At 53.9% G+C, this 57,671-nt stretch carries 55 protein-coding genes (2 of these 55 cut by a window edge); 29 read left to right on the plus strand and 26 right to left on the minus strand.

Features of this window, described 5'->3' with window-relative positions:
* The 8 genes from phnH to QNN88_RS18345 all read right to left on the minus strand — a co-directional run.
* Nucleotides 1–555, minus strand: the 5' portion of a protein-coding gene (gene phnH / locus QNN88_RS18310; RefSeq protein ID WP_414241466.1) for a phosphonate C-P lyase system protein PhnH. The gene continues 30 nt to the left of window position 1, outside the view; 555 of the gene's 585 nt are visible here — the first part of the coding sequence; its start codon is at nucleotides 553–555; the stop codon falls past the left edge of the window.
* Entirely contained in the window at nucleotides 552–1,004 is a 453-nt protein-coding gene (gene phnG, locus QNN88_RS18315) for a phosphonate C-P lyase system protein PhnG (RefSeq protein WP_414241467.1), read from the minus strand. Before phnG ends, phnH begins: the two co-directional genes overlap by 4 nt.
* On the minus strand, nucleotides 1,005–1,730 hold the full coding sequence (phnF, locus tag QNN88_RS18320; RefSeq protein ID WP_414241468.1) for a phosphonate metabolism transcriptional regulator PhnF: 726 nt from the start codon (nucleotides 1,728–1,730) through the stop codon (nucleotides 1,005–1,007). It lies immediately after the preceding gene.
* Between the two features lie 20 nt (nucleotides 1,731–1,750).
* On the minus strand, nucleotides 1,751–2,530 hold the full coding sequence (gene phnE, locus QNN88_RS18325) for a phosphonate ABC transporter, permease protein PhnE (protein WP_044328535.1): 780 nt from the start codon (nucleotides 2,528–2,530) through the stop codon (nucleotides 1,751–1,753).
* A gap of 100 nt (nucleotides 2,531–2,630) precedes the next feature.
* Entirely contained in the window at nucleotides 2,631–3,647 is a 1,017-nt protein-coding gene (gene phnD, locus QNN88_RS18330) for a phosphonate ABC transporter substrate-binding protein (RefSeq protein ID WP_414241469.1), read from the minus strand.
* A 147-nt stretch (nucleotides 3,648–3,794) separates the two neighbouring features.
* Nucleotides 3,795–4,583, minus strand: coding sequence for a phosphonate ABC transporter ATP-binding protein (phnC, locus tag QNN88_RS18335; RefSeq protein ID WP_414241470.1), 789 nt, complete (start codon nucleotides 4,581–4,583; stop codon nucleotides 3,795–3,797).
* A 133-nt stretch (nucleotides 4,584–4,716) separates the two neighbouring features.
* The gene (gene yjdN, locus QNN88_RS18340; RefSeq protein WP_414241471.1) at nucleotides 4,717–5,160 is read right to left on the minus strand and encodes a VOC family metalloprotein YjdN; all 444 of its coding nucleotides are present in this window, start codon (nucleotides 5,158–5,160) and stop codon (nucleotides 4,717–4,719) included.
* Between the two features lie 81 nt (nucleotides 5,161–5,241).
* Nucleotides 5,242–5,577: a zinc ribbon domain-containing protein YjdM gene (locus QNN88_RS18345; protein ID WP_181682084.1), complete on the minus strand. Its 336-nt coding sequence runs from the start codon at nucleotides 5,575–5,577 to the stop codon at nucleotides 5,242–5,244.
* Nucleotides 5,578–6,104: 527 nt separating this feature from the next.
* On the opposite strand from QNN88_RS18345, the gene crfC reads away from it, so the two are divergent.
* Both crfC and QNN88_RS18355 read left to right on the plus strand, forming a co-directional pair.
* A complete protein-coding gene (gene crfC / locus QNN88_RS18350) occupies nucleotides 6,105–8,459 on the plus strand; it encodes a clamp-binding protein CrfC (RefSeq protein ID WP_414241472.1) in 2,355 nt (784 codons plus the stop codon).
* On the plus strand, nucleotides 8,456–9,346 hold the full coding sequence (locus tag QNN88_RS18355; RefSeq protein ID WP_414241473.1) for a diguanylate cyclase regulator RdcB family protein: 891 nt from the start codon (nucleotides 8,456–8,458) through the stop codon (nucleotides 9,344–9,346). Before crfC ends, QNN88_RS18355 begins: the two co-directional genes overlap by 4 nt.
* Nucleotides 9,347–9,363: 17 nt before the next feature.
* Here QNN88_RS18355 and kdgT read toward each other — a convergent pair whose 3' ends face one another.
* Nucleotides 9,364–10,362, minus strand: a complete 999-nt coding sequence (gene kdgT, locus QNN88_RS18360; RefSeq protein ID WP_414241474.1) for a 2-keto-3-deoxygluconate transporter — start codon at nucleotides 10,360–10,362, stop codon at nucleotides 9,364–9,366.
* 700 nt (nucleotides 10,363–11,062) lie between these two features.
* Here kdgT and proP point away from each other — a divergent pair.
* Together proP and pmrR are read left to right on the plus strand one after the other, a co-directional pair.
* The gene (proP, locus tag QNN88_RS18365; protein ID WP_042321219.1) at nucleotides 11,063–12,565 is read left to right on the plus strand and encodes a glycine betaine/L-proline transporter ProP; all 1,503 of its coding nucleotides are present in this window, start codon (nucleotides 11,063–11,065) and stop codon (nucleotides 12,563–12,565) included.
* 62 nt (nucleotides 12,566–12,627) lie between these two features.
* Nucleotides 12,628–12,717, plus strand: coding sequence for an LpxT activity modulator PmrR (gene pmrR, locus QNN88_RS18370; RefSeq protein WP_414241475.1), 90 nt, complete (start codon nucleotides 12,628–12,630; stop codon nucleotides 12,715–12,717).
* Here the strand turns inward: pmrR and pmrB are convergent.
* From pmrB to QNN88_RS18435, 13 genes are all read right to left on the minus strand, one after another.
* On the minus strand, nucleotides 12,714–13,793 hold the full coding sequence (gene pmrB / locus QNN88_RS18375) for a two-component system sensor histidine kinase PmrB (RefSeq protein ID WP_414241476.1): 1,080 nt from the start codon (nucleotides 13,791–13,793) through the stop codon (nucleotides 12,714–12,716). The two genes, pmrR and pmrB, sit on opposite strands and share 4 nt — an antisense overlap.
* Complete coding sequence (pmrA, locus tag QNN88_RS18380) at nucleotides 13,794–14,468, minus strand: two-component system response regulator PmrA (RefSeq protein ID WP_414241477.1); 675 nt, start codon at nucleotides 14,466–14,468, stop codon at nucleotides 13,794–13,796.
* Entirely contained in the window at nucleotides 14,465–16,108 is a 1,644-nt protein-coding gene (gene eptA, locus QNN88_RS18385; RefSeq protein WP_414241478.1) for a phosphoethanolamine transferase EptA, read from the minus strand. Before eptA ends, pmrA begins: the two co-directional genes overlap by 4 nt.
* Nucleotides 16,109–16,206: 98 nt before the next feature.
* On the minus strand, nucleotides 16,207–17,544 hold the full coding sequence (gene adiC / locus QNN88_RS18390) for an arginine/agmatine antiporter (RefSeq protein ID WP_414241479.1): 1,338 nt from the start codon (nucleotides 17,542–17,544) through the stop codon (nucleotides 16,207–16,209).
* 128 nt (nucleotides 17,545–17,672) lie between these two features.
* Nucleotides 17,673–18,434, minus strand: a complete 762-nt coding sequence (locus tag QNN88_RS18395; RefSeq protein ID WP_414241480.1) for an AraC family transcriptional regulator — start codon at nucleotides 18,432–18,434, stop codon at nucleotides 17,673–17,675.
* Between the two features lie 334 nt (nucleotides 18,435–18,768).
* Nucleotides 18,769–21,036, minus strand: coding sequence for an arginine decarboxylase (gene adiA / locus QNN88_RS18400; RefSeq protein WP_414241520.1), 2,268 nt, complete (start codon nucleotides 21,034–21,036; stop codon nucleotides 18,769–18,771).
* A 230-nt stretch (nucleotides 21,037–21,266) separates the two neighbouring features.
* Nucleotides 21,267–21,902, minus strand: a complete 636-nt coding sequence (locus QNN88_RS18405) for a DUF2238 domain-containing protein (RefSeq protein ID WP_414241481.1) — start codon at nucleotides 21,900–21,902, stop codon at nucleotides 21,267–21,269.
* 144 nt (nucleotides 21,903–22,046) lie between these two features.
* The gene (gene fumA / locus QNN88_RS18410; RefSeq protein ID WP_414241482.1) at nucleotides 22,047–23,693 is read right to left on the minus strand and encodes a class I fumarate hydratase FumA; all 1,647 of its coding nucleotides are present in this window, start codon (nucleotides 23,691–23,693) and stop codon (nucleotides 22,047–22,049) included.
* A 76-nt stretch (nucleotides 23,694–23,769) separates the two neighbouring features.
* The gene (gene dcuB / locus QNN88_RS18415) at nucleotides 23,770–25,110 is read right to left on the minus strand and encodes an anaerobic C4-dicarboxylate transporter DcuB (protein WP_042999100.1); all 1,341 of its coding nucleotides are present in this window, start codon (nucleotides 25,108–25,110) and stop codon (nucleotides 23,770–23,772) included.
* 635 nt (nucleotides 25,111–25,745) lie between these two features.
* Nucleotides 25,746–26,465, minus strand: coding sequence for a two-component system response regulator DcuR (gene dcuR / locus QNN88_RS18420; RefSeq protein WP_414241483.1), 720 nt, complete (start codon nucleotides 26,463–26,465; stop codon nucleotides 25,746–25,748).
* Complete coding sequence (locus QNN88_RS18425) at nucleotides 26,462–28,093, minus strand: sensor histidine kinase (RefSeq protein WP_414241484.1); 1,632 nt, start codon at nucleotides 28,091–28,093, stop codon at nucleotides 26,462–26,464. The genes dcuR and QNN88_RS18425 overlap by 4 nt, the downstream gene beginning before the upstream one ends.
* A gap of 110 nt (nucleotides 28,094–28,203) precedes the next feature.
* Nucleotides 28,204–29,154, minus strand: coding sequence for a nickel/cobalt transporter (locus QNN88_RS18430; RefSeq protein ID WP_414241485.1), 951 nt, complete (start codon nucleotides 29,152–29,154; stop codon nucleotides 28,204–28,206).
* Between the two features lie 96 nt (nucleotides 29,155–29,250).
* Nucleotides 29,251–29,565 carry a hypothetical protein gene (locus QNN88_RS18435; protein WP_414241486.1) on the minus strand — a complete coding sequence of 105 codons (315 nt, stop codon included), beginning with the start codon at nucleotides 29,563–29,565 and terminating at the stop codon, nucleotides 29,251–29,253.
* 66 nt (nucleotides 29,566–29,631) lie between these two features.
* On the opposite strand from QNN88_RS18435, the gene QNN88_RS18440 reads away from it, so the two are divergent.
* The 24 genes from QNN88_RS18440 to QNN88_RS18555 all read left to right on the plus strand — a co-directional run bounded on the left by QNN88_RS18440 (nucleotide 29,632) and on the right by QNN88_RS18555 (nucleotide 54,054).
* Nucleotides 29,632–32,064: a DMSO/selenate family reductase complex A subunit gene (locus QNN88_RS18440; RefSeq protein ID WP_414241487.1), complete on the plus strand. Its 2,433-nt coding sequence runs from the start codon at nucleotides 29,632–29,634 to the stop codon at nucleotides 32,062–32,064.
* Between the two features lie 13 nt (nucleotides 32,065–32,077).
* Entirely contained in the window at nucleotides 32,078–32,704 is a 627-nt protein-coding gene (locus tag QNN88_RS18445) for a DMSO/selenate family reductase complex B subunit (protein ID WP_414241488.1), read from the plus strand.
* Nucleotides 32,697–33,470, plus strand: coding sequence for a dimethyl sulfoxide reductase anchor subunit family protein (locus tag QNN88_RS18450; RefSeq protein ID WP_414241489.1), 774 nt, complete (start codon nucleotides 32,697–32,699; stop codon nucleotides 33,468–33,470). Before QNN88_RS18445 ends, QNN88_RS18450 begins: the two co-directional genes overlap by 8 nt.
* Nucleotides 33,471–33,514: 44 nt before the next feature.
* Nucleotides 33,515–34,111, plus strand: coding sequence for a molecular chaperone TorD family protein (locus tag QNN88_RS18455; protein ID WP_414241490.1), 597 nt, complete (start codon nucleotides 33,515–33,517; stop codon nucleotides 34,109–34,111).
* Nucleotides 34,108–34,644, plus strand: coding sequence for a ferredoxin-type protein NapF (napF, locus tag QNN88_RS18460; protein ID WP_414241491.1), 537 nt, complete (start codon nucleotides 34,108–34,110; stop codon nucleotides 34,642–34,644). The genes QNN88_RS18455 and napF overlap by 4 nt, the downstream gene beginning before the upstream one ends.
* Nucleotides 34,645–35,066: 422 nt before the next feature.
* On the plus strand, nucleotides 35,067–35,597 hold the full coding sequence (locus QNN88_RS18465) for a fimbrial protein (RefSeq protein WP_414241492.1): 531 nt from the start codon (nucleotides 35,067–35,069) through the stop codon (nucleotides 35,595–35,597).
* A 75-nt stretch (nucleotides 35,598–35,672) separates the two neighbouring features.
* Nucleotides 35,673–36,221 carry a fimbrial protein gene (locus QNN88_RS18470; protein WP_414241493.1) on the plus strand — a complete coding sequence of 183 codons (549 nt, stop codon included), beginning with the start codon at nucleotides 35,673–35,675 and terminating at the stop codon, nucleotides 36,219–36,221.
* 63 nt (nucleotides 36,222–36,284) lie between these two features.
* On the plus strand, nucleotides 36,285–38,759 hold the full coding sequence (locus QNN88_RS18475) for a fimbria/pilus outer membrane usher protein (protein WP_414241494.1): 2,475 nt from the start codon (nucleotides 36,285–36,287) through the stop codon (nucleotides 38,757–38,759).
* Between the two features lie 41 nt (nucleotides 38,760–38,800).
* Entirely contained in the window at nucleotides 38,801–39,544 is a 744-nt protein-coding gene (locus QNN88_RS18480; RefSeq protein ID WP_414241495.1) for a molecular chaperone, read from the plus strand.
* A gap of 17 nt (nucleotides 39,545–39,561) precedes the next feature.
* Entirely contained in the window at nucleotides 39,562–40,185 is a 624-nt protein-coding gene (locus tag QNN88_RS18485) for a fimbrial protein (protein ID WP_414241496.1), read from the plus strand.
* A complete protein-coding gene (locus QNN88_RS18490) occupies nucleotides 40,185–41,240 on the plus strand; it encodes a fimbrial protein (protein WP_414241497.1) in 1,056 nt (351 codons plus the stop codon). The genes QNN88_RS18485 and QNN88_RS18490 overlap by 1 nt, the downstream gene beginning before the upstream one ends.
* A 9-nt stretch (nucleotides 41,241–41,249) precedes the next feature.
* Nucleotides 41,250–41,798, plus strand: a complete 549-nt coding sequence (locus QNN88_RS18495; protein ID WP_414241498.1) for a fimbrial protein — start codon at nucleotides 41,250–41,252, stop codon at nucleotides 41,796–41,798.
* 23 nt (nucleotides 41,799–41,821) lie between these two features.
* Complete coding sequence (locus QNN88_RS18500) at nucleotides 41,822–42,481, plus strand: DNA-binding response regulator (RefSeq protein ID WP_414241499.1); 660 nt, start codon at nucleotides 41,822–41,824, stop codon at nucleotides 42,479–42,481.
* An 88-nt stretch (nucleotides 42,482–42,569) separates the two neighbouring features.
* Nucleotides 42,570–42,770 carry a DUF4762 family protein gene (locus QNN88_RS18505; RefSeq protein ID WP_104445957.1) on the plus strand — a complete coding sequence of 67 codons (201 nt, stop codon included), beginning with the start codon at nucleotides 42,570–42,572 and terminating at the stop codon, nucleotides 42,768–42,770.
* A 60-nt stretch (nucleotides 42,771–42,830) separates the two neighbouring features.
* On the plus strand, nucleotides 42,831–43,502 hold the full coding sequence (locus QNN88_RS18510; RefSeq protein ID WP_414241500.1) for a DsbA family protein: 672 nt from the start codon (nucleotides 42,831–42,833) through the stop codon (nucleotides 43,500–43,502).
* 5 nt (nucleotides 43,503–43,507) lie between these two features.
* Entirely contained in the window at nucleotides 43,508–44,458 is a 951-nt protein-coding gene (locus QNN88_RS18515; protein ID WP_414241501.1) for an ABC transporter, read from the plus strand.
* Between the two features lie 8 nt (nucleotides 44,459–44,466).
* On the plus strand, nucleotides 44,467–46,575 hold the full coding sequence (locus QNN88_RS18520; RefSeq protein WP_414241502.1) for a peptidase domain-containing ABC transporter: 2,109 nt from the start codon (nucleotides 44,467–44,469) through the stop codon (nucleotides 46,573–46,575).
* Nucleotides 46,572–47,723, plus strand: coding sequence for an efflux RND transporter periplasmic adaptor subunit (locus tag QNN88_RS18525; protein ID WP_414241503.1), 1,152 nt, complete (start codon nucleotides 46,572–46,574; stop codon nucleotides 47,721–47,723). Before QNN88_RS18520 ends, QNN88_RS18525 begins: the two co-directional genes overlap by 4 nt.
* Nucleotides 47,724–47,726: 3 nt before the next feature.
* Entirely contained in the window at nucleotides 47,727–49,658 is a 1,932-nt protein-coding gene (locus QNN88_RS18530; protein WP_414241504.1) for an ABC transporter permease, read from the plus strand.
* Entirely contained in the window at nucleotides 49,655–51,034 is a 1,380-nt protein-coding gene (locus QNN88_RS18535; protein ID WP_414241505.1) for a TolC family protein, read from the plus strand. Before QNN88_RS18530 ends, QNN88_RS18535 begins: the two co-directional genes overlap by 4 nt.
* Nucleotides 51,021–52,274 (plus strand): beta-ketoacyl-[acyl-carrier-protein] synthase family protein, encoded by a 1,254-nt coding sequence (locus QNN88_RS18540; RefSeq protein WP_414241506.1) that lies wholly within the window; start codon nucleotides 51,021–51,023, stop codon nucleotides 52,272–52,274. The genes QNN88_RS18535 and QNN88_RS18540 overlap by 14 nt, the downstream gene beginning before the upstream one ends.
* Entirely contained in the window at nucleotides 52,274–53,077 is an 804-nt protein-coding gene (locus QNN88_RS18545) for a protein dehydratase (protein WP_414241507.1), read from the plus strand. The genes QNN88_RS18540 and QNN88_RS18545 overlap by 1 nt, the downstream gene beginning before the upstream one ends.
* Complete coding sequence (locus tag QNN88_RS18550) at nucleotides 53,064–53,315, plus strand: acyl carrier protein (RefSeq protein ID WP_414241508.1); 252 nt, start codon at nucleotides 53,064–53,066, stop codon at nucleotides 53,313–53,315. Before QNN88_RS18545 ends, QNN88_RS18550 begins: the two co-directional genes overlap by 14 nt.
* A 1-nt stretch (nucleotide 53,316) precedes the next feature.
* The gene (locus QNN88_RS18555; protein WP_414241509.1) at nucleotides 53,317–54,054 is read left to right on the plus strand and encodes an SDR family NAD(P)-dependent oxidoreductase; all 738 of its coding nucleotides are present in this window, start codon (nucleotides 53,317–53,319) and stop codon (nucleotides 54,052–54,054) included.
* A gap of 31 nt (nucleotides 54,055–54,085) precedes the next feature.
* Here the strand turns inward: QNN88_RS18555 and QNN88_RS18560 are convergent, their stop codons facing one another.
* The 3 genes from QNN88_RS18560 to QNN88_RS18570 are packed head-to-tail and all read right to left on the minus strand — an operon-like array spanning nucleotide 54,086 to nucleotide 56,498.
* Nucleotides 54,086–55,258: an HD domain-containing protein gene (locus QNN88_RS18560; protein WP_414241510.1), complete on the minus strand. Its 1,173-nt coding sequence runs from the start codon at nucleotides 55,256–55,258 to the stop codon at nucleotides 54,086–54,088.
* Nucleotides 55,259–55,309: 51 nt separating this feature from the next.
* A complete protein-coding gene (locus QNN88_RS18565) occupies nucleotides 55,310–55,777 on the minus strand; it encodes a hypothetical protein (protein ID WP_414241511.1) in 468 nt (155 codons plus the stop codon).
* Nucleotides 55,770–56,498: a winged helix-turn-helix domain-containing protein gene (locus QNN88_RS18570; protein WP_414241512.1), complete on the minus strand. Its 729-nt coding sequence runs from the start codon at nucleotides 56,496–56,498 to the stop codon at nucleotides 55,770–55,772. Before QNN88_RS18570 ends, QNN88_RS18565 begins: the two co-directional genes overlap by 8 nt.
* Before the next feature lie 169 nt (nucleotides 56,499–56,667).
* Here QNN88_RS18570 and QNN88_RS18575 point away from each other — a divergent pair, with 169 nt between their 5' ends.
* Complete coding sequence (locus tag QNN88_RS18575) at nucleotides 56,668–57,033, plus strand: FaeA/PapI family transcriptional regulator (protein ID WP_414241513.1); 366 nt, start codon at nucleotides 56,668–56,670, stop codon at nucleotides 57,031–57,033.
* A 275-nt stretch (nucleotides 57,034–57,308) separates the two neighbouring features.
* Here QNN88_RS18575 and QNN88_RS18580 read toward each other — a convergent pair whose 3' ends face one another.
* A protein-coding gene (locus QNN88_RS18580) for a hypothetical protein (protein WP_414241514.1) crosses the window boundary here: on the minus strand, nucleotides 57,309–57,671 show its 3' portion. It continues 273 nt past the right edge of the window; the window shows 363 of its 636 coding nt (coding positions 274–636); its start codon lies off the right edge, out of view — the gene reads right to left on this strand; the stop codon is at nucleotides 57,309–57,311.

Here is a 57,671-nt window from a genome sequence, read left to right on the forward strand (position 1 = left end):
AATAGCCAGCAGCCGTTCGCCGCAGGTGAGAATGAGGTCAACGCCCAACGGGAACGGGTGCGGGCGTTCGGTGAGTTCGTGGATCAGGCATTCGGGCAACTGCGGTGCGATCATTCGCTCTTCGGCAATACCCGCCCCGGTCAGGCGTAGCATCCGCCCGCCGCTCAGGCTGGAAATCTGCACGATCAGGGTGGCGCTGGTTTCCGGCGCCACCGCAGAACCGGCGGAAAGCGCATTAAGCTGTTCGCTGCTGATGCGCTCGTCGGCTACGGCAAAGGCCGCCAGCTGCGGTTGATCGACCATCGGCGCGTTGGTATGAAAACGCAGATTCTGGCTGGCAATATCGTTGTTTACCGTCGGTGACAGCCAAACCGGCGTATCGCCGTCGACTAACGTCAGCAGGACGCTGGTGGTCGCCAGATTCAACGGCTGCCAGCCATGTTTCAGTTGATGCAACGCCACAATCACACCCGGCTCGCTCATTGCTTTCAGCAGGCGGCGAAAGCTTTGTTGGGCGTCCTGAACGGGCAGGGTAAAGGCGGTCTGTAGGGTCATTCGTTATCTCCGCGTACCAGCGTAAAGAAGTCGACCCGGCTGGCGTTGACTTCGGCGCGACGGGCGATGATTTCCGCCTCGCGTTCTGCCTCCAGCGGGCTAATTAAGGTTTCCATCAGGCTCTGAAAATGCGCCTGTTCCTGCAGTAAGGCATCGATGACGGCGCATTGCTCGGCGTGGCGTTTGTTGCGGCCCAGCAGGTAGCTATAGCCCAGCGTGCCGCTTTTCAGGCGTACCACGGCGCGGGTCAGGGTGGTGTCGCCGGCAAAAAAACGGTTGCCGGTGCCGCCCATACGCGCCTGAATTTGCATCAGTCCGGTTTCCGGTGCGCGAATCAGTTCATAGTCCGGCGCCAGCTTAAGCGCCTGGAGTCGCGCATTCAGGGCATCGGCCTTGCTGTAAGCCAGCGCGCGCATCCAGCGCTGGCGGGTGGCGGTTTCGAAATGCATTCAGTGCTCCATAGTGAATTCGATCATGTCGGCGCGGGTCAGGCTGACGGAATACTCCATCGCACGTTCCTCGCCTTCACGGTGGTTCAGGGTGCGCACGCAGAGCAGCGGCGCCATGTTGGGGATTTCCAGCACTTTGCTCTCTTTGGCCTGCGCCCGGCGGGCGCTGATGCGCGTTTGCGTGCGCATCAATGTGAGCCCGGACTGTTCGCGCAAGTAGTCGTGCAGCGAGCCGTGGTGAAAACCCTGCAGCAGCGGCCAGAGGGTCAGGTTGGAAAAGTAATGGTCAATCAGACACAGGGCGATGCCGTTTACCCGCCGCAGGGTGCGCAGATGGATGACGTTGTCGCCTTCCTGCACGCTGAGTGCATCGGCAACGTGACGGGAGGCCGGGCGCAGTACCGCCAGCAATTTTTCGCTGGTGGGATGGCTGCCCTGATCCAGCAGGTTCTGGCTGAAGCGTGCCTGGGCGTTAAGCGGATAATCGAACGGGCGCATCAGCACCAGTACGCCGACGCCCTGACGACGCTGTACCCATCCGCGCTCCACCAACTGGTCGATGGCGCGGCGCAGGGTATGGCGGTTAACCTCATAACGTGCGGCAAGCTGATGTTCGGCGGGCAGGTAATCGCCGCAGCGGTAGTGTTGACGTAGCTCCTGCTCAAGGCGCGCGGCAATCTCCTGATAACGCGTCGGATAACTGGTCGGTTGTGTAGACAAGTGCATAGAAATCAATGCCTCGCTGATCAGATAAAGTGCTTACGTAAACGCTGGGAGAGAAAATCCAGCAGGCTGACGGTCACGATGATTAACACCATCAGGGCGCAGGTTTGCTGAAACTGAAAACCGCGAATCGCCTCCCACAACGTGACGCCAATACCGCCTGCGCCCACCATCCCAACGACGGTTGCTGAGCGGACGTTGGATTCAAAGCGGTACAGCGAGTAGGAGATCAGCAGCGGCATCACCTGGGGCAGTACACCGTAAAGAATCTCTTCAATTTTATTGGCACCGGTGGCGCGAATGCCTTCAACCGGGCCGGGTTCAATGGCTTCTACCGCTTCAGAAAGCAGCTTAGAGAGCACGCCGGTGGTATGGATAAACAGCGCCATCACGCCGGCAAACGGACCGAGACCGACAGCGACCACGAACAGCATCGCAAACACCATCTCGTTGATGGCGCGACAGGCGTCCATCAGACGGCGCATTGGCTGGTAGATCCACCAGGGCACGAGGTTGTCGGCGCACATCAGGCCGAAGGGAATGGAGAGGATCACGGCCAGCGCGGTCCCCCAGACGGCGATTTGCAGGGTCACCGCCATTTCTCCGAGGTAGTCCTGCCACTGGCTAAAGTCCGGCGGGAAGAAGTCGGCGGCAAACGTCGCCATGTTGCCGGAATCCTGAATCAGCGTGAGTGGGGCCATTTCGGCACCTTTCCACGACACGACCAGAACGGCGAGCAGAATGGCCCAACTCACCAGCGAGAACCAACTGCGCTTTGGCGGGGCAACGGTGATGGTTTGCATGTTTAGCTCCGTGCGTACGTTATTGCCGGATGGCAGCGCTTGCGCCTTATCCGGCCTACGTTTGTAGGCCCGGTAAGCGAAGCGCCACCGGGCGTCAGGTTTACTGCACCGCTTTATTTACGTTGGTCATGGCGCTCAGCGCGGCAGTCAGGCGGTCGAGATCGTCCAGTTGCGCTTTAATCGCAGAAGATTTGCTGGTCTTCTCTTCAGCGTTCAGTCCCTTGTTGTCCTTCACGCCCTGCATTTCTTTAAATAGCGCGAGCTGGCGAATCGGCACCAGTTGCAGGTCGCTGGAGGCGCGGAACGGCGCCCAGCCGAGGCGTTCCAGTACGGTTTTTTCTTCCGGCGTTTTGCCGTAGTTCATGAAGAAGTCGTACACCTTGTCCTTGGTGGCTTCGGAGAGGTTCTTACGCCAGACAATCGGATCGCCCGGGATCAGCGGCGACTTCCAGATCACCTTCAGCGCTTTCAGTTTGTCCGGCGCGGAGGTTTTCAGCTTGTCGAGGTTTTCGGTGTTATTGGTGGCAACATCCACCTGCTTGTTGGCGACCGCAAGGGCGTTGGTTTCATGACCGGCGTTGACGGTGCGTTTGAAGTCGCTGGCGGCAATATTGTTTTTCGCGAAGACGTAATAGCCAGGGACGAGATAGCCGGAGGTGGAGTTAGGATCGCCATTACCGAAGGTGAGATCTTTACGTTTGGCGATCAGATCGTCGAGGTTGTTGATCGGGCTGTCCTTGTTGACGATCAGCACGCTCCAGTAACCCGGCGATCCATCGGCGGCGACGGTCTGGGCAAAGACCTGGCCGTTGGCGCGATCCACGGCTTCCATTGCCGACAGGTTGCCGTACCAGGCGATGTCGACTTTATTAAAGCGCATCCCCTGGATGATCCCGGCGTAGTCCGGCGCGAAGAAGGCGTTCACTTTCACGCCCAGTTTCTTCTCCATATCCTTCAGGAACGGGTCCCATTGGGGTTTCAGGTTTTGCTGTGATTCGGTCGAAATAATGCCGAAGTTCAGCGCTTTTTCCTGCTCTTCGGCATGGGCCGGGCTGAGCAGGGTGCTGAGACTAAACATGCTGGTAAACGCCAGCGCGGCAACCGTTTTGTAATTCATTTTTTCCTCACTTTATTCCAGGCTATTTCACTTGCCAGCCTGAATTCGGGCAGTGCTCAAAATCCTCACGTACTACGTGTACGCTCCGGTTTTTCCGCGCTGGCCGCCTTCAGTCTGCCTGCGCCAATAACGCCTGGTCTTTTTGAATTAAGCAGCCTGCGCGTTCTGTTCGACGCGGTTCATGCTGCGGTAGAGATGGTCAAATCTTTCGTTATCAAAAAGCTGGCTGCTGCCGTCGTAGAAAACGTGCCCCTGGCGCAACGCGACAATCCGTTCGCAGTAGCGCAGGGCGTAATCCACCTGATGCAGCGTGACGACGACGGTAATGCCGTCGGTCTGGTTGATGTCGCGCAGGGTGTCCATCACGATGCGCGCGGATTCCGGGTCCAGTGAGGCAATCGGTTCGTCGGCGAGGATCACTTTGGCCTGCTGCATCAGCGCCCGGGCGATGGCCACGCGCTGCTGCTGACCGCCGGAGAGCGTAGAGACGCGCTGGTACGCAAAGTGCGCCATCCCCACGCGGGTCAGCGCCTGGAGCGCTCGCTGTTTCTGTTCTGCGCTAAACCAGCTAAAACAGGTGCGCCAGAATGGCGTGCTGCCGAGCGCGCCAATCAGCACGTTCTCCAGTACTGTCAGGCGATTCACCAGATTGAACTGTTGGAAGATGTAACCGGTATGGGCGCGGCTTTTGCGAATATCCCGCGCCAGGCGACCTTCATGCTGAACGCTACGCCCCAGGAGTTCCACGCGGCTGCCCGGTGATTTATCGCCGGTAATCAAACCGCTTAAATGACGTAAAAGGGTGGATTTGCCGGAACCCGACGGCCCAAGCAGAGCCACCATTTCACCGGAACCGATGTTCAGATCAACCGCATGCAGCGCCTGATGCTGATTGAACGTTTTGGAGAGTTTCTCGACGCGAATGATCGTTTCCATGATGCGGCCTCTCTAAAAAAAGTGGCTCCATCGTGGCGGATCAATATGACGTTTGGGTTAAGGTGCTGTGACGGGCTGATGAAGAGTTAAGGTGAGTCTGATGACAGGACGGGAGGCGTGGCCTCCCGGTGTGTTAACCGCCTGCCTGCGCTTTGACGACGTTAATCATCCACGGCACGCCGTAGCGATCGCTGACTTTGCCAAAGCCATGCGCCCAGAAGGTTTCCTGCCAGTCCATTTCGATTTGACCCTCTGCGGCGAGGCTATCAAACCAGCGCTTCCCTTCGTCGACATCCTGCGTGTCGAGGACCAGCGTGAAACCTGAATAGTGAGCGTTTCCTGTGGGAAGGCCATCGCTCATCATAATGTCGCTATTGGCAATGCGTACGTTGGCATGGGCGATAGCGGTATCGGGGAATGTCATTGTGGACGGGCAACCGTCTTCGCTGTCCTGCGCCGGTTTGGGCATTTCACCGAAGCTGATTTTATAAAGGAGTTCTGCACCCAGCGTTTTTTGGTAATACGCGATGGCGTCAGCACAGTTTCCTGCAAAAGAAAGGTAGGGACTTAACGGCATGATCTTTACCTCAGGTAAGAGAAGCCTGTTAAGTGTAGTTATCCTGTGCCCGGTAAGCGAAGCGCTACCGGGCAATTTACATCAGTTCTTTTTCACGAATTCGGATTTCAGCTTCATCGGGCCGAAACCGTCAATTTTGCAATCGATGTTGTGGTCGCCTTCCACCAGACGAATGTTTTTCACTTTGGTGCCGATTTTCAGCATTGAAGAGCTGCCTTTCACCTTCAGGTCTTTAATCACGGTTACGCTGTCGCCGTCAGCCAGCAGGTTGCCGTTGGCATCTTTCACGATCAGTTCGTCGCTGTCATGCGCTGGTTCCGCATCGTTCCATTCGTGGGCGCATTCCGGGCAGATGTACATGCCGTTATCTTCGTAAGTGTATTCGGAGTTGCATTGTGGGCAGTGGGGTAATGACATGTCGATTTCCTCAAAAGTCAGCAAGGGCAAAAGCGCCCAAAAAATGGCAGATTGCCGAAAAAGGACGCAATTATACACAAAATCCTTATCGTTGTCGGGACTACTCTGTTTTTAAGGTAAATGTCGGACTGTGATCGCCATCTGACTGCCAGACAGAAAAATTGAGGTAATATTTTTAAGGGAAATTGCTACCGTTTATTATTTGCGATAAGGTGACGAGAAATATTCTAAATAATGGGTCGGGCGATTTTCAGTTTGGCTTTTTTTGCCTCCCTGTCCTCCCCTTATTTCTGGTAGGTCGAATTAAGTAAAATTGACCCGGTTGGGCATAAAATTGAACTACGCTTTTTTACTTCATTATGTCGCTGAGCGTCATTCAAAAAAGAAATTAAAATAATAATCTCATTAATATCAGTAGATTAATTAATAAAGCTATTTCCATACGTAATTATTAAAGCCGAATATTCACTAATAAAACGAAACGGCTAAATAAAAGCAATAAAATTTGCGTTAAGGAAACATTTTTTATGTACACACAGACAATATATGAATTGAGCCAGGAAGCAGAACGCTTGCTGATGCTCTCTTTAGAGCATCTTAAGAGCGTAAAAAAATTGCCAACGGCAACGCTGGAGGAGGCTTCCTCATTAAAGAGGGAGGATGCCACCCACGTTCAGCCCATACATTTTAGCGCCCGTGGGGTTGGTGCCCAGCAGGCTACGCTGAACAATGAATTGCGAAAAATCTCGCGACTGGAAATGGTGCTGGCGATTGTCGGCACCATGAAGGCGGGAAAATCGACGACAATCAATGCCATTGTCGGTACGGAAGTCTTGCCCAACCGCAATCGTCCGATGACCGCACTGCCGACGCTGATTCGCCATACACCCGGTCAGAAAGAACCGGTACTGCATTTTTCCCACGTTGCGCCCATTGATGCGCTGATGAAGACTCTGCAAGAGAGCATGCGCGCCTGCGATCGACAGAATCTGACGCAGGTGCTGGAAATTGATAAAGACATGAACGGCCTCATGTTGCGCATCGAAAGAGGGGAAACGTTTGAGCGCCACTATCTCGGCGCGCAGCCCATTTTTCACTGCCTGAAAAGCCTCAATGATTTGGTGCGCCTGTCAAAAGCGCTGGAGGTTGATTTTCCCTTTTCTGCCTATGCGGCGATTGAACATATTCCGGTGATTGAGGTGGAGTTTGTGCACCTGGCGGGGCTGGAGAACTATCCGGGTCAACTGACGTTACTGGATACGCCCGGGCCAAACGAAGCCGGGCAGCCGCACCTGCAAAAAATGCTGAATGAACAACTGTCCCGCTCCTCCGCTGTTCTGGCGGTGATGGATTATACGCAACTGAAATCGATCTCTGATGAAGAGGTGCGCCAGGCCATCGCCGCAGTAGGAAAATCGGTGCCGCTGTATGCGTTGGTGAATAAATTCGACCAGAAAGATCGCAACAGCGATGACGAAGAACAGGTGAGGGCGCTGATTTCCGGCACGCTGATGAAGGGAAGTATTGAACCGGCGCAGATCTTTCCGGTCTCCTCAATGTGGGGATATCTGGCTAATCGGGCTCGTCATGAACTGATAAACCATGGCCGCTTGCCGGATCACGAGGAGCAACGCTGGGTGCAGGATTTTGCCGAAGCGGCGCTCGGTCGGCGCTGGCGAAGCGCCGATCTGGATGATATTGAACACCTGCGTCACGCGGCGGATTTGCTGTGGGAAGATTCGCTGTTTGAACAGCCGATTCGAACCTTGATTCATGCCGCCTATGCGAATGCCTCGCTGTATGCGCTGCGTTCCGCCTCGCATAAATTGCTGAATTACGCCCAGAGCACCCGCGAATACCTGGATTTCCGCTATCACTGCCTGACTGTCTCTTTTGACACGCTCCAGCAACATATCGGGCGTCTGGAAGCGGACATGCTGGAACTGGAGGTGAGTCAGGACAGCGTCAGCGATGAGATCCATCATGAAGTGGGGCTGGCGATGACGTCGGCCAACGACTTTCTCAACCAGCAGCAGGCCACGATATTGCGCAGCATCGGGACCTTTTTCAGCCGCGAGCAGGTGCTGAAGTTGTCGCGTGGCGATAGCTGGTCGCCGCTGCCGCAGGCGGAGATTGACGGGGAGAAACTGGTGCTGCACGACGAAGCGCAGGCGCAGGTGATCCTCAGTAAGCTACGCTCAGCCTGTGAGGGCGTCCTGCTGGCGGCGCAGGAAAACATCACCCGCGAACTGGCGATGCGTTTTGAACAACTGGAAGCGACCCTCAGCCGTTCGCTCAATGAGGCAATGCGCCCCATCGAAATGCGGGTGAAAGAGGAGTTGAGTGATGCGGGATTTCGTCCCCGGATCAGTTTTCCGGCCTTTCACGCCTCCATGTTTAACTTCACGACGCGGCAGTTGTTCAGCGACGCGATTGCTCAGCAGGACTGCGTCGAAAATGACGAACCTCATGTGGGTGGCGTGCGTGGGACCTTCTCCCGCTGGCTGAATCAGCCGAACTGGAGCTGGAATGACTATTTTGAAGCGAAGACGCGCTATCTGATTGATATCCCTGCGCTGCACCAGAGCCTGGTGGAGTACGTCAGCCATTTCTGCCAACAAATTCGTAAAGCTTTAGCCGCGCAGGTCGATGTTTCCGTTACGGCAGGTCTGGCAACGTTTTTTGCCGATTTCTCATCGTGCCTGGCGGGACTGCAGGAGAGCCTGCGCGAGAGCTTGCTGGTTCGTCAGCAAAATGAATCGGCTGTTCAGAGTCTGAGCCAACAGTTGCAGCACAGTATTGCCGCTACCGCCTGGATTTATGAAGACTCTCGCCTGCTTCGTGATGATATTCAAACCCTTTTTGTGGCCGAACACACATGACAAACGCGTTACTGGAAGGCCCCGGACGGACGCTGGAATGTATCCACCCGAAGTTTATGGTCTCCCTGATTCAGACAGAAGAACCGAAACGGGCTGGCGGTACGCTGCAACAACAGCAGTTTCGCGAACGCCTGACGCAGGAGATCCTCTCCCGGACGCAACTGCGCGCGTGGGCCATGGCCGGGATGTTCAGTGAACATCTGATGATGCGTCTGAAGCTGGTGGAAAAACTGGCGGGCATGCTCGATCCGGGGCATCTGGCGCTGACGCGGATCGCTGCGCGATTGCAGATTTTGCAACAGACGGACATGTCGCGCGGGCCGTCCATCCCAGGGCTGACCCAACAGCTTACGTCGCTGAGCGAGTGGTTTCACCAGCGCAGCATCTGGAAGGAGAAAGCGCTGAACCAGCGTGGCCTCACGGTGCAGGCCGGGGAACACAGCGAGCAGGTGTTTACCCGCTGGCTGGCGGGGGCGTATGAGGGGTGGTCGCTGCCGGGGCGCTGTTTTGTCGCGCTGGAAGAGTTGCGCTGGGGGGCGTTTGGCGATGCCTGTCGGCTGGCGAATCCGGACGTGGCGGCGATGCTGAAAGATAATCTCCGGGCGATGGCGACAAACTATCTGGCCCACTCAATAAATGCTGCGCCCACGACACGGCATTACTATCACCAGTGGCTAAATACCACCGCGACTGCCGGTTCCGGCGAATACAGCGAGATGCTGAGCTGGCTGGGCGACTGGTGCGAGGCGGATAAGCATCCGGTGTGTTGGTCTGTAACGCAGCGCTGGCAGACGGTTGCGCTGGGAATGCCGCGACTCTGCTCGGCAAAACGGCTGGTCGATGCGATGGTGGAAGAGGTGTTTCCACCCTCTCCCCTCATGATTTAAGAGGAGAGGGCTGATGATCAGTGGGTTGCGGATTCCGCTGGCGTTTCTTCTGCCGTGACTGGCGCCGGTAGCCTTGCGAAGCGTTTGGCGTAGAGCGCGGTAATAATCGGCACCAGAATCGCCGTGACCACTACGCTTGCGGCGACCAGCGCCGTTGCGGAGGCGGCGACCGGTTCAAACGCCGGGTTGATTTGCGCGATAATCACCGGGTTGGCGACGGCGGCACCTGCCGCAGAGGACGCTGCGACACCTGCAGTCCCATTGCCGCCACCGATCACGCGGTCAGCAATAATCAGCGGGATCCCAGTGATGACAATGACCGCCACGCCCAGCAGGATGCCCAGCAAACCCGTATCAACAATCACGCCCAGGTTAATGGTGTTACCCAACGCAAAGCCGAAGAACGGAATCAGTACCGGCGTGGCTTTGCTGAAGAACGCACGCAGATCGTGGTCCAGGTTGCCCAGCGTGAAGCCGATCAGGAACGGCAGCACGGCGCCGATAAAGTGATGCGGTTCAAAGGAGCCGAGGCCTGCTGCGCCCAGAATCACCATCGTCATCAGCGGACCGGATTCCAGTGACATCAGCACGAACGCACCGGACTCTTCTTTCGTCCCGTACTGGTTCATCAGGCTGGCATACAGACCGCCGTTGGTCATATCCATCGCGGAAACAATCGCCAGTACGGAAAGCCCGGCAAAGAAACCGGTCTGAATACCGGTATCCGGAATAAACGAGGCGGCAATCATTGCAACGGCCCACGCCACGGCAATTTTGGTAATTACCAGCGTGCCGGATTTACGCAGGACCGTACCGGTTGCGCGTAAATCAATTGATGCGCCAATACAGAAAAACCACACAGCAAGAATCGGTACCGTGCCGGTAATCATGCCTTTTGTAAAGGAACCAAAATAAGCACCGGTATTCGGTGCCAGGGTATTTACAACCGCACCCAGCAGCAATGGAATCAACATCATCCCACCAGGGATGCGTTCGATGGTGGCTTTAATTCTCATAAATGTCCTCACTTCTTGCCCGTGGAACATACGGGTAAGGTGGCAAAAAAATATTAAAATTCAGAAGGTTGTATCTAGAATGAAGGCAGGAAAACCTACATTCTCTTTATGTTCTACGTAGCGATTGCACCGTGTATCGGCGTTTTTCGCTTCCCGGTGGTATTGCAACGACTATTATCTTGCATTCATTGGAATGCTGATTCAATCAAAACGAAACACTGTTTTAGTTATCTTTGTCACATAATCAATGTAAACATTCCAGCGCGATCTGAATATTTAAAATTACCGTAAAGAAATTGTGAAATTGAGAGGGAATTACCTGGTGGGATAATAATAACAGCAGTGACTTTTTATTAAGCAAGCACAACAAAATAGAGATCGAAAACTTAAAAAAGAACAACTCTGTGCTTTAAAAAAAGAGACTCAGGATCACCTTATTTACCTCCGTTGACGAAACCTAAACATATATGTGAAGTTGATCACAATTTTAAACACTGGTAGGGTAGATAGCTCATTAACCGCCCAAATCAGGCGTCAACAGGTTCGGTTGTACAGACCTTAACCAGTCCGTGTAAGTAAACCTGCTACGCTTGTTAAAGGAGTTGCGTCTGAGCAACCCCGCGCTCGACGGTGACGTTGCGCCCAGTGCGCCAGTGCAGTCGATATGCCGCGAGACAGGGCTTAGTCTACGAGGACAGCTATGCTGAAAAGGAAAAAAGTAAAACCGATTACGCTTCGCGATGTCACGATTATCGATGACGGTAAATTGCGAAAGGCGATTACCGCTGCTTCGTTGGGTAATGCGATGGAGTGGTTTGATTTTGGGGTTTATGGCTTTGTTGCCTACGCGTTAGGTAAAGTGTTCTTCCCGGGGGCTGACCCCAGCGTGCAGATGATTGCCGCCCTTGCTACTTTCTCTGTTCCCTTTCTGATTCGTCCGCTCGGTGGTTTGTTCTTCGGTATGCTCGGCGACAAATATGGTCGTCAGAAAATACTGGCTATCACCATTGTTATCATGTCGATCAGTACCTTCTGTATCGGCCTGATACCGTCTTATGCCTCGATAGGCATCTGGGCACCCATCCTGCTGCTGCTGTGTAAGATGGCGCAGGGCTTCTCCGTCGGCGGTGAGTACACCGGCGCATCTATTTTTGTGGCCGAATATTCCCCGGACCGTAAACGCGGCTTCATGGGAAGCTGGCTGGACTTCGGCTCTATTGCCGGGTTCGTGCTGGGTGCGGGCGTGGTGGTGCTGATCTCGACGGTGGTCGGAGAAGAGAACTTCCTTGAATGGGGCTGGCGTATTCCGTTCTTTATTGCCCTGCCGTTAGGGATTATCGGACTCTATCTGCGCCATGCGCTGGAAGAGACCCCGGCGTTCCAGCAGCACGTCGATAAACTGGAACAGGGCGACCGCGAAGGTTTGCAGGACGGACCGAAAGTCTCCTTTAAAGAGATCGCCACCAAGCACTGGCGCAGCCTGTTGGCCTGTATTGGTCTGGTGATTGCCACCAACGTCACCTATTACATGCTGCTGACCTATATGCCGAGCTATCTGTCGCATAACCTGCATTACTCGGAAGATCACGGCGTGCTGATTATCATCGCCATTATGATCGGGATGCTGTTTGTCCAGCCGGTGATGGGGCTGCTGAGTGACCGTTTTGGTCGTCGTCCATTCGTGATCATGGGCAGTATCGCGCTGTTTGCGCTGGCGATCCCGGCTTTTATCCTGATTAATAGCAATATCATCGGCCTGATTTTTGCGGGTCTACTGATGCTGGCGGTGATCCTCAACTGCTTTACCGGGGTAATGGCTTCTTCACTGCCAGCGATGTTCCCGACGCACATTCGTTACAGTGCGCTGGCGGCGGCATTTAATATTTCGGTGCTGATTGCCGGTCTGACGCCAACGCTGGCGGCCTGGCTGGTGGAAAGCTCGCAGAATCTGATGATGCCGGCCTACTACCTGATGGTTATCGCGGTGATTGGTTTCATTACCGGTATCACCATGAAAGAGACCGCGAATCAGCCGCTGAAAGGGGCCACGCCTGCTGCTTCGGATATCCAGGAAGCGAAAGAAATTCTGGGCGAGCACTACGACAACATTGAGCAGAAAATTGAGGATATCGATCAGGAGATTGCTGATCTGCAGGCGAAGCGTACGCGCCTGGTGCAGCAGCATCCGCGGATTGACGAGTAAACCTTAAGGTTCGCTTAATCTCTGGCTGGCACACTCTCTTCCATACCCTGGAGGAGAGTGTGATGAAACAGCGTATTTTTGAAAGTGTAACGGCCGTATTCAGCTTACTGGTAGTCAGTAGCTTCCTGTACGTTTGGGTCTCAACCTACTAAACCTTTTTCAACAGCACCGAGGCGCGGGTGCCGGTCGTTCCACTGCGATTTTGCAGGAAAAACTGCCCGTGGTGCAGCTGCGTGATGCGGCTGACAATGCTTAACCCCAGGCCGATTCCGCCGTAACGGCTATCCATGCGTACGAACGCTTTGCTGAGTTCGCCGCATTTGCTCTCGTCAATGCCTGGCCCTTCATCCTCTACCGCCATCATCGCCTGATCATCGACATTCAGCGTAATCGCAATAGTGGTTCCTTGCGGACTGTAGCGATGGGCGTTTTCCACCAGGTTACGTAGCAGCATCCGCAACAGCGTGGCGTCGCCCTGAACGGTAACATCGTCGTGGCTGTCAGGCAGCAGGAGCGTCTGTTCGCGCTGTTCCAGCATCGTGCTCAGTTCATCGTAAGAGGGCAGGATCACATCTTCCAGCAGCCTGACCTGCTGATAATTTCCCGATGAAAAGGACTGGCCCACGCGGGCGAGTTGTAAAAGCTGTGAAACGCTGTCCATCATTTGATCAAGACGGCCCAGCAGCGGCGCGACATCCACGTTATGCGCTTTTGACAGCAGTTCAAGATGCAAACGGACGCCCGATAACGGCGTTCGCAGTTCGTGCGCCACGTCGGCGGTAAACAGACGCTCGTTCTCAATGGTCGCGGTCAGGCGATTGACCAACTGGTTGAGCGCCGAAACGACCGCTTCAATTTCGACCGTTGAGCTGTGAATTTCGATAGGGGAGAGGTTATCCGCCGTGCGGGTTTCTAATTCGTGTTGCAGATTGGCGAGCGGACGGGTGATGCGGCGAACGGCCTGATAGCAGATGAACAGCGTTAACCCCACCATAAACACGCTGGGGACGATGAGACTGGCGACCGCCTCGCGGATTTCATGCATGATGTGGCGATCGTTATTGCGGTTATCCCGCAGCGCCTGTTCAAACAGTTGGATCTGCTCAGTGCTTTCATGCCAGAGCCAGAAGGTACTGATAAGCTGGAAAACCAGCAAAATCATACCGATGGTGATCATCAGTCGCCGACGCAGGGTCATGGGCTGGCGTAGAAAACGCTTCAGATTCAATTAGCTTTCCTCAGTTGCGGTCGCCATCAGCATGTAGCCAAAGCCGCGCACGGTACGAATACGGGATTTTCCCACTTTATCGCGCAGGTTATGGATATGCACTTCCAGGGTGTTGGTAGACGGTTCGTTATCCCAGTTATAGATGTCGTTATAGAGAATTTCCCGGTGTACCGGGCTTCCCGATTTCAGCATCAGGCGTGACAACAGCGCGTACTCTTTAGGGGTGAGAATTAACTCTTCTCCCTCTTTCCACACCTGTCGACGGCCCATATTCAGCGTCAGGTCGCCGACCACCAGTTCACTCTCGCCCTGGTTATTATGACGACGCAGTAGCGCACGAATACGGGCGTGCAGCTCTTCCAGTGCGAAAGGTTTCACCAGATAATCATCGGCCCCGACATCCAGCCCGGAAATTTTATCGGCGAGCGTGTCCCGCGCGGTGAGGATCAGTACCGGCAGGGTATATTTTTTCTGCCGGATACGGGTAAGAAAATGCAGACCATCTTCGTCAGGCAGGCCGAGATCCAGAACCACCAGACTGTAATGCCCGGTTTCCAGACATTGCTCCGCCGCACGGGCGGTCGAGACGCCATCGCAGGCGTACCCTTCGGTTTGCGCCGCCAGAATCAAGCCCTGCAAAAGCAGCGTATCGTCTTCAACAATCAGTATTTTCATTGAGTGGTTCTCCTGCAGGGCTGCAGAATATCATCTGCGGCCTGATATTGCGTGGTCTGTACGCCGGTCAGTCCCAGCATGGTCGAGAAAAGATTGTCCTGCGAGTAATCCTGAGAACGCGCCTGTTTTTGCAGGCAGCTGGCATCTACCTGATAGCGCTGCTGATAATCCCCGGAGAGCCACAGCAGCATCGGCACATGCTTCTGAGAATCTGGCGCAATGGCATACGGCAGGCCGTGCAGATAAACGCCGTTTTCACCCAGCGACTCGCCGTGGTCGGAAAGATAAACCAGGCTGGTGGTAAATTTGTCCTGATGCGCTTTCAGAAGATTAATTGTTTTATCAATAATATAGTCAATATACAGCACGGTATTATCGTATGTGTTCACAAGCTGTTGTTGTGAACAGGTCTGAATTTCATTGGTATCGCAGGTTGGGGTAAATTTCCTGAACTGCGGCGGGTAGCGGTTGTAATAAGTAGGACCGTGGCTGCCAATGGTATGCAGCACGATCACTCCGTCACTCTGAAGACTGTTGATGTACTCCTCCAGACCATGAAACAGCACGTCGTCATAGCATTCGCCGTCGATGCATTCCCCTTTCAGGTTTAACGCGGTCATATTCTGATGCGGTACGCGGTCACAGGCGCCTTTGCAGCCGCCGTCGTTGTCATTCCACAGCACATTAATACCGGCACGCTGGATAATATCGAGCATCCCTTCCTGATGCTGCGCCAGCTCTTCGTCGTAATGTTTGCGCGGCATGTTGGAGAACATGCACGGCACAGACACCGCCGTGGCGGTCCCGCACGACGTCGTACGCGGGAAGTAGACCACATTATCTTTTGCCAACAGCGGATTGGTTTCACGTGCGTAACCGCCGAGCGAGAAGTTTTCAGCTCTCGAGGTTTCACCGACGATCAGAATGGTCAGGTTTTTACGTTTCTCTTGTTGCATCAATGGATTGCGATGCGCATCTTCGCCGATGCGTACCAGCGGCAAGTGTGCGAGGCGCTGATGGGAGTACCACGACCAACTGGCGACAATGCCGTTTGACGGGCTGAGAGCTTTGACCAGTTCTTTATTGTTGCGAAACAGCGAGGCGTAATCTTTATAGAAAAAGGCCGCCACCAGCACGATCAATAACACGGATACCAATATGTTGGCAGCGCGATACAGCACGCTGCGCAGAAAAGGCGTGGTCGGTTTGATTTTGATCCAGCAGGCGACGATGGCCGCCACAATGCCGCTAAGACCGAGGGTGAGCACCATTCTCGGCGTCATCAAGGCGAATGTTTCGGCAGGCGTCGTATCCACCATATTGGCAATCATCGAGCGGTCAATGATGATGCCGTAGGTCATGATGAAATACTGTGCCGATGCAGCCATTAAAATAAACAGGCAGGCCAGCAGGCGGTTCAGCCACAGGAAGGAGGCCAGCGTCAGGACAATATTGATGACGCTAAACGCCACGACCGGCATCGACAAGAAGACCAGCACGTTACGCAGGGAATCCAGCGGCAGGTCCTGCACAACCTGTCTGTAGAACGCGATGTTCAGACAAACAGACAAATAGAATGAAACCAGTAGTAACCAGGCCAACAGGCTGAGAGGAGGTCTTTTGACAATGCGCTTTAACATGGTGGAGCTTCCATAGACTAAGTCGCGCAGATCCTCGCAAAGTAAAATTAAGCCAACCTTAAGAACTTAAGGTTGGCTGAGCAGGAAGGGAACAGGGATCAGTTACGCTCAACCGGCGCATCCAGCGGGAAGGGGTTTTTGTGGATCCGGTTGTAGTTCAGGGCGTACAGCGCGGTGATGATCATCAGGGTCACAAATGACCACATCACCTCTTTCGCGCCGGAACCAACCACTGCCCAGATGCAGTAAATAAAGGCCACAAAGGTTACCAGCAGATAGAGCGGACGCGCTTTGCCGAAGTGTCCGTGGCCGAGCAGCAGCAGCGCGGCACAGGTGTACAGATACGGCACCAGCGTAAAGATGACGGATACCGAAGAGACGAGACCAAACTCTTTCGCGGCGTTCGGCGACATACTGCTGAACTGGAAGACAGTCATCAGAATCCCGACGATAATCAGCCCGGCAACCGGCGTCCCGGCTTTATTCACACGGGCGAAAATGGGTGGGAACAGACCGTCATCGGCAGCGGCTTTCGCCGTCTGTCCGGCCAGCAGCGTCCAGCCGCCCAGCGAACCTAAGCAGCCTGCAGCCGCACAGAAGGAGACAATCGCGCCAGCGGTGTTACCCAGCGCCATACGTGCCGCATCACCGAACGGTGAGGCTGAGACGCGCAGCGCGGCGTTGGGGATCATCCCCATGATGGCGGTGGTAGAGAGCACGTAGCAGACAGCGGCAATCAACACCCCGCCAATAGTGGCAATCGGCACGTTGCGTTTCGGGTTTTTGACGACACCCGCCGCCACTGAGGCGCTTTCAACCCCGATAAACGACCACAGCGTGACGTTCAGGGTGCTCTGAATGGCGCCGAAAGTATTCATGCCGCTGACGTTCCAGGCCGCCATGTAGGTTTCACCACGGAACCAGAACCAGCCGAACACGGCGATACCGACGATGGGGACCAGCGCCAGCACGGTGGCGACTGCCTGAACGCGGGTGATCATTTTCGGACCGACAATATTGAGCAGAACGAAGATCCACAGCACCACCACGCAGGTCAGCGTCAGCACCAGCGGATCTTTCAGAATGGGGAAAAAGTAGCTCAGGTAACCGACGCCGATAACCACCATCGCGATGTTACCGATCCAACAGGCCAGCCAGTACAGCACGTTGGTCTGGTAACCGAGGAAGGGCCCAAAGCAACGACGGGCATACGCGTAAGAACCGCCGGGACTGGGATCTAAGGACGACATTTTCGCGTAGACCATCGACAGCGCCAGCGCGCCGATGATCGTGACTAACCATCCGTAGATTGCAATCCCGCCGGTGGCGGCCAGATTCGCAGGGAGCAGGAAAACCCCTGAACCCATGATATTCCCCGACACCATTAAGGTGACGGGGATTAAGCCCACTTTGTGAGCATCAGCATCCGAGGACATAATTAAACTCCTGATGGGAACAATAAATGATGTCTCATAATACGCCTTCAGATGGCGATTGAATTATGTCCGCCGCTGCTTATCGCTAATGCTGATATTATCGTGGCTCATTGCAAAATGTTCAAAAATCACTCTATTGCACGGTCTTTAAACTGGCTGACATAATGCAGTGGCGTCATGCCATAATACTCTTTGAAAACAGAGATAAAGTAAGATGTACTGTTATAACCACACAGTTCGGATACCTGGGATATATTCTTGCCATCCATCAGGAGTTGATTAACGGCGTAGCGCATCCGACAGGTGGTGATGATTTGACTGTAACTGGTATTTTCGCTTTTTAGCTTTTTTTTGAGCAGGCTTGGACTAAGACATAAACAACTGGCGACCTGGTTAAGATTCCACGCTTTATGAATGTCACTCTCGATAATATGGTAAACGCTGTCGCTGACGCGGCTTCGCAACATAAACATCAGCAGGGACAAAAACTTCTTACTGTCGAGAAAGCGGGATAACACGGCGAACAACAGGCAGCGTGTACGTTCTTCTTCGCCAGGGCTGTCGGTATGCGCAATGCTGTGTTGTGCCGCCGCCCGGAAGACGTCGGGAGTCACACACTCAGCGGTTAATACCGGGGAGGAACTCCGTTGCCAGAGTGGAATATTTGAAAGATCTTTATTTAAAAAGCGAAGATAATCTTTAATTATATCCCGGCTAATATGTGCGACCAGTGCGTTATTAATAGATGATATATCGATGATATTGTTCTCACAGGCGATGAGTGCCATATGATTCGCTTTTAAATTGATTGCCTCTTTACCGTTTACTCGTAGCCAAACGTCTTTTTCGGTTAACACGACAATACAAGGATTATTGCTGAAAACTCTCATACCCTAACTCCCGAATATGAACAGAAAATATCCTTTCTCGCCAAAGGGGAGAGATAAAGCAGATATTTCGATTTGTATGACGAATGAAGTCCACATTAAAATAATGGTTTTGTCCGGAAATACAATAGGCGTCGGATAATTGCTATGTACAGAAATTTTTACGCGGTGGAAACCATGCATAAGGGAGAAAAAAAAGCGCGGGGAGCACCCGCGCAAAAAGGTATGACAATGGTAGTTTTTCTCAGCAATACTCAGGAAACGTTCGTCATAACCCTGCGGCCAAAACCAGGCTGCGTCAGGGTGGCCATGTCATGACGCAGTCGTCGGAATAGACTTACGCTTTCACGCACATCACGTGATAGACGCCATCAATGATTTCAGTGCCTTCGGTTTCATGTTCGAAGCCGGGGAAGTGATGATCCCAGGACTGCAGGGCACGGAGATAGCCTACCTGCGGACTGTTTTCATCACCGAAGTTCTCGCCGGAGAGCAGCATCGGGATTCCCGGCGGATAAGGGATGACGGAGTTTGCCGCAATGCGTCCCGGCAGGTCCTCTATGGCAACCATTTCAATGTTGTCATTAACGATGGCGTTATAGGCTTCACGCGGTGTCATTGCCGCAACCGGCAGTCCGGAATAGGCGGCATTGAGTTTCGCACCAGGGTTGTTTTCCCGCAGCCAGGCAAACATCTGGTCGCCCAGGTCGTGAATGCCCATATTGGCGTAAATTTCAGGATGTTCTTCAACCAGTTCCGGCATGACCTGCGCCAGCGGGGTGTTGGCATCGTAGTGATGTTTAAATGAGCACAGAGTGTTGATCAGTGTCCCCCATTTCCCGCGGGTAATCCCCATTGAGAACAGGAACATGATCTGAAAATCGGTGGTGCGGGTCGGCACGATTCCGTGACGCCCAAGCCAGGCGGTGACCAGCGCGGCAGGCACCCCCGTCTCTTCCAGTTCACCGTCGTCGCCCATCCCCGGCGCGAGGATGCTGACCTTAATCGGATCGAGCATGCTCCAGTTATCAGGTAAGTCTTTAAAGCCGTGCCAGGATTCGCCCGGACGCATCACCCAGCAGTTCTGATCGGTCGCCAGCAGTTTCGCCGGCGCGTCAGCAAAATCGTAGGTTTCACCGGTTTGCGGATCGGTGACCACCTCTTTGTTCCACGGCTTAAAGAACCAGTCGCCGTCAGCGCTGAACTCCTTATACAAACGTGCCATCGCCTGGCGGAAGTCGATGGCTTCGTCGATCACTTCCTGAGTCAGCGACAGGCCGCTGTTGCCGTCCATCATCGACACCGCCACATCGTTGGATGCACAGATGGCATACAGCGGCGAGGTGGTGGCATGCATCATGTACGCCTGATTGAAGCGGGAGAAATTCACCGCGCCGCGACCTTCACGTACATGGATGTAAGACGCCTGAGAGAGGGCGTTCAGCAGTTTGTGCGTTGAGTGGGTCGCAAAAACGGTAGGGCCGCTGTGATCGCCTGGTTCACCGCGCATGGCATAGTGATCGGCGTAAATCGGATTAAAGCGGGCGTAGCCGTACCAGGCTTCATCGAAGTGGATGCGGTCGGTGGTTTGCGCCAGTAATGCCTGTGCGGATTTCGCGTTATAGCAGACACCGTCGTAGGTGCAGTTGGTCACCACGCTATAAGACGGTTTTTGTCCTGTTTTCTCTTTGGTCAGCGGGCTTTCGCTGATTTTTTTCTGTAAGGTTTCCGGCTGCATTTCCTGCGGGTAGATAGGGCCGATGATGCCGTAGCGGTTACGGCTGGGCACCATATACACCGGTTTCGCCCCGGTCAGGATCAACCCCTGTTCAATCGATTTATGGCAGTTACGGTCCAGCACGACCACATCGTTATCGGTCATACAGGCCTGCATAATGGTGCGGTTGGAGCCGGACGTCCCGACCACCACGGACCAGGAACGATCTGCGCCAAAGACCCGTGCGGCATACTTTTCGCTTTCGCCAAAGGCGCCAGTGTGATCGAGCAGGGAACCCAGCGATGCCCGTTCAATACCCATATCGCTGCGGAACAGGTTTTCGCCGTAATAATCATGATAGAAGCGACCGGCAGGCGTTTTGGTAAAACCAACGCCGCCCTGATGGCCCGGCGCGGCCCAGGAGTATTCATGAATATCGCTGTATTTCATCAGCGCATTGAACAGCGGCGGTAACAGCTGCTGGCGATAACGGGTCATGGCGGCGACCGCGCGCCCGGCGATAAAGTCAGCGGTATCTTCGAGGATCCAGGCGAACTCATCGACAAGCTCCAGCATATCGCGGTCCAGCGAGGCGGTGGCCTTCTCTCTGTCACCTAACAGAAAGACCGGTACGTTTTGCTGGCGTTCATGAAGCTTACCGATCAGTTCTCTGACATTCTGGTGTTCATCAGGATGTTCCATTTGATAGCTGAACATCAGGCAATCAATGGCTTCGTTTGCCGACAGGATGGCGTAGCCGTCGTCGAAAGACGTGGACTTAATGACGGTAATATTTTGCCGACTTAAGGCGTCTGCCAGACGTTCCACGGCTTTGCCGACCCAGGTGTCCTGATGCAGAAATTCACTTTCAACAATTAATACTTTCATCATCTTTTACCCGGTTGTGGAGGAATCTGTGATGCGGGCAAGTATTAACCTGACGAAAAAAGGTGTAAAGAGGGCGAGAAATGGCGATTTTTCGAAAATAGTCGTTAATAAATAAGTAGTTAAAGTGATTTTTTGGCTGATTTTTACGGCGGTTTATCGACAGCTGAACTATTTTTTGAGCTGATAGTGATATTGCCGGAGCATGAGTATGCCTCCGGCATGTCAATACGTTATGCGTCAGGGCGCGTTAATCCATAGCGCTGCAACTGACGGTTATGAATTCCCGCCAGCAACATTACCGTGGTTAATGAACCCAGCAACGCGCAGAACATGTCTGACTGGGTATCCCACGGGTCGCCCTGAGTGCCAAGGAAATCGTCCGCGCCTTGTCCCATCGCCAGCGCGGCCCACCATTCAATTAACTCATAGGTGGCACTAATCGCCAGCGCCACGCAGCAAACCAGAAATGCCAGCATCTTACCGCCGCGAACAATCTTTGCACGTAGCAGAACTTCGCGCGCCACCAGTGCCGGAACCAGACCCTGGAAGAAATGGCCGAGCTTGTCATACGGATTTCGGCTTAAGCCCAGCCACTCCTGCACTTCAAAACCCACAGGCACTTTGGCATAGGTGTACATACCGCCCACCATCAGGATGATGGCGTGGAAAAAAATCAGGGTATAAAGCAGAGGGGTGAGCGGGTAGCGTTTTGCGGTTGCCAGCAGCAGCGGTATCACAATAATGACCGGCGTAACTTCCATCAGCCAGGTGATTTTTTCACCTGCCGAGAAGCCAGTGTAGATCAGGATAAGCGTCAGGATTAGTGCGCCGATATTCAGCAGTATGGGATGTAATGTGCGGATCATGGTGATTTCGCAAGTGATGGAAAAGACTACTATTCACCGAAGTGGTAGAAAATTCAATGCCAGCCATGACGGGAAAAGGTGGCCCGGGGGGATCACCGGACTGCCCTCAAACGTTGAGAGCAGTCCGGTGCCGGGCCGAAGAGGTTATTTCGCGCAGTTAGCGCACTGCTTGCTGACGATCTGCTGGAAGAAATCGTTACCTTTGTCATCGACCAGGATGAACGCCGGGAAATCTTCCACTTCAATTTTCCAGATTGCTTCCATACCCAGCTCCGGATACTCGACGCATTCCAGATGCTTGATACTCTGCTGCGCCAGAACCGCTGCCGGACCGCCAATACTGCCCAGATAGAAGCCGCCGTGTTTCTGGCAGGCGTCAGTGACCTGTTGGCTGCGGTTACCTTTTGCCAGCATGATCATGCTGCCGCCGTGCGATTGCAGCAGATCAACATAGGAATCCATGCGGCCTGCGGTGGTCGGTCCTAATGAGCCTGACGGATAGCCCGTCGGTGTTTTCGCCGGACCGGCGTAGTAGATCGGGTGATCTTTAATGTACTGCGGCAACCCTTCGCCAGATTCGATACGTTCTTTCAGCTTCGCATGCGCAATATCGCGACCCACGATAATGGTACCGGTCAGTGAAAGGCGGGTTGAAACCGGGTACTGCGAAAGCTGAGCCAGGATCTCTTTCATCGGGCGGTTGAGGTCAACGTGAACCACATCGCCTTCACCGGCCTGACGCAACGCTTCCGGGATGTACTGGCCTGGGTTGTGCTCCAGTTTTTCGATCCAAATCCCTTCGCGGTTGATTTTGGCCTTGATGTTACGATCTGCTGAGCAGGAAACGCCCATGCCGACCGGGCAGGAAGCGCCGTGGCGCGGCAGGCGGATCACACGGATATCGTGGGCGAAATATTTACCGCCAAACTGCGCGCCGAGACCCAGTTTTTGCGCCTCTTCCAGCAGTTCTTGTTCCAGTTGTGTATCGCGGAACGCCTGACCGTGCGCGTTACCTTCGGTCGGCAGCGCGTCATAGTAATGGGTGCTGGCGAGCTTCACGGTTTTCAGCGTGCTTTCTGCGGAAGTGCCGCCAATCACAAAGGCGATATGGTACGGCGGGCAGGCTGCGGTGCCCAGCGTACGCATCTTCTCAACGAGGAAATTTTTCAGTTTGCCCGGCGTGAGCAGTGCCTTAGTTTCCTGATACAGATAGGTTTTGTTGGCGGAACCGCCGCCTTTCGCTACGCAGAGGAACTTATACTCATCGCCATCGACGGCGTAGAGGTCGATCTGTGCCGGCAGGTTGGTGCCGGTGTTCACCTCTTTGTACATATCCAGCGCGGCGTTCTGTGAATAGCGCAGATTGTCTTCGATATAGGTGTTGTACACCCCTTTTGACAGCGCTGCCTCATCACCACCGCCGGTCCAGACACGCTGGCCTTTTTTCCCCATGATAATCGCCGTGCCAGTATCCTGGCAGGTCGGCAGAATACCTTTGGCGGCGATTTCGGAGTTTCTCAGGAATTGCAGCGCGACGTATTTATCGTTTTCGCTGGCTTCGGGGTCATGAAGAATAGAGGCGACTTGTTGCTGATGTTCGGGGCGGAGCATGAAGGAGGCATCGTGAAAGGCTTGTTGCGCCAGCAGCGTCAGGGCTTGCGGCTCCACCTTCAGTATGGACTCTCCTTCAAACTCACTCACGCTGACATAATCGGAAGTGAGCAGGTAGTACTCTGTTTCGTCTTTCCCCATCGGGAAAGGTGCCTGATAAAAGAACGCTTTATTTGACATATGCTTCCAGCCTGTTGATTTCTTTTAAGAGCATAAGTGACGTGCCACCCGGTGAAGGGCGGCACGCGGGAGACCTTTACAGGAATCCGTACATGGCGGCAAAGATCCAGCCAAAGACGCAGGAGACGCTCACGCCAATCAAACCTGGCAGGATAAAGCTGTGGTTGATGACGAAGCGACCAATGCGGGTGGTACCTGAACGGTCGAACTGAATAGCGGCCAGATCGCTCGGATAGGTCGGCAGAATATAGTAGCCGTAGCACGCCGGGGCAGACGCCACGATGTAGGCCGGGTCAACGCCGATCGCCAGCGCGACCGGAACGATAGCCGCCAGCGCCGCTGCCTGGGAGTTAACGAATTTAGACACCAGCAGCAGAACAATCGCATAGGCCCACGGATACTCTTTCACCATGTTGCCCAGCACACCTTCGATTTCTGTCATGTGCGCGCCGAACATGGTTTCCGCCATCCAGGCGATACCGTACACCGCCACAATGGCGATCATACCTGAACGGAAGACTTCGTTTTTAGAGATTGAAGCGGGATTGGTTTTGGTCAGGATAATAATCAGCGCGCCGGTCAGCAGCATGAACATCTGGATAACCAGCACCATCGACAGCGCTTTGCCACCGAATGAAGGGCGAAGTTCAGAGAAGGCGCCCAGGATAGCGACGACAGCAATTGCGGCAAGGAAGATCCACATCGCCAGCCAGTTGCTTTTCGGCAGCTTTTTGTCCAGCAGCGTAGCGGTGTCGCCATACACGTAGTGATGGTTTTCCGGTACGGAGATGAATTTCTGGAAATCTTCATCTTTATCCAGATCTTTACCACGGAACCAGCTGAAAATACCGATAGCCAGAATACCAATCAGCGTGGACGGGATAGTGATCGCCAGCAGGTCGAGGAATTCGAGGTGTTTACCTTCAAACGTCACATTACCCAGCATGGCAACCAGAGAAACCACCGCCACCGATACCGGGCTTGCAATGATCCCCATTTGCGCGCCGATGGAGCTGGCGGCCATCGGACGTTCCGGGCGAATGTTGTTTTTAATCGCCACGTCGTAAATGATGGGCAGGATTGTGTAGACCACGTGGCCAGTACCGCAGAGGATGGTCAGGGTACAGGTGACGAACGGCGCTACGATAGAGACGTATTTCGGGTTGCGACGCAGCAGCTTCTCTGCGATCTGCAACATGACGTCCAGGCCACCGGAGGCCTGTAGCGTAGCCGAGGCCGCGACCACGGCAATGATGACGAGCATGACATCGACGGGCGGTTTACCCGGCTGGAGGTGGAATACGAACACCAGAATGACCAGGCCGATACCGCCTAACAAACCCAGCGCGATACCGCCCTTTCTGGCACCATAAAACAAACATATTAATATTATGAGAAGTTGTATACTAAATAGCATTTATTTACCCTCGCGATAAAACCAGTCAATTTTGATAAATGGATCACAGCCATGTTCTGTTTTTTGTGTTGTGGGCGCAGAGCCTGGCTAATATTCGTTTCGTCTGAAAGTGTGATTAATTTCTAAACATTGAATAAAAGTTTTTCATAAGGACGGGAAAACTCTTATCGATTTTTCAGGCTATTTTCAGAGAGCAAGACTCTCCGGCGATGGGGAGTGTTGAAAAAGGAGAGCAGAGGCAGGTTCGAGATTTTTTTTGTAACTTTATGAAAAACATGAACATATCATCTGCTCACAGAGTGTGCTTATCCCTAAGATGTAGCATGATCTCCGTTGCTACCGTTTATCGTTTTTGTTAATCCGCCCGGTTATTTCCAGACTACTCCTTTGTGATTAAAAATACACACTCTGCGCAGGGGATAATACTTTATTAACTTTTGTTAGCGTTTTTGAAATTAAAAACAATGTCAGACGGGATAATAATAACGCATTGAAAAATATGAGATGGTGCAGTTATATTTGATCTGGCACAATTTCTGTATTTTCTGGCAGTAACCTTAACCTTTTTATTTTTTCATTATTGTAATAATTGTTACCAATATATAACGAAATAATGCAAGGTTAAGATTTATCTTCTACTGACAATATTGCTTAAGTAAAGAATAATGTTCTGCCTGAATACGGTAGCGGTAAACCGGCCTGCCTGTGACGCCATAATGGATGCTGGTAACCAGAATATGACAGTTGACCAGCCAGATAAGGTATTTTCGGCAGGAGACGCGAGAGATATTCACCGCATTTGCCAGCTCATCGGTTGAAAACTCATAATCCTGATGTGCATCTATCCACTGACATAATGTGCGCAGCGTCTGCGGCGTCAATCCTTTCGGCAGGCGGCGGGTGTCCTGCTCACTGGACGCATTACCGTGAATCAACTGGTCCAGCTCTGACTGTTCATAATACTGGTGCTTGTCCATGTCCCTTTTCTTTTGTAACCAGTTAGTGAGGGCTTCTTCAAAGCGGGAGGCCTGAAACGGCTTGATTAAGTAATCAACGACGCCGTAGTGCAGCGAGTCCTTAATCGTCATGGCATCGGCAGCGGAAGAGATGACAATAACATCGCTTTTGCAGCCAGCGGCATGCAGCAGAGGGAGCAAATCCAGCCCGTTCTCTTTCTGCATGTAAATATCCAGCAAAATAAGGTCAATCTGAACATCGCTATGAAAAATAACCTCTTTGGCTTTTTCCAGCGTTGAGGCGGTTCCGCAGCACTGAAAACCGGGGATCTGTGCGACATAGCGGCGGTTTAACTCCGCGACCATAGCGTCGTCATCGATAATAAAGACATTGATCATGTGCTGGTCCTCTCCCCATCCCAGGGTATTTGTACAAAAAATTGTGTGAAAACGCCAGGTTCGGATTCCACAAAAATATTGCCACCAAGACTTTCAACTTGTTGTTTAACAAGCGCTAAACCAACGCCGCGTTCAGTTCCTTTAGACGAGACGCCTTTATCAAAAATAGCGTCAAGGCGGTGCGGTTCAATGCCGGGACCATCGTCACTCACTTCACAATGTAGCCAACCATTGCGATAGTATAAGGAGACGCTGATCTCACCTCCTGACTGCTGTGCTAACGCGTCGATCGCGTTTTCAATCAGATTTCCGAGCGCGGTAATCAATACCGCAATTTGATCTTCATTGCCGCTGTCCGGTACCTGGCTGTCATGGCTAATCAACAGTTTGTGCCCTGAATCGGATGTGCGATTAATCTTACTAAGTAAAAAGCCAGCAATGACCGGCGATCTAATTTTGCCTAACAGTGAGCCGATCTCTTCCTGATAGTTGTTTGCCGTCTTAATAATATAGTCTTCAAGCTGCTTATAACTCTTCAGATGTAACAATCCCAGAATCACATGTAATTTATTCATGAATTCGTGGGATCGTTCACGGAGTGAGTCGGCATAGTTCACCATTCCATCCAGTCGCTGCATCAACTGGCGAACTTCCGTTTTGTCCCTGAAGGTGGAGATCGCGCCAATAATCTTGCCGTCGCTGCGAACCGGGACGGTATTAATGAGCAATAAGCGGTCTTTGATGTTGATCTCTTCGTCGCGGTGCGGCGTACCGTCGCGCAGCACTTCGCTGAGATCCACCACCTGCGACCAGGCATGACTGAGCGTGGAAAACTGGGGGTCGTCCTGTGACTTACGGTAGTTCAGCAACTCCTGGGCGGCCTCGTTGATTAACGTCACCTCGCCTTTGTCGTCAACGGCGATGACCCCCTCTTTGATTGACTGCAGCATCGCCTGGCGCTGTTCAAACAGGGTAGAAATTTCATACGGCTCCAGGCCAAACAGGATGCGTTTGAGCACTTTCACCAGCACCCATGTTCCCAGCAGGCCAACCAGCACGCCAAAAAGTACGGACCAGATGATGCTGCCGCGACTGTTGTTAATCTGTTCGGTCACCCGACTCAGTTCCAGACCGATCGCCACCACCCCAATCTGGCGGTGATTATCGTCATAAATGGGGGTGAAAACGCGCAGCGCCTGGGCGAGGAAGCCCCGGTTGATGGCGATATTCTCTTTGCCATCCAGCGCCAGCAAAATGTCGTCGCCTTTAAATGGCTGCCCGATGCGCTGAGCTTCCGGGTGGGAATAACGCAGGCTCTTCATGTCGGTGACAACAATGAACAGCATATCGTTTCGCTTGCGCACCGCTTCGGCAATCGCCTGAATCCCGCTATCCTCGGGTTTTTTCATCAACCCCGCACGGATCTCCGGCGAATCTGCCAGCGTCCGGGCAACGGCCAGCGCTTTATCTGCTAACGCATCACGCGTCATGTGGCTGATTTGTGAAAAGTAGAACAGATGGACGACCAGCAAGACAGAAAATAACACGGCGCTGACCATCAATATCACCGTCGTACCGAGTTTCATCGGCCGTTCACGTAGCTTGCGGCAAGGCAGGGAATGTCTCATGGTGGTCCCGGGGTCACTGTTCGTGTGGGTATTATCCCTATTGGGACGCGTAATTCAAAGGTGGCAGGGAAAATCACCTCAGCCGCGATGTCATTATCGCACGCATCCGGTCAGCAACCTGCGGCAATATAATCGCCATTGGCGCTTATCGGAATCACCGTTAAGAACAGAACTGTGGCAAACAGGATCAGCACTACGCCACCGACAATTTTTGCCGCAGGCGCAAGCCATTTCAGAGCAGGATGTCCCGCGCCGAACCACGCGAGTGTCTGATTTCGGGCATAGCGTACTGCCAGAGATAGCCCCATGATCGACAACGCGGTGCCAAAGGACATGGTCATCACCGCTGCAATGCCCCAGGTAACAATGCCGAGGGCATTGGAAAACAGCAGGATCATGATAGCCCCACTACATGGCCGGGCGCCGATGGCGAGAATCACCCCCAGCCGGGTTTTCCAGTTGCCATCCGCCTGCGTCTGCCCGACGCCGTGATGCCCACAGCCGCACTGTTCGTCATGGTTGTGCAGGGGGCTAAACCGGGTGAAGGTGATGGGGCGAAAAGATTTAACGGCCTGATAAATGAGAAACGCGCCGAATGCGGCGATCAGCACAGCGCTAATTTTCTCCACGTACCATCGGCTGGTGCTCAAATCACCGGATGCCAGGTTAAAGCCTATCGCGAGGATAAACACAAACAGAATCGCGCTGACCCCTTGCATCAGGCTGCCAATAAAAGGCACGACCCGTGCGGCCAGCAGGCTTTCCTTATTGGTACTCAGATAGGTCGTCACGATGAACTTTCCGTGTCCCGGTCCAATGGCATGCAGCACACCATACAGAAAGGCTCCCGTCAGTAACCAGAAACCTCCGCTGTACTGATGATTATTCAACTGCAGCAGGTACATCACCAGATAACGGTGCAGGGTGATTTGCGTGGCCAGACACCACTGAATAAACGCACTCCAGTGCAGATGCAGGGTATAGCCGATCCCGAACAGTGTCAGGGTCAAAATACCTGCCAGCGACAGGCGCAGAGAGGAATGGTGTCCGGATACGATCATGATTCAGTCTGGCTTTGAGGATAATGAAACAGTATAGCCAGTTTACGGTAAGAACCCAGTTCACGCAGCGGGCTCTCTCTTTTCTATAATAAATAATTATATTTTTGCTAAATAATCATGAAAAAATAATATGATCGCGAACGTCAGGAATGTCACTTTTTCACAGGAGTGATTTTTTAGCACGCTACACGGAATATGAATTTTATTGCGCCAGCCTGCAGGATATTCTTGCGTAGTATATTTTAATGCACAGCGAATAGGCCGCTGTTGTTCTATTTTTATCTCTTTTTTGTATCCAAAAATGTCATCTTCAGTTAAATCAGTGCTTTTTATCTGTCGATAAATGTTAGGCAGATCAGGGTTTTTCCACTTAATTTCTCCATAAAACGTCGCTTGATCATAATCAACCATCAGCCGTGTTTAGCCCTTTATGATTACTTATTAATAATAACTATGGATGCAATGTGAGAAATAAAGATGGAAATAAAAAAGTGGCTAAACACAACACTGTCCCGACGGGATGCGGTGACGGGCACCGCAAAAATAGGTGCCGCCGTTGCGCTGAGTAATGCGATTACGTTGCCTTTCTCTACCACCGCACAGGCCGAAACGACTGCAGCATCAACGCAAGGCGGCAATGGCGAAACCGTTCGCCACAGCGCCTGTCTGGTTAACTGCGGCAGTCGTTGTCCGCTGAAAGTGATCGTTAAAGATGACCGTATTGTGCGTATTGAACCGGAAGACGCAAAAGACGACGCGGTATTTGGCGAACACCAGATTCGTCCGTGTTTACGCGGGCGTTCCAGTCGCTGGCGGGTATATAGTCCGGATCGGATTAAATATCCGATGAAACGTGTAGGTAAACGTGGCGAAGGGAAATTCAAACGTATTTCCTGGGATGAAGCAACAGCATTTGTTGCTGCAGAATTAAAACGCGTGACAGAAAAATATGGCCGTGAGGCAATTTATTATAATTATCAGTCGGGCGCTTATTACCATACCCAGGGAACGCCAGCCTGGAAACGTCTGTTAAATCTTACTGGCGGCTATTTAAATTATCATAACACCTATTCCACGGCACAAATTGCTACCGCTACGCCCTATACCCACGGCGTGTATGTCGGGAGCCACTTTACCCAAATTGCCCATTCCGATCTGGTGGTCCTGTTTGGTCTGAATTTGTCTGAAACACGCATGTCCGGTGGTGGACAGGTAGAAGAGTTACGTCGCGCGCTGGAAGTCTCAAAGGCGCGGGTGATTATTATCGATCCGCGTTATACCGACTCGGTAGTGACCGAGCATGCCGAGTGGCTGCCGATTCGCCCGACGACCGATGCTGCGCTGGTAGCCGGTATTGCGCACACCCTGATCACCGAACAGTTGATTAATGAGGCTGAGGTGAATAAATACTGCGTGGGCTATGACAGCAGTACGCTGCCTGAAGGCGCTGCGCAGAATGCCAGTTATAAAGACTACATACTCGGGAAGGGCGATGACGGCATCGCGAAAACACCGGAGTGGGCGGCTGAGATCACAGGGCTTCCGGCAACGCGCATTCGCCAGCTGGCGCGTGAGATCGCCTCAGCCCGTGCCTGCTACATTTGTCAGGGGTGGGGACCACAGCGTCATGCCAATGGTGAGCAAACCGTGCGCGCCATTCAGACGCTGCCCGCGCTAACGGGCCACTTTGGCCTGCCGGGAACGAACAATGGTAACTGGCCTTATGGCACCCCGTATGGTGTACCGCTGTTACCGATTTTGACCAACCCGATCAAAACCTCTATTCCGTGCTATCTCTGGACGGATGCGATTCAACGTCCGGAAATCATGACGGCCACCACGATGGGCGTGAAGGGGGCGGACAAACTGAAAACCGGCATTAAGTTGTTCTTCAACCAGGCCGGTAACACGTTGTTGAACCAGCACGGTGAAACCAACCGTACGCGCAAAATTCTCGCGGATGAAAGTTTGTGCGAAACCATTATCGTCATTGAAAACCACATGACGCCAAGCGCGAAGTACGCCGATCTCCTGCTGCCGGAAACCAGCTATCTCGAAGCAGAAGATCTGGTGGATAGCTCCTATGCCACCGGTTCTCACAACTACATGATCGCCTTGCAGAAAACGGTCACGCCGATGTGGGAAGTGCGTAGCACCTACGATATCTGTGCCGATATCGCCGGTCATCTGGGCTTACGTGAGCAGTACACCGAAGGGCGGACACAGGCGCAGTGGGCAGAAATGCACTACCAGCAGGTCCGAGAGAAACGTCCGTATCTGCCGGAATGGTCGGTAGCGAAAGAGATGGGGGTCATCGACCAGCGTATCGCGACAGACAAACAGAGCCTGGCGTTTGCTGATTTCCGTGCCGATGCCGTGGCCAATCCGCTGACCACGCCGTCCGGCAAGATTGAGATCTACTCGCAGGCGCTGGCCGATCTCGCGAAGGCGTGGACGCTGCCGGAAGGCGATCGCATCCCGGCGGTACCGGAGTTCTGCGCGGTGGCAGAGTCGCATCTGAACAAAGCGCTGACCGCGAAGTATCCGCTGCAGTTAAGCGGTTTTCACACCAAAGGGCATACCCACTCAACTTATACCAACGTGCTGATGCTGCATGAAGCGGTACCGGATGAAGTGTGGATCAACCCGATAGACGCCAGTGCGCGTCAGCTGAACTCAGGCGATCTGGTACATGTGTTCAACGATCGCGGCGTGGTGGCGATTCCGTGCAAGGTGACCCAGCGCATTCTGCCGGGCGTGGTGGCGATGCCACAGGGGGCGTGGACCCGTCTGGACAGCAACGGTGTGGACGTTGGCGGGTGCATCAACACTCTGACCAGTCACCTGCCGTCGCCGTTGGCGAAAGGGAACCCGCAGCATACCAACCTGGTTGAAATCAAACGCGCTTAAGGAGTGATCCGCAATGAAACAGTATGGCTTTTATGTTGACTCCTCGCGCTGCTCAGGCTGTAAAACCTGCCAGGTCAGCTGTAAGGATAATAAGGATCTGGACGTCGGTCCGAAATTCCGCCGGGTCTATGAATACGGCGGCGGCAGTTGGGTGAAAGAAGGGGAAAGCTGGCACAACGACACCTTTACCTATTATCTCTCTATCGCCTGTAACCACTGTGATGAGCCGGTTTGCGTATCCGGCTGCCCGACCGGGGCGATGCATAAACGCGAAGAGGACGGTCTGGTGCTGGTCGATGACAGCATCTGCGTGGGCTGCCGCTATTGTGAAATGCGCTGCCCGTATGGCGCGCCGCAGTTTGATGCTAAGGCCAAAGTGATGCGCAAATGCGACGGCTGCCTCGACCGGCTGGCGCAAAATCTGCGCCCCATCTGTGTGGACTCTTGCCCGCAGCGGGCGCTGGATTTCGGCCCAATCGATGAACTGCGCGCGAAATACGGTAGCGAGAACGAAATTGCGCCGCTGCCCGCCGCGTCGTTTACTCATCCGAACCTCATCATTAAGCCGCATCCGAAGGCCAAACCTACGGGCGATAAGGAAGGGGCCATTATGAACATGGGGGAGGTGCGCCATGCATGAGTTACCGCTGGTCTTTTTTACCGTCTTTACCCAAAGCGCGGTCGGCGCGTTTATTCTGCTGCTGATTGGCGGCACTCTGGGGCAGATCGAGGCGCGACGGATGGCCGTCGGCCTGTTCTGTGTCATGTGCCTGTTTGGCGTTGGGGTACTGCTGGGAGTAATCCACGTCGGGCAGCCGCTGCGTGCGCTGAATATGCTGCTGCGCGTAGGCCATTCGCCGATGAGCAACGAAATTGCGCTGTCGGCAGTGTTTGCCACGCTTGGCGGGCTGGGTTCTCTCGGTCTGCTGCTTAACCGTGGCGCGACCGCGCTGTGTAAAGCGCTGGTATGGCTGGCAGCGGTGGTGGGCGTGGTCTTTATCCTGGCGATCCCGCAAATCTACCAGTTGCCGACGGTGGTCACCTGGCGCACCTCGTATACGACGGTGATGATGGTGCTGACGCCGCTGATCGGCGGCGGCATTCTGGCCGGGCTGTTCGGGCTGCGTCTGGGCCTGTTGGTCAGCGTACTGGCGATTCTCGTCAGCTTCTGCCTGCGCCCTGGGTATGTTGCGACGCTGATGAGTGCGGACGACGCGTTAGCCGCGGCGCAAACCAGTTGGTTTACCGCACAAGCGGCGCTGCTGGCGGTGGGCATTGTTGGGGTAGTGACCTGGGCGCGACTGAAGTCCAGCGTCACCGTTCTGGCGATGACCGCCGTGGTCGTCATCGTGGCGGAGTTAGTGGGCAGGATTGCGTTCTACAATCTGTGGACGTTGCCGATGTAACCTGTGAGCGGCTTCGGCCGCTCTGTTTTCAGGAGGAGCCAGAGATGACCCCCGATGCTGTATTACCGAGGATCCTCGGTGCATTGTTTTACTACTCTCCCGGGCGACCGGAGGTAAAAGCGCTGTTCGATAGTCTGCCCATGCTGCCCGATCTGTATCCGTGGCGCGATCCGGCGCAGATTGCCAGGCTGTGTGACGACTGGCCGCTGCCTGATGATGAAGAACTGGCATGGCAATTTTCCGTACTGTTCGAGGGCCAGGGCGATATGCCCGCGCCGCCGTGGGGTTCCGTCTGGCTGGAGCGCGATAACCTGCTGATGGGCGATACCACCGCAGAATACCGCGCGTTTTTACTGTCGCAGGGAATGGCATTTGACTCGCGTCAGAGCGAACCTGAAGATCAGTTTGGCCTGATGCTGCTAGCCAGTAGCGCGCTGCTGGAGGCCGGCAAAGAGGCTGCGGTGAATCAATTATTCGCAGTGCATCTGCTGCCGTGGGGATATCGCTATCTGGAACGCGTGCAGGACAGTGCGGTGAGCCCGTTCTATGCACGTCTTGCCGCCGTCACCACGCTTTATCTGCAGGAGATGGCGCAGCAACGCGCGTTACAACCTGCGGTAAAACGGCTGTACTTCGGATGAACAAGTCAGAGAAATATTATCAGGCGCTGATGACGCACCGGCACGTCAGTCGGCGTGGGCTGTTTCGCGCGTTTGTCAGCGCGGCAAAGCACACTGCGCCGCAGGAGGCATCGTTGCCTCAACTCGCGCATTCGCTGCCGCCGGGAGCCCTGCCTGATGCGCAGTTCATCGCGCAATGTTCCCGCTGCAATCAATGTGTCGATGCCTGCCCGATGGGGATCCTGACCCGTCACGAAGACGGCTACCCGCAACTGGCGATTGAATATGCCAGTTGCGATGGCTGTGGTTTATGCATTGCCGCCTGCCCGAGCGACGCGCTGTGCGTACAGGTTCGTTTTGATACTGGCCTGCGCCCAACCTTCAGCTCTGCCTGCGTTAATCCGGTACGTCCGTGCAATCAGTGTATCGAAGCATGCCCGGAACAGGCCTGTACCCTCGGTCCGATGGGGATCCCCGTGCTGGACAGCGAGCGTTGTACAGGCTGCGGTGAATGCCGGGTACAGTGTCATGTTGATGCCGTCAGCCTGAGATAACTTTCCCGCCGGAATTTTCACCTTCACTATTCCAATTATTTCCCGAATTATTATTTTATTGCCGATTTAATTGTGAATTATCCTGGTTTTTTGCCACATTTTAAATTTATATTCGCTAAAAACCCATCATGTATTTAGGATTAATCACACCGCTTCGCGAGATATAAATCCACCTTCCTTTATTCTGCGAGTTAACAATGCGTATCTATTCCACAGCAAATGTAATGCTTTGAGTGGAAATTTTGATTTGGTAGCATTTTCATCAGTTCAAAGGAGTGGTGGTAATTAATATTATTGCATATTTAATTATTACCAGAACATTTCCAGAACAAAACCAAGAGTTGATTACAGCAGAAAGAAATAATGATTGCGACGTGATGACTCTTTATTTCTCAGGATATTGGTACAAACAGGATATTGTTATGAAAATGAATAAAGTTGCTATGGCTGTTGCCTTCACCGCGGCTCTGGGTTCTATGTCTGTTTTAGCTGACACCACAAATGGCGTGATTGAATTCCAGGGTGAACTGGTGAATACCGCCTGTGGTCTGGCTCCTGGTTCAAGCCCGGTAACCGTTGATTTTGGTCAGATTCCTGTTTCTGCGCTGGCTAACGGCGCACGCGCCGGAAACGTACACCAGAACATCGAACTGCAACACTGCGACATCACTGTAGCGCAAACTGCAGAAGTGACTTACACCCCGACCAGCACTAACCCAACTGACGCCACTCTGGCGGCCTTTACTTCCGGCACCGCGTCTGGCGCGGGTATCGGCCTGCGTGACAGCGCCAGCCAGGATGTGGTGTGGGGCACTGCAACAACACCTGTCCAGCTGGTTAACGGCACCAACACCATTCCGTTTGTGGCGTATGTGAAAGCAGAAAGCGCAAGCGCAACCGTGGCTGCCGGCTCCTTCCAGTCCACAGTGAACTTCGAAATTGCGTACCAGTAATTGACCTGACGTCTTGAGTGCGGGACGCGTTCCCGCACTTTCTTCACCGCAGGCATCGTACCAGGGAGGGACAAAGTGAAAATAAATAATACGCTCCTTATCGCAGTCTGTTGTTGCGCTCTGGTCGGCTCGGCTTCAGTTTCAGCCTCCTCCGTCACGCCGGGTAAATTAGCGATGAGCGGCGAACTGATTGAGGCGGCATGCAGTCTTGACCCGAACAGTCGGGATATTGAGGTTGAGTTTGGCAATGTTTCTGCCAGCCTGATTAATCGCAATGATGAAGGCAATATTACGCGGCCAGTACTGATACGCCTGACCGGGTGTTCCGTGGTGAAGCGGGGCAACGATGGTTCCCTTTATCCTTATGCTTCGGTCACCTTTATGGGCAATGCGGCAGCAGCCGATCCCACCACATTATTAGTCAGTGGTGATGCCGATGGCTTTGGTATTCGTTTGCGTGACAGTCAGGGTGAAATATTAACCCTGGGGCAGCCCTCTCCGGGATATGAACTTAACGAGACGGATAACGTATTAGAATTTTCCGCATCGCTGGTGCCAATTCAAAAATATATAAAAGCGGGCGAATTTACTGCCGTTGCGCAGTTTTTTATGGATTACCACTAACAGCATAACAATAACCTGGCAGGAAGCAGGACGTTTTTAACGGATTTATTCGGGACGAAAATCATGTCGGTAAAAATAAAAAAACCTATAACGATGATTGCTCTTCTGGTAATGAATAGCTGTTATGCAGCGACGGCCAGTGCGGAGGAGAGCGTTGAGTTTAATACCGATGTCCTGGATGCTGCGGAGCGTACCCAGATTGATCTGTCGCGTTTTGCAACCGACAACTATGTCACCCCTGGCGATTATTTGCTGGATATCCGTATTAACGGTCAGCCGGTCGGCCAGGAGAAAATTCGCTATATCGATGCTCCCGAAGGCAAACGCACGCTGCCGTGTATCAGCGGCGATCTGCTGGACAAACTGGCACTCAAAGACGATGCCCGCGCGCAGGTTACCCAACTTTATGAGAATTGCTACTCCCTGCAAAGCCTGCCGGGGGCGAAATTAAGCAACTACGCCGGCGTGCTTGAAATCACCGTGCCGCAGGCGTGGATGAAGTATAACGATCCTAACTGGACGCCGCCTGAGCGTTGGGATGACGGGATCGCGGGTCTTCTGTTTGACTACAGCCTCAACGGACAACTCACCCGCCAGTTCAACGGTCAGGAAAACTACAGTGCGGTTTCAGGTTACGGCCAGGCGGGCGCGAACATCGGCGGCTGGCGTGTGCGCGGTGAATATCAGACCAGCTATTACAGCCAGAACCATCAATTCGATTTCGACTGGAATCAAATCTACGCCTACCGTCCTTTACCGATGATGGCAGCGAAACTGACGTTAGGTGAGATCTACCTGAATTCGCAGGTTTTCGATACCGTGCGTTTTACCGGGGTCAACCTTGCCAGTGATGAGCGGATGCTGCCACCGGCGTTACAGGGATATGCGCCTGAAATTCACGGTATCGCCCGCACCAACGCCAAAGTGACCGTCAGCCAGAGTGGGCGCGTCATCTATGAAACGACCGTGCCCGCCGGACCGTTCAACATTCAGGATTTGCGCAGCTCAGTGCGCGGCACGCTTGATGTGCGCGTTGAAGAGCAGGACGGCTCGGTCTCCACTTTCCAGGTGAACACCGCCAATATTCCGTATCTCACGCGTCCGGGCTATGTTCGTTACAACATCTCAGGCGGTACGCCGTCCCGTTACAACCATAAAATGCAGGGCCCAACGTTCCTTTCAGGCGATTTTTCCTGGGGGGTCAGCAACGCGTGGTCGCTGTACGGCGGCTTACAGTCTTCGGGTGAAGAGTACACCGCGGCGTCGTTGGGTATCGGCCGCGACCTCTATGCGTTTGGCGCCATTTCCATTGATGCCACCGAATCGTGGAGCCGTGAGCCTGACGGCGAACGTCTGAAAGGCACCTCTTACAAGTTGAGCTACGCCAAAACCTTCGACGAATACAACAGCTCTATTACCTTTGCGGGCTACCGCTTCTCGCAGGAAGACTTCCGCACAATGGCGCAGTATCTCGATGAACGCTATCAGGGATACGACCACATCGGGCGCGAAAAAGAACTCTATACCATCACCGGGAATAAAACCTTTTGGGCCGGCGAAGCGGGGAAGGCGACGACCGTCTTCCTGACCTGGACGCACCAGAACTACTGGGATAAGCGTAGCCAGGATCGCTACGGCATGTCTGTGGGGCGCGCTTTCCGCATTGGCGACATCAACGGTATCACCGCCAACCTGTCCGCTTATCGTACCGATTACAAAGGGCGCAAAGACGACTCGATCTCCTTCTCGCTGTCGGTGCCGATTGGCGACAACAAATGGGCGGGGCTGGATATCCAGACCAACAACGGTAAAACCAGCCCGATGGCGTCCTACACCGACAGCAGTGATTACAACAACTTGTGGCGCATCCGTGCCGGCGCCAGCCAGAGCGGTAACGTCAGCGCTGATGGTTATTACCAGCATCGTTCGCAACTGGCGGAAATCAATACCAACGCCAGCTATCAGCAGAGCGAGTACATGGCGCTGAGCACCACTCTGCGCGGCGGTTTCACGGCGACCCGCCACGGCGCGGCGATGCATAACAGCGGCGCGACGATCAATACGGCCCGCGTCATGGTGGATACCAACGGCATTGGCGGCGTTCCGCTCAACGGTAAGAAATCGCGGACTAACCGTTACGGCATTGCCGTGGTGCCGGATGTGGTGAGTTACAACAGTTTTGACACCCGCGTGGACGTGGATGCAATGGACAGCGATGTCGAACCGTCAAAAGCCATCAGCACGACAACCCTGACGGAAGGCGCGATTGGTTATCAGGCCTTCGGCATGGCGAAAGGGATGAAGATGATGGGGACGTTACGCCTCGCCGATGGCAGCGTACCGCCCTTTGGCGCGGAAATTTACAACGCCGATGGGGTGAGCGTCGCAATGGTGCTGGAAGACGGGCAAGCCTGGCTTGCGGGGGTCAATGCGAACGAAACGCTGAACGTGATGTGGGGCGGCAAACAGCAGTGTCAGATAACGATCCCACCCGGTACAAACAACGGACCAGCGAACACGCTTATGCCGTGTCGTTAACCCGACAGAACGAGTTATCTCACTGTAATAAAAGGCCAAAAATGAGCAAGAAAAGACATAACGGATATCTGATGGCGGCGTGGGTGCTGTGCATGATGGGCGGTTACGCGCAGGCAGGGGTCTCTCTGGATCGGACCCGCGTCATTATTACGGAGAAAGAGGCGTCGTCGAGCGCCAATCTGTCTAACACCAGCCCGGATATTCCTTTCCTCGCCCAGTCGTGGGTCGAGGATGAGAAGGGCAACAAAATTACCTCGCCGCTGATTGTGTTACCGCCGCTACAGCGGATCAACGGGGGACAGAAAGGGATCGCGCGCGTGACCAAAACCGCCGGGATCGAAAAACTGCCGCAGGACAGAGAGAGCCTGTTCTACCTCAACGTCCGGGAGATCCCGCCGAAGCCGGATAAACCGAACACGTTGCAACTGGCCATGCAGTCGCGCATCAAGCTGTTTTACCGCCCGGCGGCGGTGATCCCGAAGACCCGAAGTGAAGTCTGGCAGGATCAGGTGGTGTTCCAGAAAAACGGCAACCAGATGACGGTACAGAATCCAACGCCTTATTACGTCACGATCCTTGGGTTGTCCAAAGGGGCCGGACAGAAAATCACTCAATTCCCTGGGATCATGATCGCGCCCAAATCGAGCCAACAATTTGCGGTAACGGACGGAAATGTCAGCCAGTTTTCCATGATGTACGTGAACGATTATGGCGGACACCCGGAGCTGAAGTTTCGTTGCGATGGCAACACCTGCAAAGCGCTTCCAACGGCGCAGCAGGGCTAACCTGGAGGAACCTGACAATGCAAAATCCATTTTCCACTGTGGCCCTCCTTGCGATGGGCGTGGCGTTTCAGTGCGGGGCAGAAGTGCCGGTGCAGCCACAACATAACGCTCAGGAACATGTCAGCGAAGACAGCGGCATTGTCCGGTTTCACGGCTCCGTGTTTGCCTCCCCCTGTGTGCTGATGACGCAAGGGCGCATTCAGGATGTCGAGATGGGTGAGATCAGCGCGCAGAATTTTCGCCAGGCGGGCGATCGCAGCGAGCCGGTACGCTTCAAATTGCACCTGAAGGATTGCCTGAAAGGGGCGTCGCAGTCGCGGGGGAGTCTGGCTTCCAGAACCACCGGGAATGACTGGCGTGCCTACAGCTCCGGGGAGCAGGCGGTACAAATGACCTTTGTTGGTGAATCCGATTTAAATAACGGGCAACTGCTACGCACCAACGGTACGACCCAGGGTGCGGGCGTGCGCCTGCTTGATAAGGACGGGAACGCGCTGGATGTCGGTCAGACGCATGCGCCCTGGCTGGTAAATTCCGGCGACAGCGAGCTGAATTTTATGGCGGCGCTGGAATCCACGGGATTGCATGTGAGCGCAGGCGACTTTAGCAGCCTGGTCCGCCTCAAGATGGAGTACTTGTAATGAAACTGTCAGGCCTGTTTCGCCGCAAAGTACCGGTCTTACTGGTGCTCAGCACGCTCGGTTTACCGGGCGCGGCGTGGTCCGCACTGGACGGTGAAATTGAACCGGTGAATGGGACCTATGACTATCTGATTAATATTAATAATCATGATATTACCTCCAACCAGGCAGGGGCGACCATTACTGACGAGTTTAATCTGGCAGGGATGTTCCAGGGACGTGCGTATTGTACACAGTCAATGGTGGATCAGCCGGTGTATTACATGGCGCAAGCGACGTTGACGCAATCCGGAATGACGGCGGGCTACCTCAAGCTCAACGACTATATGGACGTTAAAATTGAGATCTACATCGGTGGGAATCTGCAAGATTATAAAACCGTACCGTTTGATAACATCTCAAACGACGCCCATCAGAACTACTGCAACCCGCCCAGCACGATCCTTGACAACCAGTTTACCTCCGGTGCAAAGGGGAAGGTGACCTTTATGATCACCAAACCGATTATCAACGGGGTGAACCTGCAGGGTTCAGAGATCGCAAAACTCTTTGGTCGCCTGGGGCCGGGCGCAATGGGGCAAACTCCGCTTTCCCGCATCACCATCGCTTCCGGTGTCATCACCGTGCCGGATAAATGTACCGTCAATCAGGGGACGCCGATCGTCGTCGACTTCGGCAACATACCGGGGATCGGTAGCCGACTGAATGGCACCAATTACAGCCAAAACGTGCCGATTCATGTGAAGTGCGAGGGCGGCAGTTTTGCCCAGGGCGCACTGAATATCAAGCTGGGGATCCAGCAGGCCAATCCCGCATTTGATGACGGCAAGTACCTGAGTACGCAGGGAACAACGGATCGTTCCGAACTGGGCATTGCGCTGCGCGATCGTCAGGGGAATCCGGTGGCACCCAACACCTTCTATAACGTGCCGGGATTTGCCAATAACGAAGGCGACTGGAACCTGACTGCCGCGCCGGTGGCGAAATATACCACCTCCGTCATTCCGGAAGGTGAGTTCCATGCATCTGCAACGGTTGTGGCTGAATTCCAGTAAGGAGGGAAAATGCATCGCATAACAATGGTCTTTGCCGGTTTATTGACGACGCTCGCTCCGGCCCCGGTATGGGCGCTGGGGGAGTTGCTTGGCGGCGATCTCAGTTTTACCGGCGTGGTGATGGCCTACCCGTGCAGCATTGCGCCCGACTCAGAGCGGGTGCCGGTCGATTTCGGGAAAATATCGACAAAATCATTGTATATCAATGGGAAAACAGTACCGGTTCCGTTCACGATCAAATTAGAGGACTGCACACCCAGCGTCTTTAATTCGGTGACGGTGACGTTCGGCGGTATTGCCAACGGCAACCTGGCGGACCGACTGGCTATCAGCGCCACCTCGCCTGGCAATGCGGGCGGTATCGGCATTGGTCTGCTGGAGGAGGACGATACGCCTGTACGCCTGAATGTGGCGACCCGTCCGGCCGCGATCAGCGACACCATTTTGCGGCTTAACTTTCAGGCATTTGTTGAAGCGGAGCCGGATGCCTTAGCGAACGGTACGCTGACCACCGGACCTTTTACTGCCACGGCAAATTACACATTGAACTATCAGTAACGTCATCAACAGGGAATTGAGGCATGGTGTATCAGTGTTTTCTTTACAGTAAAGATCTCTTTTTTTCGCAAGGAATAAAAACAGTGATTGCCAGTTTGCTCGCAGAGCAGACGGACGTTTTTTACTCCTTGACGGATGATTACGCGCAACTGATTAAGCAATTACAAACCCGGGTTAATGATGACTGCTGCCAGTGGATACTCTGCGATCTGGATAGCCTGCCGCGTGAGCGGATCCGTGCGTTGAAGCTCATGAATAATTTCTATCAGCGTGAAAATAAGAGTCTGGTGATTTTATTAAGCGAGCACAACATGCCGCTGTTTTTCACGCTTTATTCGCTCTTGCCTCACGCTCACTGGTTATTGAAAAGCGAGAATCTTGCCAATACCACCCCTTTTTTTCAGGATTTATTGGATAACCGACGTCAGGGATGCTGCTTTAGCACCTCGCTGGTGAATTATACGCGCAGAAGACTGCACCGCCGGGAAGTGAATTATACGATTTCCGGCAATGAATGGTGGCTGATGGAAGAGATATTCAAAGGAAAATCGCTGTCGCAGATTTCCTGTGAGGTGAATATCGATGTCCGACGTCTGAGCTATATCAAGCGGCACTTAATGAAGCGGCTGAATATCAGAAACAACATTGCGTTATTCACGGTGTTTAAAGGAATTATGCCGTGAACCGTGAAAAATCTTTTCGGCACTGGCATTTGCCGAACGAGCGGTGCAAGTGATTGCACCATATTAAACCTAAGTAAGGAAAACAGAGATGAAAAAATTAACTGCAATTGAAGTGGCTAACGTTGTGGGCGGAACCTGTAAAACCTGCGAAACAACGTACCAGAACGTCACCATTGGTGGTGTGACCTCCTGTAAGGAACTGACGACCTGCACGGATAAGCACGGGACGACCACATCAATGAAAGATGCGAACGCCAGCAAGTGTGGTGGGGTTCCGAACCGCTACTAATTGGTTATAGCCTGGAGGTACCCGCGCCTCCAGGTTTATTCTTTCCGCAGCGAGAAGACTATGGCGACCCAATTTAAACGTATCACCATTATTAGCTATTCACTGTTTTTGATCGTTATCTCTTCGCTGATAACGGTGCTTTTCTATCATCTATTTGTCTTTAATACCTTTGCCACGGATGAATCACAAACGCAGGCATTTCGTGAAGTCAGCGCGGCGCAAATTGCGAAGAGTCCGATCAAAGACGCGCGCAGTATTATCGAAGTGATGTCTTACGGTTGCCATTATTGTGCGGCAAATGAAGAGAATCTGGCCGAATTTTCCCGCATGCTGCCGGCGGGCAGTTCATTTACTTCAATTCATATTACCAGCGAGAGTAGTGGCCTTGCCGCTTATGCCCCTATTTTTGCCACGCTGGAAGAAATGGGGATTGAAAAGAAAGTGCGCGACAGCGCCTATAACGCCGTTATTACGCGTAATGTCGATCTTGCCGATGAGAAAGTGCTGAATACCTGGCTGGAAAAAAATAATATTGATACGGAAAAGTTTAACACCCTGCGCCAGAGCGACGCGGTAAAAAACCGTCTCAGTATGATGGCCGCCATTACCGCACACTATGACATTAACGCGACGCCGATGTTTATAATCAATAAACGCTATGTGGTGGCTCAGGATAGCGAATTTCCTCAATTTGCGCAGCGCATGCTGCAATTGCTGAAAGAGGATAAATAATCCCGGTGGTCAGATTTTTTATTATCTGGAGCGTGTTTAGTGTTAAAAACAGCGCAGGATGGCTGTATGACGCGAAACGTGATTTTTCTCAGAGAGCACTGCTTCTGCTGCGAAAAATGGCGCGTTATTTGCCTCTGCCTGCTTTTTTGGCCGTCGCGAAAGGTCTCTGCGCACTACGGTTGCTGGGGCGTTCATTCCGCTTGCGCAATGCTGTGGCAAACGAGAACCTCCGCTGTCTGACCGGGCAAACAGGGCGGGTGGACGCAGCCTGGATCGCCGTGCGCCGCCGCCTGCTGGAAGAAGCCGCAACCTGGGGACAAAACCCGGTGCTGTTACAGCAGATCCGCGCCTGCGCGGCTGAACTCGATGCGGTGGTTGCACCGCTGCATCAGCAGAACATACCTTACATTCTGGCACCGCTACATACGGTGTCGGACATCCTGGCGGCGATGGTCGGTGCCTGCGTTACGCCAGGCAAAGCCAGCGTGGTGGTCTCTTCCAGCGCCGAACTCTATAACGCGCAGACCCGCGAGCTTGGCGGTATCAACCTCTCTTACTGCTCGATCCATCAGCAGAACAAAACGCTCGCTGGCGATCTGATAGGGCTCATCACCGATGTCGCCACCGGGCAGCAGAATATGATCATTTTTCCCGATATCTCGCCGGATTACACCCTGCAGGCCGAAGGGGCGCTGGCGGCGAAAATGCCGTGTCGTTTATTTGGCCGCAGCGCGAAGTTGCACAACGGCGTGGTGCGTCTTTCCGGGGTGATTGCGGCGCAGGTGGTGTTTTATCACCTCAGCTATGACAACGGCCTGCATATTCACATTCATCCGCCGGTGAGCAGCCAGAATGTCGCCCACGCGCTGCCTGACATTATTGAATCCACGCTGCGCGAATACCCACAGGAGTGGCTCCTTTGGCACAGCCATTCTCTCTTCTTTATTAATCACTGATGATAAAAATGACGACCACGATCCCGAATCTGATCTTTCAGGAAGAGACCAACGAGTGCGGCCTGGCGTGCGTAGCGATGCTGGCACAGACGCAGGGACAGCCCGTTTCGCTGGCAACCTTGCGAGAGCTGTTTCCGGCTTCCGATCATGGCACCTCGCTGGATACGTTGATGCGTATTCTGGCGCGACTGGGCATCGCGACGACGCCGGTCCTGTTTGAGCACGATGAGCTGAGTGACCTGCCGCTGCCAGCCATTTTGCATTACGGTGCAAGTCACTATGTCCTGCTGGCCTGGCGCAAAGGCAACCACGTGTGCGTGATGAATCCGGCGATTGGCGAGCAGTGGTTACCGTTTGCCGCGCTTAAGCAGGAGATCAGCGGTTATGCCCTGATTGTCGAACCTGAGCAGGCCGTTGCCGCAGATCCTGATTTACCGTTGTCGACAACCGCGCAGAGCGCGCCGCGGGCGATGAGCATGCAGGAAACCGCGGCGGTGCCAGGCATTTATCGTCTGATGCTGCTGACCTTCCTCGTCTCGTTGACGCTGTTTCTGATGCCGACGATGGTAAGCAACGCCATCAACCAGGCTTTTTCCAGTGTCGGGAACAGCGACTTCCCCTACGGTTGGTTTATCCTGGCGTTTGTCGTCTCTTCGCTGATGGCGCTGGGCGTGCGGGTCATTAGCGAGCGTTTTATCAAACGTTTTGTGCTGATCCACAGCGGCGTGGGGTTTTCCCGCCTGCTCCACAACCCGCTGCGATTTTTCGAAAAACGGGCGCCGGGTGAGATCTTTAGTCGCTTCACGGCCTGGCAGATTGGGCTGCTGCAAAAAATCGAACTGGATAACGGCCTGCGCTCCGACTGGGTGATCTGTGCGATCGCGCTGGCGATCATGTTCTGGATCGCCCCGGTGCTGGCGGCGATCTCCGCGGTCGGCGTGACGGTGATGGGGATCATCAGCATCTGGGCGGTGATCCGCGACCGCTGGTTCACCCAGCAACTGCAACTGAAAAGCGCCACGCTGAATGATTTTTTCATGGAGACCATTCAGGGCATTTTGACCGTCAAAACTGCCGGACTGGAAGGGCAGCGCCAGGGACAATTTGCCAGCTTCAGTCGCGATCTGTTTTCGTGTCTGCAACGCCAGAAGGTCTATCAGCAGGTGAAAGAGGGGCTGTATCAGCTCACCGGGAGCCTGGAGATGGTGGTGTTTATGCTGGTGGTTCTGCCGATGGTACACAGCAAACTGATCTCACTGGGCGATTTTTTTGCCTATAGCTTCCTGCGGCAAATCTTCACCTCCTACGTCACGCGGATCTTCTACGCCATTATTCAGAAATCGCAACTGAACGTGATCGACACGCGCGCCCATGCGCTGTTTGCGCCACGGGACGAGGAAGCGCCAGCCCCGCTGGCAGCGCACCCTTCCGCCGATACGGCGCCGGACCTGACGTTTGCATCGTTGTGCTACGGCTACGATCCTGCCAGGCCGGTGCTGTCGTCGGTTTCGCTGTCGCTGCGCGCCGGTGAGCAGATTGCGATTGTCGGCGAATCGGGTGCCGGTAAGAGCACTTTACTGCGCCTGATCGCCGGACTGTTTTCTCCGCAGGCAGGGGGCTGTTATGCCGCAGAGACGGCGCTCCCTTCGCAACAACTGGCACAGTTTGTCTGCCTGCAAAGTCAGGAGGACATTCTGTTTAACGCCTCCGTTCGTGAAAACATCACCCTGTTCGACGCGCACTACCGCGAACGCGACCGCGGGCGCATTGAGGCGCTGCTGGAGTCCCTCGCGCTGGGCGAAGTGGTGCGTGGATTGCCGGGCGGTATCGACGCCCTGATCCGCGAAAGCCATGCGGCGCTGTCGCTCGGTCAGCGTCAGCGGTTATTGCTGGCGCGTGCGCTGTACAGTTCACGTCCGGTGTTATTGCTCGACGAGCCGACCGCCAATCTTGACGATGACACCGCGGCCATTGTCATGGAGGCGATTCATGCTCATTGCCAGAAAGCGGGTAAGTCACTGATTGTCGTAACCCACAGCGATGCGATTCTGTCGCGGTTTCAGCGAGTTTATCAACTGACCGACGGCACGCTCAGCCCGCTGGAGGTCAACGTATGACGCCGAAATCGCGTTGGCTGCTGATCGGCGGTGCATTAGCGCTGGCCGTTGCGGTCGTGGGGGCATGGATGACGATGACCCCGGCTTCGCCGCAGGAGAATTTACCGCTGGAAACCATTGGCACAGGTGACATCGAAAAGGTGGTGCTGGTGACGGGGGTTCTGAAACCGGCGGTGCAGGTTAACGTCGGCGCGCAGGTCAACGGACAACTGCGCAAGCTGTACGTGCGCCAGGGCGAGAAGGTGCAGAAAGGACAACTGCTTGCGGAAATTGACCCCACGTTGCAGGAGTCAGATCTGAACAACACGCGCGCGCAACTGGCCAGCGCTAAAGCGCAGAAGCTATCGGCGCAGGCGACGCTGTTACGTTATCGCCAGGAACTGAACCGCCAGCGCATGATGCTGCGCGATGGCTCCGGCGTACGCAGCGAATACGAGCAGGCGAAGGCGCAATACGATGCGCAGGTGCAGCAAGTTGACGTGAGCGACGCACAAATTATACAGGCGGAAATGGCGGTGAATACGGCGCAGGCCAACCTCAGCTATACCCGCATTGTCGCCCCTGTCGACGGCGAAGTGCTGGGCATCGTCACCCGGGAAGGGCAGACCATCGTCTCCTCACAAACGGCACCGACCATTCTGGTGCTGGCGAACCTCGACACCATGCAGGTCCAGACGCGCATTTCTGAAGCCGACGTGCAAAAAATTCGTCCCGGTCAGCCATTGCGCTTTTACGTCATCGCCAATCCGGATAAGCGTTACACCAGTACGATGGGCTTTGTACAGCCTGCGCCGCAGGAAGCGCTGGAAGCACCCGGTGAAGGCGGAATGGGCGGCAAGCAACAGGCGATGGCGGTGTACTACACCGGCACCTTTGAAGTGCCCAACGCGGAGCGCGAACTGAAAACGTCGATGACGGCTCAGGTCTTTATCCAGATTGCCGAAGCAAAGAACGTAATACGTGTGCCGGTCGCGGCACTTGGGCAGGCGCTGGACACCGAGCGCTACACCATCACCACCGTTGAAGACGGGAAAACGCGTACCCGCACGATACGCATTGGGATCAACGACCGGCAATACGCCGAAGTGCTGGAGGGATTGCAGGTCGGCGATCGTGTCGTGCTGGCGCAGGACAGGGTGCGAGGATAGCGGATGGAACCGATTATCGTCTTACGCCAGGTTTGTCGGACATTCAGCGCGGGGAGTGAAACGCTTGCGGTGCTGAGCGACATTTCACTGACCATCCACAGCGGTGAGATGGTGGCGATTGTAGGAGCCTCGGGGTCAGGGAAGTCCACGTTGATGAATATCATCGGCTGCCTGGATAAGCCTTCTTCCGGCGAAGTGTTGATCAACGGTACGCCCGTACATGACGCAGACAGTCTGCGCCTCGCCGATCTGCGTAGCCGTTATCTTGGGTTTATTTTCCAGCGCTATCACCTGATGCCGTATCTGACGGCGGAAGAGAATATCGCCATTCCCGCGCTGTACACCGCGATGTCGGAAGCCGAGCGCAACGCGCGCACCCAGCGTCTTGCACGTCAACTCGGTCTGGAAAACCGCCTTCAGCACCGACCCGCCCAGCTTTCGGGTGGGCAACAGCAGCGCGTGAGCATTTGTCGGGCGCTGATCAACGGGGCGCATATCATTCTGGCGGATGAACCCACCGGCGCGCTCGATAGCGTCAGCGGCAAGGCGCTAATGGATGTGCTGCACCAGCTACATGCGTCGGGGCACACGGTCATCATCGTCACCCACGATCGCGACGTTGCCCGACAGGCGCAGCGAATGATTGAGATCAGCGACGGGCGGATCATTCGCGACGTTCAGCACGCCGCCGTTCGCCGTCCGATTGCGCTGCCGGAGCAGGATAACGGACGCGCCTCGCTGGGGCGCCGTCTTCATGAGGCGGTCCGCATGGCCTGGCGTTCGCTGCTCGGACACCGGATGCGCGCATTTCTCTCCATGCTGGGGATCATCATCGGCATTGCGTCGGTGGTGTCGTCGATGGCGGTAGGTGAGGGCGCACGACAGGCGATCATGAGTGAGATCGGTAAGCTGGGAAGCACCACGCTGGAGATCCATCCGGGTACAGGGTGGGGCAATAAGCGCCCGGATATGGAGCGCGCACTGTCAATGGATGATGTTCGCAGTTTACAGGCTCTGCCGTGGATTATGGGCGTCTCGCCGGTGGTCAGCAGCACAACGCTCGCGGTTCGCAAGGGGCTCGACTCCTCCATGATGCTCTCCGGCGTTTCACAGGATTTTTTCGCCCTGCAAGGACTGCGATTTGTACAGGGAAATGGCTTTACCGCGCGGGACGTCGCGGAAGGCGAACCGGTGTTAATCCTCGATGAGACCGGGCGCGATACGCTGTTCCCCGGCGGTGAAGATCCGCTGGATGAGATAATCCAGATAGGCGGCGCGCCGTGGCGGGTGATCGGCGTGGCGACGCGCCCCGGCCCAAAAGTCGTGGGCGGGTTTATGACCGCCTGGGTTCCGCATACGTCATTACAGCAGCGACTCACCGGCGAAAAACCACTGGAATCATTGATTCTGCGCTTTCAGCCGCCGCTGGAACCACATGAGGCGGCGCAGCGTGCGGAACGTCATCTGCTGCGGGAACATGGCCGGAAGGACTTCTTTATCCAGACCGACGATCAGCTGGCGAACGCGCTGCAAAAAACCTCTGACTCTATGTCGCTGTTGATCACCGCCATTGCAGCGATCTCCTTGCTGGTGGGCGGCGTCGGGGTGATGAACATTATGCTGGTGTCCGTGACCGAACGGACCCATGAAATTGGCATTCGCCTGTCCGTTGGCGCACGTCCCTCGGACATCATGAACCAGTTTCTGATTGAGGCCGTGATGATCTGCGCCCTCGGTGGCCTGCTTGGGGTGTTTGGCTCGTGGGTGGCGGGGCATCTGTTCGCCTTTGCAACCGATGCATTCTCGATGGTGTTCACCGCGTTCCCGGTGCTGATGGCCTGTGGTTTTTCCGCTCTGATCGGCCTGACGTTTGGCTATTTTCCGGCGCGCAGAGCGGCTCGCCTCAATCCTACCGAGGCGCTGGCTCGCGAATGAAAAGACTCCTTTTGTTACCCGTAGTTTTCGTACTGGCAGGCTGTAGCTCACTGACCCGCAGCGACTACCAGCGCCCGCTGCTGTCATTACCCACCCAGTGGCAACCCGCTACCGATACGGTGTCGGAATACGGCTGGCAGCGTTTTGGCGATCCCCGGCTGTTGCGGGTCATTGAGCAGGTGCTGGAAAGCAATAACGATCTCGCGGCGGCGGCGATCGCCGTGCAACAGGCACGCGTGGCGGCAGGGCTAACTGACACCACGATGACGCCGGATGTGACGGTCAGCGGTTCCGCCAGTAACAGTAAAAACGTACGTCGGGGGACGTCCTCACAGGAAAACTACAGTAGTGGCATCACCATCGCCTGGGAACTGGATCTGTGGGGAAAACTGGCGCGAACGCGTGAACAAAGCGAATGGGAAGCGGTGGCGAGCGAGCAGGATTACCATGCGACGGTACTGACCACGATGGGCACCACCGCCCAGCTTTACTGGAGTATCGCGCTGTATAACCAGCAGATTCGTAATCAGCGTGACGGTCTGGCGATTTCGCAACAGACCGTGCAGCAGGTGACGTCATGGTTTAACGCCGGGAAGGTCGGTCAGCTTGATGTGTTGCAGGCGCAGCAGGCCCTGCTGGAACGAGAGAATCAGTGGCGAACGTTGGTTCAGCAACGTCAGAATACGCGCAATGCGCTGGCGCTGTTGCTCAACAGGCCAGCGGAACAGCATGCCGACGAATCGCCCGCGCTGGATGTCAATCAACAGGTGCCAATCGCGCAAAAAACACCGCTGCGGGTGATCGCTCAGCGGCCTGACATCCAGGCGGCGGAATCACGTCTGCGCGCAGCCCTTGCGGGTTACGACGCCACGCGGCTGCAGTTTTATCCCGCGCTGTCTCTTGACGCCTCGCTGAATGCCGGCAGTCAGATCTTCAGTCAATGGTTCAGCGATCCGATTCGCTCAATTGGAAGTGCGCTGACGCTGCCGTTTATCCAGTGGAATACCCAACAGCTCACCGTGAAGCAGGCGGATCTCGCGGTAAAACAGGCGGCGATAACCTTTCGCTCGACAGCCTATTCCGCACTCGCCGAAGTGGATGAGGCGATGGAAAACCGTCTGAGCGCTGAAGAGCAGCGCGCACGACTTCACCAGTCGCTGGCGCTCAGCCAGCGGCGTTTAACCCTGACGGAAAGCCGCTATCGCGCGGGCGCCGTGGATTTTCAGACGTTGTTGAACGCGCAGGACGATCTGCTGACGTTAGAGAACGCCCTCGCACAAACCCAATACGACTACCTCTACGCCACGTTGCAGCTCTGGCTGGCGCAAGGGGGTGGCGAAACGCAATACAGGATAATGAAACATGAAGCTGAATAACCAATTGAAGCGGGTCGTCGTTACCGGGTATGGCGCCGTGACCCCACTCGGCGCGACGGCTGAAGAGAGCTGGCAGTCGATAATGGCTAACCGTCTGGGCTATCGTTATGTCGATAAAACGGCGCTGAATATCAACACCCATTTTCTGGGACTGGTGGATAATGAACCGAGCCTGGCGGGTATTCCTGCAGTGATTCGCCGTCGCCTGCCGCGCTTTGCCCGGCTGACCGTAGGCGCGGCGCGTCAGGCGATGACGATGGCCTTTGGCGTCAGGCCGCCGCAGGAGTATTACAGTACGCTCGACTGCGGCGTGATCATGGGAACCGGCTGGGCGGGGCTGGATGAAAGCTACGATGCGCAAAGTGAGTTTGCGAGCTCGGGCGTCGCCTCGCCGTTTAACTGCTTTTACTCGATGCCCAGCGTCACCACTGCGGCCTGCAGCCAGTACTGGGGGCTTAATGGCTATCAGAACACGGTGATTGCCGCCTGTGCGACGGGGACGATCGCCATTGGCGACGCTTACGAGGTGATCCGTAGCGGCAGGGCGAAAATGATGCTGGCCGGTGCCGGGGAGTCGCTCACCAGCCATTGTGCGGTGTGGAATATTGACGTGTTGGGCGCGCTGAGTAAAGAGGCGTCGGATCCGCAACGCGCCAGTTGTCCATTCAGCGCCCATCGTAGCGGTTTTGTGTTATCGGAAGGGGCAGCGGTGCTGTGTCTGGAAGAGCGCGAAGGGGCACTGGCACGCGGCGCGACGATTCTCGGCGAGATTACGGGTTACGCCAACTTCTCTGACGCCTGGGATTTCACCTCGCCGGCGGAAGACTGCCTGGCCCGCGTGCAAACTATCAGCTACGCGCTGCAACAGGCGGGGCTGAAGCCGGAGGCACTCGACTACATCAACGCCCACGGCACCTCGACGCCGTTGAACGATATCAATGAAACTCAGTCGCTCAAAATGGCGCTGGGGGATGCGGTATGGTCCATTCCGGTTTCCAGTACGAAATCGTACTCCGGGCACTTAATTTCCGCGGCGGGCACCTTCGAGAGCATTGTCTGTCTGCAGGCGATCGGCAACGGCATCATTCCCGCGACGGCCAATTTCCAGCAGGCGGATGAATGCTGCGATCTGGATTATGTCGTCGAAGGTCATCGGACGGGCAATGTCCGTCGCACGTTAAACCTGAGCTTCGGGTTTGGTGGCGCGAATGCGGCGTTGATCCTGGAGAAGCACCTGTGATGCCGCTTCATTATGGCCACCAGGATGCCCGGCGCTGGGCCGCGTTTTCGGGCGATTACAACCCGGTGCATTTTGACGAGTCGTGGGTGAAAGCGCGGGGCGGGAGCGGGCTCAGCGTGCATGGTATGCGCGTCTTGCTGGACGTAAAGCGGTTTATCAGTCCACCGGTCGACGACGCCCCGTATCTGAAATGTACCGTGCGTCTGCGCCGACCGCTGTGGCGGGATACTGCCTATCGCCTGACGCGCGATGCGAATAAGCGCGTTGCGGCGTCGGTGCGTGAGTTATCTGCCGAAGAGACCTGCCTTTCCTGCCAGATCATGCCGGAGAAACACCTGCCGTTAGCGAATGGAGAAAGTCAGCGGGTTCTGGATTCGTCGGCGCTGGCCGCGTTACACCAGACGTTCAAATCGCTACTTCCCGACGCTCAGCAATGGCATTTTCTCGACGCCCTGTTGTTTCGTCATCTTCTCCAGGATACCGCGCTGTTACGCCAGCAGGCTATTGCCGACATGCTGCCGACGTGTCGGACGCTGGAGGCGTTGTTTTCTCACTTTCCTGTTGTACAGACCCATCAGGAAGTCATTTTCGACAGCCATCTGCTGGCCCCCTGGCGAGCAGAGTCGCTACCGGAAAACCTTGAGATTGACACCTTGCCGGCCCTGGTGGTTGGCGACCTTGCAAGTGGCGCGATGGTGGTGCGAATCGCCGCGCGAACCTGTTATCAACATCACTACATTAGCAATGCCGTGACGCTTAAAGTCGGCGCGCTGACAGAAGGAAAATCAAATGAGCCAGCATGAAATGATCTACGACAAAATCAGTGAAATGATCTGTGACGCAAAAGACCTGGCGCCGGAGGCGCTGACGCCAGAGACGACACTGCCTGAGCTGGAACTGGACAGCCTCGACTACGTTGAGCTGATGGTGCTGGCGAAACGTGAGTTTAACGTCACGATCAACCCTGAAATGTTTATGAAAAATCCAACCATGACGCTTCGCGAACTCAGCGAACGTATTGCGCAGGAAATGGCAGGTTGATATGGCAAAGAAATGGATGCTCATTACCGGCGGCAGTCGGGGAATCGGCCAGGCGCTGGTGAACCACCTGCTGCCCGAATGGAACATTGTCTTTACCGGTCGTAACGAGGCCGGAATTGCCCGTACGCTGGATCTCGCGCAAAGTCGGAGTACCTCGACCTGGGTGAAAGGGTTTCGTTGCGACGGTAGCGATGAAGCCAGCGTTGCGCAGCTCGCCACGTCGCTGCTTGAAGCGTATGGCGCGCCCACTGCCATCGTCCATAACGCTGGCATGACCAATGACGCGCTGCACATCCACCAGAACGCGCGCGACTGGCAGGACGTGCTGGGAAACAATCTGGTCGCGGTAGTGAACTGGAATCGCATCCTGCTGCCTGCCATGATGACCCTGGGCAGTGGTTCGATTGTGTTTATGTCGTCCGTGACGGCCATTAAAGGCAACAGCGGGCAGACGGCCTATGCGGCCAGCAAGGCGGCGATGATTGGTCTGACGCACTCGCTGGCGCGAGAAGTGGGCCGGTTTGGCATTCGGGTAAACTGTCTGGCGCCGGGATTGATTGAAGGTGAAATGGTGCAGGCCATTCCGGAAGCCCGGTTAAAAGCGATGCGGCAGAATATTCCTTTGCGCCGTCTCGGGCGCACCCAGGATGTCGCTCGTGCGGTTGCGTTTCTGGCCGGGGAAGGGAGTAGTTATCTCACCGGTCAGACGCTGGTGCTGGACGGCGGTTTGTCCGCCTGAGAAGAGGGCCGCGAGGATGATGTCTCGCGGTTCACGACTGGCTGAGTTGGTTTATTTTCTGAACCAGGGCGCGACGCTCTTTGACGGACTCCTGAAAGATCTGTAACAGAGTCTCACTATTTTGCTGCACAATGCCCGCCAGTTCGGGGGTAATTTCCGCGGTTTCTCCAACGCGTGCTTTAAATTCTGACGACAGCGTGACGCCCTGCAACAACGACGCCAGCCAGATGCTGGCTTTCAGAATCCTCACCTCCGGAGGATGCGCAGCCTGTGCCGCTCCTGTCTTTTGAATCTGACACCAGTATGCGATCTCTCTAATCGCTTCAATCGGATAGAGTTCATCCCAGACGGCATTCTCTTCCCCGGTATGGGCCGGTGCGGCGCACAGCACCAGAGATGTCAGGTTATGCAGCAAGCCGCCTATTTCGATTTTCAGGCACTGAACCGCGGGAAGCCCCATTTCTCTGGCCAGAAAACCAGAGATACGGCCGACGACCAGCGAGTGTTGGACGCCGTTCTGGCTGAACCCATCAATAATAAACGCCAGCATATTGGCGATATCGCGAAAGTTATGCAAAGAGACGGAGTCATTATGGATGCGGGGGATGTCCTGGATGTAATCATCGAACTCTGTGGATGTAATTTTTAACCAGAAGTGTTCGCAGTTTGCTATTTTTCTGAAGGCGTTGATAAATTCGGGGGGATAAAGAATGTGTTCGCCACCAACTATTATATTAATAATTTCATCTTTCACCGATATTATATCGCTGGAGCGGTAATGGGCGATTAAAACATCCAGACGATCCGCCAGATAAACGACATGGCTCTCTTTGGGGACCTTTTCACCGTTAATGTAATCGCCTTTCCCTTCATCCCAGTGCGTATGGTGATAACGAACAATGGGGCTTAATGGGGTCAGTAAAGGGACGCTGGCCAGTAATTCAGCGCCGACGGCTGCATGGTTATTGAGTTCATTGTCATAATAGCTGAGAGGCTGAAGACGAGACTCTTCGTTCAGCCCCCCGATATCATGCAGCAGGGCCGCCAGCAGGGTTTTCCTGCACTGTGCTGGCGTGAACCGGGATTCCCGGGCCAGATGCCAGGCGATGAATGCCGTTCTGACATGATGCAGGTTAAGCCTGGGGTTAATCATGTCTATTATTTTTGAGATGCAAGCCAATGATTCTATTAATTTTATATTCATATAATGAGAAACTTAACTTTTGCTGTGCTTTATGAAAGAAAACCACACAAATTAATTTCGCTTGCAACCATATTGCGGAAATGCGTGGTTACCAAAGAGTATGACATCTTTATTGATTTTTTTTATAAAAATTATCTTATCGCTCGGGCCTTTGCCAAATAACAAATTATTAGCAATCTCATCATCAACATTGTCAGTGTTATCACGTATGGTTTTGACACTCATTATCTTATAAAGATACGCATCGGCATTGTACGTTTCATATTTCATTTTGAGCGTTCGCGAGATTAAATACTTTTTTTCGTTATGTGTGAGAAGACCATCAATATTGACAAGAAGTTGCTCATCCATCATGTGGACAAAAATTAACCCTTCTGCCTGAATGTTGTCGCTATTGATACTCTGAGTGAGAGAAAACTGTGACTCGCAAGCGAAAACGGGAGGTCGGGTTAAACAATAAACTGTGCCGATCAATAACAGACCGAGACAGGTTAAAAGCATAGTGACGTGTTTAGGCATTATTTTTTTCTCTGTAATAAAAACTGACGCAACTGCCTTTATCACATTTAATGAGTAACAATTGCACAGTATCACCCAGGACACCCTGTACCTGCTGCTTGTAAACGTATAACTCCTTTTGCTGTGAACAATCGAATGGTTGCGGGACAAAATCAAAGCTCTTTGTCACCTCTCGTAATGAGAGTGAGGAGGGCATAAAAATGATGCACTGATCCTGAACCAGTTTTTTTATATCGCTGTCGGCCCTGAATGATGCGGGATGTATTATGAGCAGGAGAAAGGCGATTACCAGGGCGATAATGCGGGTAAATTGCTTAAGGCAGGGTTTCTGCGGTTCAACCGACGGGGCCTCCGGCTCCTTTTCTTCAAGGAATGGCGTTCGATACTCACGATCGTTATTAATAATAGCATCTTCCGCTATTTTGAAACCAATACGGGGAACCGTGACAATGATTTCTTTTGCGATACCCAGATCGCTCAGGTTTCTGCGTAAAGTTGAGATATATTGATTTAGATTACTATTTGACGCTCTGGCACCATATTTATCAAAAACGGCCTGAAAGATTTCATTTCTTGAAAGGATATCGCCGTGGTGATTGAGCAATTCTGCTAACAGGCGCGTAGAGGTTTGTGATAATTCAACGCAATCGCCGGTTAACAGATTAACGAGAGACGCATCTTCAGTGTCAAAAGTGATAAATCCCTCAATGTCGAACCTCATGTTCATCTCCACCCTAAGCCCTGCTTTCCGCTAACTTACAGTCTTTTTTTGATAAAAATACGTGAATGCTAGATAAAAATCCTGTATTTACATTCATCTTAAGCTAATGTTGCTGGTTTGCTCAGGAGTACGCATACTGCTAACACCTTCCAAATCCAGGAGTCTGCAAATGAAACTCTCGCTGTGTTCATATAACCCGGGTGCAGCACATCCAGGCTACAACGTACCTCATGACAATCTGCAGATGTTAGCGGCGGAAATGGGAATAAGTGACCTGGCAATGGTCAGGGGACCGGAACAATTTTTTATTCTCGAGCTATTAAACGAGCACAGTGCTCAGGGCCTGTCTACCAGAGAGCTTGCCGATCTGTGTGGCATCTCAATTTATAAAGTCAGACACTTACTTCTTCCGCTGGAGAAATATGGTCAGGTTATAAGAGATAAAATGCAAAAACATCACCAGTGGTTTTTGTCAAAGGACTCTACAGATATTGTCTGGCATTCTAACAAGCAGTATTTTCATTTGCAACAATGAGTGAAAAGTCAATTAGATAGTCCTGATAATATGGGGAATACTGGTAATTATCTCGCGAACCATTAGGAAAAATCCCAATAAAATATTAATGTTCGCATGCTGTCACTATTGCCTTTCGTCCATTTTTTTATGCTTGTCCATCGTGGACGCCTGATCCGTATTTAGCGGTAAGTACAAGAGTAGTACTAAACATCTTTTAACGTCGTATTACATTCTGAATGGTCTGCTTATCAGGTGCCCGTGAAATCTGGTTTCAACGGGCAACTATTTTGTTGTTAACTCTCTGTATAAGACATCAGATGCGCTAATTGCGTATTAATCCTTTCCACCAGCCATTCACTTCCTTTTTCTTGAGCCAGCGTATAAAGGGGCAATAAAATTCCCGTCCCTTTAATGCCGTTATTGTCCGAAAGATAGATACCCTCATCGGCTTGTGGGTAGCCCTCATAACTATCCCAAAGGGTATAAGGCGCGTCGTAAGCCGCATCATTTCGCGTTGGTGAAAAAAGATAAATGCAGAGATAACTTTTGGCTTCCTGAGCTGAGATTTCTAGCGCGGTAGCAAGCGGCTCACTGTCTTTACCATACTGTTTCAGGCGCTGCTCGTAGAGAAGTTCACTGTCAGTCACCAGCTTAAA

It is taken from the genome of Citrobacter sp. ANG330, assembly GCF_047467925.1.
Classification (GTDB): domain Bacteria; phylum Pseudomonadota; class Gammaproteobacteria; order Enterobacterales; family Enterobacteriaceae; genus Citrobacter_A; species Citrobacter_A amalonaticus_G.

Bases quoted from the DNA above. Each gene is read 5' to 3' on its own strand.
- QNN88_RS18560 (WP_414241510.1), bottom strand. From the start codon at position 55,258: ATGAATATAAAATTAATAGAATCATTGGCTTGCATCTCAAAAATAATA.
- QNN88_RS18495 (WP_414241498.1), top strand. From the start codon at position 41,250: ATGCATCGCATAACAATGGTCTTTGCCGGTTTATTGACGACGCTCGCT.
- QNN88_RS18565 (WP_414241511.1), bottom strand. From the start codon at position 55,777: ATGCCTAAACACGTCACTATGCTTTTAACCTGTCTCGGTCTGTTATTG.
- QNN88_RS18490 (WP_414241497.1), top strand. From the start codon at position 40,185: ATGAAACTGTCAGGCCTGTTTCGCCGCAAAGTACCGGTCTTACTGGTG.
- phnG (WP_414241467.1), bottom strand. From the start codon at position 1,004: ATGCATTTCGAAACCGCCACCCGCCAGCGCTGGATGCGCGCGCTGGCT.
- kdgT (WP_414241474.1), bottom strand. From the start codon at position 10,362: ATGAGAATTAAAGCCACCATCGAACGCATCCCTGGTGGGATGATGTTG.
- QNN88_RS18355 (WP_414241473.1), top strand. From the start codon at position 8,456: ATGACAAACGCGTTACTGGAAGGCCCCGGACGGACGCTGGAATGTATC.
- phnC (WP_414241470.1), bottom strand. From the start codon at position 4,583: ATGGAAACGATCATTCGCGTCGAGAAACTCTCCAAAACGTTCAATCAG.
- QNN88_RS18555 (WP_414241509.1), top strand. From the start codon at position 53,317: ATGGCAAAGAAATGGATGCTCATTACCGGCGGCAGTCGGGGAATCGGC.
- QNN88_RS18430 (WP_414241485.1), bottom strand. From the start codon at position 29,154: ATGATCGTATCCGGACACCATTCCTCTCTGCGCCTGTCGCTGGCAGGT.
- QNN88_RS18445 (WP_414241488.1), top strand. From the start codon at position 32,078: ATGAAACAGTATGGCTTTTATGTTGACTCCTCGCGCTGCTCAGGCTGT.
- pmrA (WP_414241477.1), bottom strand. From the start codon at position 14,468: ATGAAAATACTGATTGTTGAAGACGATACGCTGCTTTTGCAGGGCTTG.
- proP (WP_042321219.1), top strand. From the start codon at position 11,063: ATGCTGAAAAGGAAAAAAGTAAAACCGATTACGCTTCGCGATGTCACG.
- QNN88_RS18505 (WP_104445957.1), top strand. From the start codon at position 42,570: ATGAAAAAATTAACTGCAATTGAAGTGGCTAACGTTGTGGGCGGAACC.
- crfC (WP_414241472.1), top strand. From the start codon at position 6,105: ATGTACACACAGACAATATATGAATTGAGCCAGGAAGCAGAACGCTTG.
- phnD (WP_414241469.1), bottom strand. From the start codon at position 3,647: ATGAATTACAAAACGGTTGCCGCGCTGGCGTTTACCAGCATGTTTAGT.
- pmrR (WP_414241475.1), top strand. From the start codon at position 12,628: ATGAAACAGCGTATTTTTGAAAGTGTAACGGCCGTATTCAGCTTACTG.
- QNN88_RS18395 (WP_414241480.1), bottom strand. From the start codon at position 18,434: ATGAGAGTTTTCAGCAATAATCCTTGTATTGTCGTGTTAACCGAAAAA.
- QNN88_RS18550 (WP_414241508.1), top strand. From the start codon at position 53,064: ATGAGCCAGCATGAAATGATCTACGACAAAATCAGTGAAATGATCTGT.
- dcuR (WP_414241483.1), bottom strand. From the start codon at position 26,465: ATGATCAATGTCTTTATTATCGATGACGACGCTATGGTCGCGGAGTTA.
- QNN88_RS18530 (WP_414241504.1), top strand. From the start codon at position 47,727: ATGGAACCGATTATCGTCTTACGCCAGGTTTGTCGGACATTCAGCGCG.
- QNN88_RS18575 (WP_414241513.1), top strand. From the start codon at position 56,668: ATGAAACTCTCGCTGTGTTCATATAACCCGGGTGCAGCACATCCAGGC.
- phnE (WP_044328535.1), bottom strand. From the start codon at position 2,530: ATGCAAACCATCACCGTTGCCCCGCCAAAGCGCAGTTGGTTCTCGCTG.
- yjdN (WP_414241471.1), bottom strand. From the start codon at position 5,160: ATGCCGTTAAGTCCCTACCTTTCTTTTGCAGGAAACTGTGCTGACGCC.
- QNN88_RS18485 (WP_414241496.1), top strand. From the start codon at position 39,562: ATGCAAAATCCATTTTCCACTGTGGCCCTCCTTGCGATGGGCGTGGCG.
- phnF (WP_414241468.1), bottom strand. From the start codon at position 1,730: ATGCACTTGTCTACACAACCGACCAGTTATCCGACGCGTTATCAGGAG.
- adiA (WP_414241520.1), bottom strand. From the start codon at position 21,036: ATGAAAGTATTAATTGTTGAAAGTGAATTTCTGCATCAGGACACCTGG.
- napF (WP_414241491.1), top strand. From the start codon at position 34,108: ATGAACAAGTCAGAGAAATATTATCAGGCGCTGATGACGCACCGGCAC.
- QNN88_RS18525 (WP_414241503.1), top strand. From the start codon at position 46,572: ATGACGCCGAAATCGCGTTGGCTGCTGATCGGCGGTGCATTAGCGCTG.
- QNN88_RS18450 (WP_414241489.1), top strand. From the start codon at position 32,697: ATGCATGAGTTACCGCTGGTCTTTTTTACCGTCTTTACCCAAAGCGCG.
- QNN88_RS18465 (WP_414241492.1), top strand. From the start codon at position 35,067: ATGAAAATGAATAAAGTTGCTATGGCTGTTGCCTTCACCGCGGCTCTG.
- QNN88_RS18535 (WP_414241505.1), top strand. From the start codon at position 49,655: ATGAAAAGACTCCTTTTGTTACCCGTAGTTTTCGTACTGGCAGGCTGT.
- QNN88_RS18520 (WP_414241502.1), top strand. From the start codon at position 44,467: ATGACGACCACGATCCCGAATCTGATCTTTCAGGAAGAGACCAACGAG.
- QNN88_RS18455 (WP_414241490.1), top strand. From the start codon at position 33,515: ATGACCCCCGATGCTGTATTACCGAGGATCCTCGGTGCATTGTTTTAC.
- QNN88_RS18435 (WP_414241486.1), bottom strand. From the start codon at position 29,565: ATGGTTGATTATGATCAAGCGACGTTTTATGGAGAAATTAAGTGGAAA.
- QNN88_RS18480 (WP_414241495.1), top strand. From the start codon at position 38,801: ATGAGCAAGAAAAGACATAACGGATATCTGATGGCGGCGTGGGTGCTG.
- QNN88_RS18500 (WP_414241499.1), top strand. From the start codon at position 41,822: ATGGTGTATCAGTGTTTTCTTTACAGTAAAGATCTCTTTTTTTCGCAA.
- QNN88_RS18345 (WP_181682084.1), bottom strand. From the start codon at position 5,577: ATGTCATTACCCCACTGCCCACAATGCAACTCCGAATACACTTACGAA.
- QNN88_RS18425 (WP_414241484.1), bottom strand. From the start codon at position 28,093: ATGAGACATTCCCTGCCTTGCCGCAAGCTACGTGAACGGCCGATGAAA.
- fumA (WP_414241482.1), bottom strand. From the start codon at position 23,693: ATGTCAAATAAAGCGTTCTTTTATCAGGCACCTTTCCCGATGGGGAAA.
- QNN88_RS18570 (WP_414241512.1), bottom strand. From the start codon at position 56,498: ATGAGGTTCGACATTGAGGGATTTATCACTTTTGACACTGAAGATGCG.
- adiC (WP_414241479.1), bottom strand. From the start codon at position 17,544: ATGTCCTCGGATGCTGATGCTCACAAAGTGGGCTTAATCCCCGTCACC.
- QNN88_RS18475 (WP_414241494.1), top strand. From the start codon at position 36,285: ATGTCGGTAAAAATAAAAAAACCTATAACGATGATTGCTCTTCTGGTA.
- QNN88_RS18440 (WP_414241487.1), top strand. From the start codon at position 29,632: ATGGAAATAAAAAAGTGGCTAAACACAACACTGTCCCGACGGGATGCG.
- eptA (WP_414241478.1), bottom strand. From the start codon at position 16,108: ATGTTAAAGCGCATTGTCAAAAGACCTCCTCTCAGCCTGTTGGCCTGG.
- dcuB (WP_042999100.1), bottom strand. From the start codon at position 25,110: ATGCTATTTAGTATACAACTTCTCATAATATTAATATGTTTGTTTTAT.
- QNN88_RS18540 (WP_414241506.1), top strand. From the start codon at position 51,021: ATGAAGCTGAATAACCAATTGAAGCGGGTCGTCGTTACCGGGTATGGC.
- QNN88_RS18545 (WP_414241507.1), top strand. From the start codon at position 52,274: ATGCCGCTTCATTATGGCCACCAGGATGCCCGGCGCTGGGCCGCGTTT.
- QNN88_RS18405 (WP_414241481.1), bottom strand. From the start codon at position 21,902: ATGATCCGCACATTACATCCCATACTGCTGAATATCGGCGCACTAATC.
- QNN88_RS18510 (WP_414241500.1), top strand. From the start codon at position 42,831: ATGGCGACCCAATTTAAACGTATCACCATTATTAGCTATTCACTGTTT.